The 57,671-nt window shown below is 40.8% G+C and carries 48 protein-coding genes and 3 pseudogenes (2 of these 51 cut by a window edge); 28 read left to right on the top strand and 23 right to left on the bottom strand.

All coding sequences use genetic code 11. The annotated features are described in order from the left end of the window. From PSH54_RS02085 to PSH54_RS02070, 4 genes are all read left to right on the top strand, one after another. Window positions 1-2,152 carry the 3' portion of a TonB-dependent receptor gene (locus PSH54_RS02085; RefSeq protein WP_273605358.1) on the top strand. 263 nt of this gene lie to the left of the window's left edge, so only the last 2,152 of its 2,415 coding nucleotides appear in the window; its start codon lies off the left edge, out of view; the stop codon is at window positions 2,150-2,152. 85 nt (window positions 2,153-2,237) lie between these two features. Next, entirely contained in the window at window positions 2,238-3,821 is a 1,584-nt protein-coding gene (locus PSH54_RS02080) for a tetratricopeptide repeat-containing sulfotransferase family protein (RefSeq protein WP_273605357.1), read from the top strand. Window positions 3,822-4,136: 315 nt separating this feature from the next. Beyond that, entirely contained in the window at window positions 4,137-4,604 is a 468-nt protein-coding gene (locus PSH54_RS02075; protein WP_273605356.1) for a hypothetical protein, read from the top strand. Window positions 4,605-4,725: 121 nt separating this feature from the next. After that, a complete protein-coding gene (locus tag PSH54_RS02070) occupies window positions 4,726-5,256 on the top strand; it encodes a hypothetical protein (protein ID WP_273605355.1) in 531 nt (176 codons plus the stop codon). A 348-nt stretch (window positions 5,257-5,604) separates the two neighbouring features. Here the strand turns inward: PSH54_RS02070 and PSH54_RS02065 are convergent. Continuing rightward, window positions 5,605-5,748: pseudogene (locus PSH54_RS02065) on the bottom strand (IS110 family transposase); the annotation flags it as partial. Window positions 5,749-6,093: 345 nt separating this feature from the next. Continuing rightward, the gene (locus PSH54_RS02060) at window positions 6,094-7,053 is read right to left on the bottom strand and encodes a hypothetical protein (protein WP_273605354.1); all 960 of its coding nucleotides are present in this window, start codon (window positions 7,051-7,053) and stop codon (window positions 6,094-6,096) included. Window positions 7,054-7,334: 281 nt separating this feature from the next. Here PSH54_RS02060 and PSH54_RS02055 point away from each other — a divergent pair, with 281 nt between their 5' ends. From PSH54_RS02055 to PSH54_RS02045, 3 genes are read left to right on the top strand one after another with little or no spacing between them, the layout of a single operon-like run. Continuing rightward, window positions 7,335-9,188, top strand: coding sequence for a CIA30 family protein (locus PSH54_RS02055; protein WP_273605353.1), 1,854 nt, complete (start codon window positions 7,335-7,337; stop codon window positions 9,186-9,188). Window positions 9,189-9,215: 27 nt separating this feature from the next. Continuing rightward, the gene (locus PSH54_RS02050; protein ID WP_337946976.1) at window positions 9,216-10,256 is read left to right on the top strand and encodes a sensor histidine kinase; all 1,041 of its coding nucleotides are present in this window, start codon (window positions 9,216-9,218) and stop codon (window positions 10,254-10,256) included. Continuing rightward, a complete protein-coding gene (locus PSH54_RS02045) occupies window positions 10,253-11,041 on the top strand; it encodes a LytR/AlgR family response regulator transcription factor (RefSeq protein ID WP_273605351.1) in 789 nt (262 codons plus the stop codon). Before PSH54_RS02050 ends, PSH54_RS02045 begins: the two co-directional genes overlap by 4 nt. A gap of 16 nt (window positions 11,042-11,057) precedes the next feature. Here PSH54_RS02045 and PSH54_RS02040 read toward each other — a convergent pair whose 3' ends face one another. After that, window positions 11,058-11,468, bottom strand: a complete 411-nt coding sequence (locus tag PSH54_RS02040; protein ID WP_273605350.1) for a hypothetical protein — start codon at window positions 11,466-11,468, stop codon at window positions 11,058-11,060. Between the two features lie 192 nt (window positions 11,469-11,660). Here PSH54_RS02040 and uvrA point away from each other — a divergent pair, with 192 nt between their 5' ends. Continuing rightward, a complete protein-coding gene (uvrA, locus tag PSH54_RS02035) occupies window positions 11,661-14,222 on the top strand; it encodes an excinuclease ABC subunit UvrA (RefSeq protein ID WP_273605349.1) in 2,562 nt (853 codons plus the stop codon). On the opposite strand, the gene PSH54_RS02030 is transcribed toward uvrA, so the two are convergent. The 3 genes from PSH54_RS02030 to PSH54_RS02020 all read right to left on the bottom strand — a co-directional run bounded on the left by PSH54_RS02030 (window position 14,219) and on the right by PSH54_RS02020 (window position 17,923). Beyond that, window positions 14,219-14,710 (bottom strand): DUF2798 domain-containing protein, encoded by a 492-nt coding sequence (locus tag PSH54_RS02030; RefSeq protein WP_273605348.1) that lies wholly within the window; start codon window positions 14,708-14,710, stop codon window positions 14,219-14,221. The genes uvrA and PSH54_RS02030 overlap by 4 nt on opposite strands. Before the next feature lie 49 nt (window positions 14,711-14,759). Next, entirely contained in the window at window positions 14,760-15,377 is a 618-nt protein-coding gene (locus tag PSH54_RS02025; protein ID WP_064387054.1) for a LysE family translocator, read from the bottom strand. A gap of 68 nt (window positions 15,378-15,445) precedes the next feature. After that, window positions 15,446-17,923 carry a S9 family peptidase gene (locus PSH54_RS02020; RefSeq protein ID WP_273605347.1) on the bottom strand — a complete coding sequence of 826 codons (2,478 nt, stop codon included), beginning with the start codon at window positions 17,921-17,923 and terminating at the stop codon, window positions 15,446-15,448. Between the two features lie 165 nt (window positions 17,924-18,088). Here PSH54_RS02020 and PSH54_RS02015 point away from each other — a divergent pair, with 165 nt between their 5' ends. The 3 genes from PSH54_RS02015 to PSH54_RS02005 all read left to right on the top strand — a co-directional run bounded on the left by PSH54_RS02015 (window position 18,089) and on the right by PSH54_RS02005 (window position 21,629). Beyond that, entirely contained in the window at window positions 18,089-19,066 is a 978-nt protein-coding gene (locus PSH54_RS02015) for a LacI family DNA-binding transcriptional regulator (RefSeq protein WP_264389759.1), read from the top strand. After that, window positions 19,066-20,295 carry a glycosyltransferase gene (locus tag PSH54_RS02010; RefSeq protein WP_248461873.1) on the top strand — a complete coding sequence of 410 codons (1,230 nt, stop codon included), beginning with the start codon at window positions 19,066-19,068 and terminating at the stop codon, window positions 20,293-20,295. Before PSH54_RS02015 ends, PSH54_RS02010 begins: the two co-directional genes overlap by 1 nt. Window positions 20,296-20,402: 107 nt before the next feature. Beyond that, window positions 20,403-21,629 (top strand): threonine/serine ThrE exporter family protein, encoded by a 1,227-nt coding sequence (locus PSH54_RS02005; protein ID WP_029773039.1) that lies wholly within the window; start codon window positions 20,403-20,405, stop codon window positions 21,627-21,629. 56 nt (window positions 21,630-21,685) lie between these two features. On the opposite strand, the gene PSH54_RS02000 is transcribed toward PSH54_RS02005, so the two are convergent. The 3 genes from PSH54_RS02000 to PSH54_RS01990 form a co-directional block, all read right to left on the bottom strand. After that, window positions 21,686-22,744 carry an alcohol dehydrogenase family protein gene (locus tag PSH54_RS02000; protein ID WP_273605346.1) on the bottom strand — a complete coding sequence of 353 codons (1,059 nt, stop codon included), beginning with the start codon at window positions 22,742-22,744 and terminating at the stop codon, window positions 21,686-21,688. Between the two features lie 11 nt (window positions 22,745-22,755). Further along, on the bottom strand, window positions 22,756-23,262 hold the full coding sequence (locus PSH54_RS01995; RefSeq protein WP_273605345.1) for a TetR/AcrR family transcriptional regulator: 507 nt from the start codon (window positions 23,260-23,262) through the stop codon (window positions 22,756-22,758). Window positions 23,263-23,680: 418 nt separating this feature from the next. After that, window positions 23,681-24,676: a transposase gene (locus PSH54_RS01990; RefSeq protein ID WP_273605344.1), complete on the bottom strand. Its 996-nt coding sequence runs from the start codon at window positions 24,674-24,676 to the stop codon at window positions 23,681-23,683. Between the two features lie 290 nt (window positions 24,677-24,966). Here PSH54_RS01990 and PSH54_RS01985 point away from each other — a divergent pair, with 290 nt between their 5' ends. After that, window positions 24,967-26,874: a tetratricopeptide repeat-containing diguanylate cyclase gene (locus PSH54_RS01985; protein WP_273605343.1), complete on the top strand. Its 1,908-nt coding sequence runs from the start codon at window positions 24,967-24,969 to the stop codon at window positions 26,872-26,874. A gap of 10 nt (window positions 26,875-26,884) precedes the next feature. On the opposite strand, the gene PSH54_RS01980 is transcribed toward PSH54_RS01985, so the two are convergent. The 3 genes from PSH54_RS01980 to PSH54_RS01970 are packed head-to-tail and all read right to left on the bottom strand — an operon-like array spanning window position 26,885 to window position 27,696. Beyond that, window positions 26,885-27,103: a DUF6500 family protein gene (locus PSH54_RS01980; protein ID WP_004589592.1), complete on the bottom strand. Its 219-nt coding sequence runs from the start codon at window positions 27,101-27,103 to the stop codon at window positions 26,885-26,887. Between the two features lie 26 nt (window positions 27,104-27,129). Continuing rightward, window positions 27,130-27,387, bottom strand: a complete 258-nt coding sequence (locus PSH54_RS01975) for a hypothetical protein (protein WP_273605342.1) — start codon at window positions 27,385-27,387, stop codon at window positions 27,130-27,132. Window positions 27,388-27,444: 57 nt separating this feature from the next. Beyond that, on the bottom strand, window positions 27,445-27,696 hold the full coding sequence (locus PSH54_RS01970) for a hypothetical protein (protein WP_273605341.1): 252 nt from the start codon (window positions 27,694-27,696) through the stop codon (window positions 27,445-27,447). A gap of 316 nt (window positions 27,697-28,012) precedes the next feature. On the opposite strand from PSH54_RS01970, the gene PSH54_RS01965 reads away from it, so the two are divergent. Next, complete coding sequence (locus tag PSH54_RS01965; protein WP_004589589.1) at window positions 28,013-28,438, top strand: hemerythrin domain-containing protein; 426 nt, start codon at window positions 28,013-28,015, stop codon at window positions 28,436-28,438. A gap of 84 nt (window positions 28,439-28,522) precedes the next feature. Here the strand turns inward: PSH54_RS01965 and PSH54_RS01960 are convergent, their stop codons facing one another. Continuing rightward, on the bottom strand, window positions 28,523-28,936 hold the full coding sequence (locus PSH54_RS01960; RefSeq protein WP_064387061.1) for a hypothetical protein: 414 nt from the start codon (window positions 28,934-28,936) through the stop codon (window positions 28,523-28,525). Between the two features lie 347 nt (window positions 28,937-29,283). On the opposite strand from PSH54_RS01960, the gene PSH54_RS01955 reads away from it, so the two are divergent. From PSH54_RS01955 to PSH54_RS01900, 12 genes are all read left to right on the top strand, one after another. Then, window positions 29,284-31,638, top strand: a complete 2,355-nt coding sequence (locus PSH54_RS01955) for a TonB-dependent receptor (RefSeq protein ID WP_273605340.1) — start codon at window positions 29,284-29,286, stop codon at window positions 31,636-31,638. Between the two features lie 16 nt (window positions 31,639-31,654). After that, entirely contained in the window at window positions 31,655-33,808 is a 2,154-nt protein-coding gene (locus PSH54_RS01950; RefSeq protein ID WP_273605339.1) for an FAD-dependent oxidoreductase, read from the top strand. A 1-nt stretch (window position 33,809) separates the two neighbouring features. Beyond that, window positions 33,810-34,628, top strand: a complete 819-nt coding sequence (locus PSH54_RS01945; protein WP_273605338.1) for a DUF547 domain-containing protein — start codon at window positions 33,810-33,812, stop codon at window positions 34,626-34,628. Next, entirely contained in the window at window positions 34,615-35,892 is a 1,278-nt protein-coding gene (locus PSH54_RS01940; RefSeq protein ID WP_273605337.1) for an ABC transporter substrate-binding protein, read from the top strand. The genes PSH54_RS01945 and PSH54_RS01940 overlap by 14 nt, the downstream gene beginning before the upstream one ends. Then, a complete protein-coding gene (locus tag PSH54_RS01935; protein WP_273605336.1) occupies window positions 35,889-37,643 on the top strand; it encodes an ABC transporter permease in 1,755 nt (584 codons plus the stop codon). The genes PSH54_RS01940 and PSH54_RS01935 overlap by 4 nt, the downstream gene beginning before the upstream one ends. A 22-nt stretch (window positions 37,644-37,665) precedes the next feature. Then, window positions 37,666-38,304 carry an ATP-binding cassette domain-containing protein gene (locus tag PSH54_RS01930; protein WP_273605335.1) on the top strand — a complete coding sequence of 213 codons (639 nt, stop codon included), beginning with the start codon at window positions 37,666-37,668 and terminating at the stop codon, window positions 38,302-38,304. Window positions 38,305-38,331: 27 nt separating this feature from the next. Continuing rightward, complete coding sequence (locus PSH54_RS01925) at window positions 38,332-38,976, top strand: CDP-alcohol phosphatidyltransferase family protein (RefSeq protein WP_273605334.1); 645 nt, start codon at window positions 38,332-38,334, stop codon at window positions 38,974-38,976. Beyond that, window positions 38,969-39,760, top strand: coding sequence for a sterol desaturase family protein (locus tag PSH54_RS01920; protein ID WP_273605333.1), 792 nt, complete (start codon window positions 38,969-38,971; stop codon window positions 39,758-39,760). The genes PSH54_RS01925 and PSH54_RS01920 overlap by 8 nt, the downstream gene beginning before the upstream one ends. A 594-nt stretch (window positions 39,761-40,354) precedes the next feature. Next, entirely contained in the window at window positions 40,355-43,015 is a 2,661-nt protein-coding gene (locus tag PSH54_RS01915; protein WP_273605332.1) for a glycoside hydrolase family 16 protein, read from the top strand. Window positions 43,016-43,081: 66 nt separating this feature from the next. Continuing rightward, complete coding sequence (locus tag PSH54_RS01910; protein WP_248461862.1) at window positions 43,082-46,015, top strand: TonB-dependent receptor; 2,934 nt, start codon at window positions 43,082-43,084, stop codon at window positions 46,013-46,015. A gap of 215 nt (window positions 46,016-46,230) precedes the next feature. Continuing rightward, complete coding sequence (locus tag PSH54_RS01905) at window positions 46,231-47,427, top strand: DUF3500 domain-containing protein (protein ID WP_273605331.1); 1,197 nt, start codon at window positions 46,231-46,233, stop codon at window positions 47,425-47,427. Next, window positions 47,424-47,990, top strand: coding sequence for a hypothetical protein (locus tag PSH54_RS01900; protein ID WP_273605330.1), 567 nt, complete (start codon window positions 47,424-47,426; stop codon window positions 47,988-47,990). The genes PSH54_RS01905 and PSH54_RS01900 overlap by 4 nt, the downstream gene beginning before the upstream one ends. A gap of 170 nt (window positions 47,991-48,160) precedes the next feature. Here the strand turns inward: PSH54_RS01900 and PSH54_RS01895 are convergent, their stop codons facing one another. The 4 genes from PSH54_RS01895 to PSH54_RS01880 all read right to left on the bottom strand — a co-directional run bounded on the left by PSH54_RS01895 (window position 48,161) and on the right by PSH54_RS01880 (window position 50,684). After that, window positions 48,161-48,526: a hypothetical protein gene (locus PSH54_RS01895; protein WP_273605329.1), complete on the bottom strand. Its 366-nt coding sequence runs from the start codon at window positions 48,524-48,526 to the stop codon at window positions 48,161-48,163. 61 nt (window positions 48,527-48,587) lie between these two features. Next, a complete protein-coding gene (locus PSH54_RS01890; RefSeq protein WP_273605328.1) occupies window positions 48,588-49,100 on the bottom strand; it encodes a DUF421 domain-containing protein in 513 nt (170 codons plus the stop codon). Between the two features lie 419 nt (window positions 49,101-49,519). Then, a complete protein-coding gene (locus tag PSH54_RS01885) occupies window positions 49,520-49,993 on the bottom strand; it encodes an energy transducer TonB (RefSeq protein ID WP_273605327.1) in 474 nt (157 codons plus the stop codon). Between the two features lie 124 nt (window positions 49,994-50,117). After that, window positions 50,118-50,684 (bottom strand): HNH endonuclease, encoded by a 567-nt coding sequence (locus PSH54_RS01880; RefSeq protein WP_273605326.1) that lies wholly within the window; start codon window positions 50,682-50,684, stop codon window positions 50,118-50,120. 125 nt (window positions 50,685-50,809) lie between these two features. Between PSH54_RS01880 and PSH54_RS01875 the strand changes: the two are divergent. Then, window positions 50,810-50,977: pseudogene (locus PSH54_RS01875) on the top strand (IS110 family transposase); the annotation flags it as partial. Between the two features lie 387 nt (window positions 50,978-51,364). On the opposite strand, the pseudogene PSH54_RS01870 reads toward PSH54_RS01875, so the two are convergent. The 6 genes and pseudogenes from PSH54_RS01870 to exaC form a co-directional block, all read right to left on the bottom strand. After that, window positions 51,365-51,731: pseudogene (locus PSH54_RS01870) on the bottom strand (DUF7674 family protein). A 49-nt stretch (window positions 51,732-51,780) separates the two neighbouring features. Beyond that, window positions 51,781-52,365, bottom strand: coding sequence for a DUF998 domain-containing protein (locus PSH54_RS01865; RefSeq protein WP_055255061.1), 585 nt, complete (start codon window positions 52,363-52,365; stop codon window positions 51,781-51,783). Window positions 52,366-52,475: 110 nt separating this feature from the next. Further along, window positions 52,476-52,685 carry a hypothetical protein gene (locus PSH54_RS01860; RefSeq protein ID WP_273605325.1) on the bottom strand — a complete coding sequence of 70 codons (210 nt, stop codon included), beginning with the start codon at window positions 52,683-52,685 and terminating at the stop codon, window positions 52,476-52,478. Between the two features lie 130 nt (window positions 52,686-52,815). Beyond that, the gene (locus tag PSH54_RS01855; protein ID WP_273605324.1) at window positions 52,816-53,232 is read right to left on the bottom strand and encodes a hypothetical protein; all 417 of its coding nucleotides are present in this window, start codon (window positions 53,230-53,232) and stop codon (window positions 52,816-52,818) included. 117 nt (window positions 53,233-53,349) lie between these two features. After that, window positions 53,350-53,907 carry a hypothetical protein gene (locus PSH54_RS01850; RefSeq protein ID WP_273605323.1) on the bottom strand — a complete coding sequence of 186 codons (558 nt, stop codon included), beginning with the start codon at window positions 53,905-53,907 and terminating at the stop codon, window positions 53,350-53,352. Between the two features lie 437 nt (window positions 53,908-54,344). After that, a complete protein-coding gene (exaC, locus tag PSH54_RS01845) occupies window positions 54,345-55,865 on the bottom strand; it encodes an acetaldehyde dehydrogenase ExaC (RefSeq protein ID WP_055019893.1) in 1,521 nt (506 codons plus the stop codon). A gap of 172 nt (window positions 55,866-56,037) precedes the next feature. On the opposite strand from exaC, the gene PSH54_RS01840 reads away from it, so the two are divergent. Then, entirely contained in the window at window positions 56,038-56,934 is an 897-nt protein-coding gene (locus tag PSH54_RS01840; RefSeq protein ID WP_273605322.1) for an AraC family transcriptional regulator, read from the top strand. Window positions 56,935-57,013: 79 nt separating this feature from the next. Next, window positions 57,014-57,671 carry the 5' portion of a LacI family DNA-binding transcriptional regulator gene (locus tag PSH54_RS01835; RefSeq protein ID WP_054981726.1) on the top strand. 374 nt of this gene lie beyond the right edge of the window, so 658 of the gene's 1,032 nt are visible here — the first part of the coding sequence; its start codon is at window positions 57,014-57,016; the stop codon falls past the right edge of the window.

Genomic DNA, 57,671 nt, shown 5'->3' with positions numbered 1-57,671 from the left:
CGATCAAGGTGGTCGCTCAGGCTCACCGATTATAGTTCGTGGTTTAAACACTAACTCGTCGGGTCCATCATCAGACGGCGGCACCGTAGCCACATACGTTAACGAAATTCCAGTGTCAGTTGATATGCGTTTAGTAGACATAGAGCGTGTTGAAGTACTTATTGGGCCACAAGGTACCCTTTATGGTGCGGGCACATTAGGCGGCGCAATTCGTTACATGCTTAAAGAGCCAGAGCTTGATTTTACAACGGTAGAAGTATTTGGCGATATGTTTCAAACCCAAGAAAGTGACTCGTTAGGCGGCGAAGGCGGCTTTATAGTAAACCTGCCACTTATTGAAGATGAACTTGCAGTACGTGCAAGCTTAAACGTATACGAAGACCCAGGCTTTATTGATTATGCTTACACAGTGCGTGAGCCAGGTGTATCGCTACCGGACCCTGATTGGAGCAACGCCGACGAAGTAAACAGCAATATTAAAAATGTTGAAGATGCTAACGGCGAAACAACTACCACAGGCCGTATTTCTGTACGTTGGAAACCAAGCGAAACATTTGAAGGGACACTTAATTACTTTTACCAAAATCAAGACAGCGAAGGCCGTTCAATTGTTCATTACAACAGCCTAAACGATGATAACGGTTTAAGCGATATTGTAGGTAAATACGAGTCGGCTTATCGTTATGAAGAGCCGCGCGAAAAAGAAGATCAACTACTAAGCCTTGAGCTAAAAGCCGACCTAGGTTTTGCAGAGCTTGTATCGGCAACCGGTATTTCAAGCTTTGATGCCGACGGCCAACGTGACCAAACCGATTTACTTATCCGCCTAGATTACGGTTATGAAGAGTTCCCTGCGTTTTCATCATACACACGTGAAATTGACGAAGAAGATACCTTCACGCAAGAGCTTCGTTTAGTATCGCAAAGCGACAGCGACCTAAATTGGATTGTAGGCGCGTTTTACAACAAAATAGAAACAGACGCCTCAAGTAAAGAATTTACCCCAGGCTTTGGTGATTATGCCGTAGAAAACTTTGGCGCATCGCAATCTCGTCCAGATCAACTTGAGTACTTTTCTGTAGACCGTACAGAAATTACAGAGTCGGCTTTGTTTGGTGAAGTAGGTTACCAAGTAACAGAAAAACTAGATGTGACCATTGGTATGCGTTTGTACCAGTACGACGTTGAATCAGAATCTGCTGTCGACTTCCCGCTATTTAATACCCTATTTGATGGCGCAGCACCTGATGCGATTTCATTAAATTTTGAAAAAAATGAAGCAGACGACAACGGCAGCCTATTTAAATTTAACGCTAAATACCAGTTCACTCCATCAGTAATGGGTTATGCAACGGTAAGTGAAGGCTTTAGAATTGGTGGCTCAAATGGTTTAGCACCATGTCCTGATCCATTACCAGCTAACCAAGCCGGTTGTGGTAGCCCAGAAGAAATGCTTTACGATGCCGATACCACAACAAACTACGAGTTAGGCCTTAAAAGCACCTGGTTTAGAAGCCAATTACACTTTAACGCCGCTTTATTTAATGTAGATTGGGAAGATGCGCAAATTGCAGGCGCAACAGATGTAGGTCAATTACCGTACTTATCTAACGCAGGCTCTGCCAACGCAAAAGGTATTGAGCTATCTACCCGTGCTATTTTATCTGACTCGTTTACCGTGTACGCAACATACGCATACACTAAAGCAGAGCTAACCTCAGACGCCCCATTTTTATTTAATGCCGATGGCACCGATGGCGCAGAAGACGGCGACCGTTTACCGGGCTCGCCTGAGCACCAGTTCTCAATGGGTGTAAACTATCAAACAGATGTATTTAGCGATAAAACCCTTGATATTAACTACGGTTTAACCGCACAAAGTGATGTAATCACAAGAGTAGGCCTGCACGACAACGGTGAAACCCTGCCAGGTTACAGCTTAAGTAATATTTCTGCTAAGTTAACAGCCGATGAGTGGTCAACAACTCTTTATGTTGATAACCTATTCAACAAATATGCATTTACATCAGTACGTCGCTCAGATGCAGACATAACATCAGCAAATGGCGCCGACATACAACGTAACTACGGCCACTATATTAATCGCCCACTAACAGTAGGCGTTAAATTTAACTACAAATTTGAAATATAATTTATAGTCACTTTTAAACAATGTTATAAGGCTCAAATTTATTTGAGCCTTTTTTCTTTATTAACACATAAATAAAACAAACATCATGCAGCCAAACTTAAAGCACCTTCATCAAAGCGCCATTGAGTATTTAAACCAAGGTAATATACAACGTGCCCATAAAGCCCTCGTTGAATTAGTGACTCAAAAAAGCGACTTTGCCGATGGCTACTTTTTACTGGCCATGGTTAATTTACGCGTAGGGCAAATTCACAAAGCCATAAAGCTAATAGAAAAAGCCCTTAGCCTTGGTAAAAGCATTGAATACAGCGCGCAGCTTGCAAAGTGTTACGCATTAACCGGTGAGCTTACCAAAGCCAAAAACACCGCTTTAGCGATACCCGTTGAGCAAATAAAAAAGAGTCTTGATGCAGATACCCTAGGTGTAGCGCTTACACAAGCAGGCCTGCACAAAGAGGCACTAAACTACTTTAACTGCGCTATTGAGCTGGCTAACCATGCAAATAAACCGCAACCACAGTTTTATTATAATTTAGGGGTAAGCGCTAAATTTTTAGGCCAATTTGAACAAGCCAAAAATGCCTTTGAAAGCGCCATTGCGCTAAACCCACTTCACCATGCAAGCCATTTCGCATTAAGTGATTTAACCAAAGCGACGCAGCAAAATAACCATATTGAACGCTTAAAAAACGTCTTTGAGCAAGTAACACCCCCCGATGCAAAATTACACATTGGCCACGCACTTGCAAAAGAGTACCAAGACATAGGCAAGTTTGATGATGCGTTTAACAGCCTGGAGCAAGGAAAAGCCACTAAACGCGCTATACAGCCTTTTGATCATAAAAGCTCAGTCGCATTATTTGAACACATTAAACATTTAAGCGAGCAGCATAAACACGCGCTAACACACGGCAGCCCAACGCAAGAGCCTATTTTTGTATTAGGTATGCCCCGCTCTGGCACCACATTGGTTGAGCGTATTTTATCGAGCCACAGCGACGTACAATCAGCTGGTGAATTACAAGACTTTGGCCTAAGCGTTAAAAAATTAAGCCAAACTCAAACACCGCATGTACTCGATACTCAAACACTCACTAAAGCATACGAGCTTGATTTTAATCAGCTTGGGACAACGTATTTAAACGCCACTCGCGTAACCACCGGCAGCCATAAGCACTTTATAGATAAACTCCCGTTTAACTTTTTTTATATCGACTTAATAACTAAAGCCCTGCCAAACGCTAAAATTATTTGTATGCTACGCGACCCAATGGACACCTGCATTGGTAACTATCGCCAGTTATTTACCATTAATAACCCCTACTACACATACTCGCTCGATTTACTCGACACTGCCAAATTTTATAGCCGCTTTTACAAACTCATGCAGCACTTTAGCGCCCTGCACAGCAATATAAAATTAGTAAAATACGAAGAACTAGTCGCCCAGCCCGAGCAGCAAATAAAAGAGCTAGTTAGCTTTTGTAATTTAGAGTGGCAAGCACAGTGTATAGACTTTCACTTAAACACCGCACCGGTATCTACGGCTAGTAAAGTACAAGTACGCCAACCACTTAACAACAAAGCAATCGGCCGTTGGAAGGCGTTTAAGCCCCATACTGATGCAGCAGTTGAGTACCTTTTAAGCCAAGGTATTAGTGTGGAATAAGCGTTTTATTTTGGGTAGTAGGTGAATCCAAATAAGCAGCTTTGTGTAAGTGTAGGTCGGATAAGCGAAGCGCCATCCGACACAGTAAAATACCTTGCCAATTATTATCACATTTTATGTTGTCGAGTGACTGGAGAGTGCCAATTGCAGACGCTCTGGAGTTATAATTTCTGAAGTCAAGATTTGACCCCATTTATTGCATTTATTCGACCCCATTTATTCAAACTGGTAAAAAGCAGTTGACTTTTTGTTCGTGTCTCACTTATTTTAGCCAACTTTAATTTGGCGCTTTAAACGGCATTAGGGTATTAAATCATGGATGAGTTCATCACGATAAATAAATTAATAACTTCAATTTTGGTCGCTATACCAACAGCATTTTTGTCTGTCCATTTAGCTTTAAAGAAGTATCGGACAGAAAAATGGTGGGATATTAAGTTATCTTGCTACTTGGGCTCGATTAAAGCATTAAATAGCTTAATTGTGTATTGTGATAGCCATTTAGATATTGAGTTTGAAGAAGTATCCTATACAAGAGAACAAATTAAAATTAATGAGTCAGAATTTCACGTAGCAAGATCTCACTTACAAGCACAAGTAAATTTAGGTGAGCTTTTTTTAAACAAAGAGTCATACAAGGCAATTTTTGACTTTAACAATCGCCTTTATTCAGCTGAACGTGATGGTGTGCAGACTACGAGAATAGCTAATATCCGAGAGGTTGCTGAAGAATGTGTTGGTATTTTAGTTGATAATGCTAAAAAGGATCTAGGCGTGAGATAGCCCTATAAGCAGTTAAAAATGAAAAAATTATAGTTGGTTTTTACTCCTTCGTCGCTTATCCTAGTGAATTATATTTAGCCTGATAACATGGTGTTGTATTTACTGAAATGGAATTTGACCAATGGTAGAAATATTAAAGGCATTAAATCCACTACTTCTAATTCTTTTAGGTTCCCTTATTTCAATTTTAGGGGGGATTTTTCAATTCAGGGTTAGCGATAACTCTAGAAAAATCACTTTACTTTCCAGCAAATTAGAAAGGGCATACGAACTCTGCCAGCTAATATACGACGGGCACAAACGAGAAGTAAGTAATGCACAAATTTTCTTACCTTATAATTCTAGTATATATATTGATAAAAGGTGCCACCCTGGCGTTGAAATGAGTGAGCTAAAAATGCTTATTCGTGCCTATATCCCAGAACTAAAAAAACATCTAGAAAAATTAGACTCCGGCCACAAGCCTCTTAAAAAAAGCTTTACCAAAATAGACAAAGCCGTTATTGAAGGGCGATTTAACTCAACACCAAGTTTAACACTGGCTCAGGTAGATTTGGATTCAAATAATTGGAGTAATCATCTTGCTTTATTAAGCAAAGGTTCGTTTGAACTAAAGAAAGCACTTGAAGATAGAATGAGCAAGTTAGTTTAAACCTCTAAACCGTTAAAATAACACATATGAGCCTTATCTCTGTCAATTGGCACTAGTATTCTTTTTGACCGTTTTTATACATTGACGGTCAATTCTAAATCAATAAACAAATTCGTTTACTTCGGCTGTCGATGTGGCTGTTAAGCAAGTAACTTACGACAAACACATATAGGGTCAGTTACGCAGTAATCTCTTATTGCGATCTCATAGCAGCCTACTTTTTTCCATATCTTTTTGGGGTAACTGGGGTACTAGACATTCAACGGTTAACCTCATCATGGCACAATTCAAGGCGACTGGTATCATCATTGTGATCCTGTTAGGTATTCAGCTCACTCAGTACCGTTACTAACTCTTTAAGAATTTCGCTTCATCGAATACCGTCTCTTTTTTAAGCATATAATAAACACAGCGACCAAGCTTATGTGCAAGCGCTGGCAGTGCTTTGGCTTTGCTCATTCGCTTTTGTAGTTTTTCAAGGTATTTGTAGGCGTTGTGATTGTGACGCATGGACTTCCTAGCTTCTAATAGACTAATATATCTGACTCCTTAATTCGGATTTTTTAGTGCTAACAGCTTATTGAACAATATTTTACTGGTTTATAACACACCCAAACGGCATATATACATACCCTGATAATTTCACCAATAATTACCTTTGTAAATATGTAATTAAAACAGCTAGGAATTAAACATGTTATTTGCCCCAAAACGGCGTTTAATAATGTTATCGGACAAAATTTGGGTTCTACTCAAAGGAGTAGGAATATATTTAACTTTTCAGTGTCCGGTTATCGCCCATACCCGCCTTTAAAAACCATTCAAACATGATTAAATTTAAAGCTTTGCCTTAAAATAAGCATGCTCGTCGATATAATCTATTACTAGTTCAAAATATTTGAGGCCTGAACCACCCAATGCGCCATCAATTTTTTTATCCATCATTGAAGACATAAACTCATGAAAGTTATTATCCTCTCTTCTTGTAAACCAAACAGGCCCAATACTTTGTTCGGCAACAATGACAAGAGGTACTTTAATCATAGCTTCCTCGGTACCATGCTCAGCTTTCTCGATAACAGTCCAACCTGGATTGTTGGTTTTCCAATTATCAAAAACACTAGCTGCAATAAAAGAAGTACCAACCACATTCGATTTACTCTGTATTTGTTTTTTTGCGCTATTGGTTAAGGTTGATGTTGCACCAGTATCTAATAACATTTGATACTCTATTCCTTGAACTTTTATACTCATCCTAGGAAATGCTGTGGTGTATTTTTGTTGAGAGTCTTTTTGAAAACCTAATTTTACTTTTTTGAATTTGTTTAAGTTAACTTCATCAAGAGAATCAAAAATAAACATTGATTCATTTACATAATCAATTTTAATAATTTTTTCTGCGTGCCATCGACCACCTAAAAAGCCATCAAACTGTTGCCCTGTTGATATTTCTGCTTCAGGGGCTATAAACAAATATCCGCCCATGAAATTTTCAATGCCACCTGTAGGTATTTCCGCTTCTGCTTTAAACTTAGGCATTTCTGACAAGGTATACTCTTCGCCATCTGCTATTTTTATGATTGTTGGCCAATTGTATTGCTGGTGAAGTTCTTTCGAAATGGCATTCCACCCACCGCCGGTATCTGTAAAAAATCTTAGCTTTTTGCCACTAGTAAGTTCCGGGATTAAAATTATGCGATTATTATCAAATTGAGTTGGGAGCTGTTGCTCAGCTAAAAGCTGTAAAGGAGCCAAAACTAAGGCAAGTGAAAAAAGTATTAACTTTATACTATTCATTGATCTTCCATGACTTTTTTATAATTTATGATACTAGCGTTTGACTATTGTAAGTGTAATATCTTGATTAAATTCGTTTCACTTTTAGCTACATATTAAGCATATAAACAAAGTAATACAATAAAGTTAATTTCTCCCACCACAACGCTTATTTACTTTTGTGTCGGTTCAACCTCTAATAATGTCGATTCAGATAAACATTAATGAAGCAGGTTATAAAAGTCGCTAAATTTCTTATCAACAAAACGCCAAATACCTATTTATTGATAAGGAATATAGTCATGAACATTATTACAAAAACAGTTATAGCACTGAGTTTGACAAGCCACTTTAGTGCGTATGCCATTGACCTGCGGGTCGACAACATTCGCTTATACCAAAGTAGTTCGCAAAGCTTTTCTGCGCCGAGTTCGCTGTATATTGACGAGGGTAAAATAGTAAGTATTACTAAAGCGACTGATCCACTACAAAACGCAGATAAAACTATTGATGCTAACAACCAATATGCAATACCTGGTTTAATTGATTTACATGTACATTTGGGTTCATCGGGCAGTAACTTTACTGAGTTTCAGTATTTGCCGGTTCAATCGCACTTTAATTCTAATTTGTATTTAGGCGTAACTAATATTGTTGATTTGTTTTCGTTTGAGCAAACCCTAAACGAAGCCGCTCAATTAAAAGCAGCCCAACTAACCCCTAACCTTTTTTATGCGGGTACTTTGTTTACCAACCCTGGTGGGCATGGCACGCAGTTTGGCGGCCACGCATACGAAATTGTAAAAGATGAAGACATAGCAGCACTATGGCAAAAACATATAAGCACTAATCCACATGTAACTAAAGCAGTTATAGAAACCTTTGGCGGTGTGGGTAAATCGTTAACTGATAGCCAATTAAGCGAGCTAGGTAAACGCTCTAAAGCGGCTAATTTACCGTATTTTGTGCATGTTTCTACACTGAATGATGGTAAACGCGCTATTAAAGCCGGTGCAACGGCTCTAGCGCACGGTATTAATAGCGAAGCGATTGACGATGAATTTATTACGCTAATGAAACAGCATAATGTAACCTATATTCCTACCCTTGCGGTGTATCATAACCATAGCGATGAAAAGCATAACCATACTATAAGCTCACAAAGCGAGTTACTAAAAACCATTCCCGAAAAGCTTCAAGGGTGTTTGTTTGACAACGTGCCTGCACCTTCAAAATGGAAAGAACACGCGTGGGAGGAGCGTAAAACCGCTTATGCAAATATACAAAAGCTACATAAAGCTAATATTACTATAGGCACAGGATCTGATGCCGGAAACCCTTACACGCTGCACGGTACTGGGTTACATAACGAGCTAGATGCGCTTAAAAAAGCAGGCTTAACAAATGGTGAAATAATTAATGCAGCCACAGTTAACGGCGCAAAAGCGATTAATAAAGCCGAGAGCATTGGCAAGCTGGCTAAAGGCTTTGAGGCAAGCTTTGTACTGCTTAAGCAAAACCCGCTTGATGATATAAACCACATTCACACTATCTCAGAGGTTTACAAATCAGGTATACAAGTAGACCGCCCAGCCCTAATTGCGCAAAACAAGGCTATAACACCACAAGGCCCTACCTGTAATGAAGAAGTTAAAAGCAGCCAAGCGCAACATGTTATTGATGATTTTACCGGTGATACACCATGGCAAACCTTGAGCGACTCGGTAATGGGTGGTCAGTCTGTGGCAACACTTACCACAAATAAAAACAGCTTAACTATAGATACAACCATTACAAAGCCAACCAGCTTTGGCGCATGGGCAGGCGCTGAAATAAAATTTACATCGCCGGCTGATGCCTCATCATTTAAAGGTATTCGACTAACATATAAAGGTTCAAGCACGCCTTTTGCCTTGTCTGTTTATCATAGTGATGTAAAAGATTGGGATCACTTTAGTGTACTTTTAAAACCGCGCGATGAGTGGACAACGCTTGATATTCCTTTCACTACATTTAAACAATTTGGCTTTGGTAGCCCCGTTACGTGGTCGGCCACTGAATTAACTGGGGTTAACTTAATGTGGCGAAAAATGCCAGGCGCAAGTAATGAGCCATTAAAAAATACACTACAAATCAAAGAGCTAACTTACTTTTAAAAGAGTAGCAGTCAAAACACAAACTCTTTGGGTTTTGACTGTTTTTTGTTATGGTTTAATCAATTACAAAAAGAAGCACCTACTATGCTCAAACATCCCTTTTATAAATACAGCTTTTTTATTTTACTTGTTGTAGATATTGCTTATGCCCTTGGGCTCATAATTGCTAACTCTTCGCCCTTTACTGCGGGTAGTGCACTCGCTGCTACGGTGTGGTTTGTTACTTTTTACTGGGTTCCTGTTTGGAGTGCAGCAGCTGTTATTTTTTACCTGCGCAATAAACACATTAACAAAATAGCGTTTGAATGGTTAATTGCAGTTGTATTTATGGCACTTGGTAATGTGCTTACCGATATAGTTCTCACACAGCTTTTTGATGGGCACAAATCGATGGGGGTGTTTGTTGTTTTTAACGGCTTACTTTGGGGCTCGTGTATTTACTTTACCAGTATTTTTATTGAAAACAAAAAACGCGCAACAGCCGAAAAACACGCGCTTAAACAAGCCCAACTTGCTACATTGCGCTACCAACTAAACCCACATTTTATGTTTAATAGCTTAAATACAATTTCGGCTTATATTCATACAAACCCTGATTTAGCCGATGAAGTACTGCATGAACTGGCTGATATTTTAAGGTACTCCCTCGACACGGCAGAGCAACAACAAATACCTTTACAGCAAGAGCTTACAATAATAGAAAAGTACCTAAATATTGAAAAAGCCCGCTTTGGCGATAAACTTCAGGTTAATTACCACATTCCCAATACGCTTAAAAACATATCGCTGCCCCCGCTACTTATTCAACCAATTATTGAAAACGCCATTAAACATAACGCCAAACAAACGTCGTTAATACTTAATATAACGCTTAGTGAGCTACCTAACGGCGTTAAAATACAAATTAGCGATAACGGTAAGGGTTTTTCGAGCGATGTTATAAAACACGGCCATGGCAGTGGTGTAGGAATGAAAAACATACTCAAGCGCGTTAAACAACTTGGTAAAAGTAAGGTACTACTGAGCAATAATAATGGTGCAGTGGTTACGTTGGAGCTAACACTATGAGCAGCAAAAACCAGCCAAATACAGTGACTAAAATGCGCGTATTATTTGCCGATGACGAGCTTCCCGCTCGCGAAAAATTAAGCCATCAATTGAGTTTAATGGAGCATGTTGAAGTAGTGGGTATGGCCACAAATGGCAAAGAGGCCATAACATTAATTAATGAGCTAACTCCGGATGTGGTATTACTTGATATACAAATGCCTGAAATTAACGGCTTAGAACTTATTGATTTACTTAACTACCAGCCCATTATTATTTACACAACCGCGTATGACAAATTTGCAATTGAAGCTTTTGAGCACGCCTCAACTGACTACTTACTCAAACCTTTTCCTATTGCTCGATTAAAAAAAGCTCTCGCTAAAGCGCAGCAGCAACTAGAGCTACAGCGTGCCCACTGCCAAGTTAACAACCCAGAACACGAGCAAACCTTTACATTAACCAAAAACACCATAAATAAGCTCATTAGTAAAAACGGTGAGCGGATATTTTTACTCTCCCCAAGTGACATTAAATTTATTAAATCGGAGCAAGGCAATAGTTTGGCGTGGAATGGCGATACATTTCATCACTTAAGCGATACACTCGATCAACTTGAACATGCCCTAGTAGCAAAAAACTTTGTACGAATTCATCGAAGTTATTTGGTTAACGTTGACCACATTAAAGAAATACAGCGTTGGTTTAATGGCAAATTGATGGTGATTGTAAATGATGATATTAAATCTGAACTAAGCACCAGCAGAGCCGGTGCCGATAAACTAAAGCAATTGCTACATATTTAACTTATCTAAAAACATGTTACTGATCATTACTGGTATACACACTTAAAATAGGAAACGTATGCTCAGCAAACGATACCGTTACCGACTGTGTTTGATTGCCTTTAAAGCCTAATTTAAATTCACTTGGTGTTAGCCTGCTGCCATCTGCAAACAGCGCTAACACGTGTTCTTGATTAAGCTCTCGCTTGCCAGAGGCTAAATTAGTAAGGGTTATAACCGCCCAACGCTCTCCTATTTCGTTGCTCATAAGTACATAGTTTGCAATAGAAAAGTCAGACTTTTTAGGCGTTATATTATTATCGTTTGGAAACGATAAGTGCATGCTATTTGGTATGGCTCGGTCAATGTTTAGTACATTATTTTGCGCTGCACACACATTGGCGCAAAGTACCAATAAAAATAAAAAGCTAACGACAATTTTTGCCACAATTAAACGTCCTTTTAAATTTAGATGTGTGAATACTTGATTGAAATTTATACTCGCAGTTTTTACCTATTATGTAAACACTCTATTAAAAGCTTAGCAAACTAACTAAGCGCTCATTCAGTGACTCCCCTTTAGTATTAATACTTTGCGGCACGTTAATAAACACATGGTTATTAAACAGGAGTAAATTACATGGCAACCACACCTAAAAATTCACATGAGGTTAGTAATGCGCAATCGGCTTTATTAAACCCTGAGCACAGCATTCAAGTACGAGGCGCGCGTGTTCATAACTTAAAAAATGTGGATGTAAACTTGCCCCGTAATTCACTTGTTGTTTTTACTGGTATATCGGGCTCGGGTAAATCATCGCTCGCCTTTGGAACATTATTTGCCGAATCACAGCATCGTTATCTTGATTCGGTATCGCCTTATGCGCGCAGGTTAATAGACCAAGTAGATGAGCCTGATGTAGATTCGATTGAAGGGCTGCCACCCGCGGTAGCATTACAACAACAGCGTGGTGCACCCTCGGTACGTTCATCGGTGGGTAGTGTAACCACTATTTCTAACGCGCTGCGAATGCTTTACTCACGCGCGGGAGAATACCCCAAAGGGCAAGGTATACTGTATGCAGATGCATTTTCGCCTAACACGCCACAAGGCGCCTGCCCAGAGTGCCATGGTATTGGCCGTGTATTTAACGTAACCGAAGAGCTGTTAGTGCCCGACCCGACTAAATCAATTAAAGAGCGCGCCATTGCAGCATGGCCGCCAGCTTGGCAAGGTAAAAACCTAAGCCGTATTCTTACCTCGTTAGGTTACGATATTAATAAACCGTGGAATACCCTGCCTAAAAAAGCCCGTGATTGGATTTTGTTTACCGACGACACGCCCACAGTACCCGTGTTTCCCGAGTACACGCTTGAGCAAACCCAAGCGGCTATTAAAAATGAAGAAAGCCCCAGCTACATGGGTACATTTATAAGTGCTAAACGCTTTGTTTTACAATCATTTGCGAGCACTCAAAGCCCACGCACTAAAAAGCGCGTGTCGCAGTATATGCAAATATCACAATGCCCGCAGTGCGAAGGAAAAAAACTTAAAAAAGAGTCGTTATCGGTTAAAGTAGCAGGCCTTGATATAGGCGAAATTTCGCAGTTAACACTTGGCGAGCTGGCAGAAAAACTCAGCATTGCTGCCAATAACGCCGCTAAAAGTAACGCAGCCAACCCCGAAAAAGCCATTGTGGCAAAGCGCATCACAAGCGACATTATCAAACGCGTAGAAGCACTCACTAAACTTGGTTTAGGGTATTTATCGCTTGAGCGTACTACGCCATCGTTATCAGCTGGGGAATTGCAACGCTTACGGCTTGCAACGCAAATTCGCTCAAAATTATTTGGTGTTGTGTATGTGCTAGATGAACCTTCGGCAGGTTTACACCCAGCCGATACGCAAGCACTTTTAAGCGCCCTAGATGAACTAATAGCGGCTGGTAACTCAGTATTTGTGGTCGAGCACGATACAAGTGTAATTCGCCACGCCAATTGGGTGGTTGATGTAGGGCCAAATGCGGGTTCGCATGGTGGTAATATTGTTTACAGCGGCCCTGTTGAAGGCTTAGAGCAAGTGAGCAACTCACATACAAGTCAATATCTTTTTAAGCATAACAATAACGCAAAGCCAAATCATCAAACACAACGTACTCCAGCAGACTGGCTTAAGCTAAGTGGTATTGAGCGTAACAATTTACACAACATCAGTGCCGAATTTCCGCTTGGGGTTATTACAAGTGTTACGGGGGTTTCTGGCTCAGGTAAATCAAGCTTAGTAAGCCAAGCCTTAGTCGAGCTTATTCAAGATGCTTTAGGACAAAAAACGCCGCCGCCAATGCCTACCGATGAAGCCGACTTGCTTGATCAAGAACTCCAAACACCAACCCATGGCAAAATTACCGAAGGCCTTGAGCATATAAAGCGCCTAATAACGGTTGATCAAAAAGCCATTGGCCGCACGCCTCGCTCAAACCTTGCTACTTACACTGGTTTGTTCGATCACGTACGTAAATTGTTTGCCAATACCAAAGAGGCAAAAGCGCGTAAATACGATGCAGGTCGTTTTTCGTTTAATGTGAAAAAAGGCCGTTGCGACAACTGCGAAGGCGTAGGTTTTGTAAGCATTGAGCTGTTATTTTTACCTAGCGTGTATTCGCCTTGCCCTGTGTGTAACGCCAAGCGCTACAACCAAAAAACACTCGACATTACCTATAAAGATAAAACCATTGCCGATGTGCTTAATTTAACGGTGGAGTCAGCGCATACATTTTTTGCCAATGAACCCGCTATTTTACGTGCGCTAAATGCGCTCTTACAAGTAGGCCTTGGCTATTTACGTTTAGGGCAACCTGCTACTGAGCTTTCGGGCGGAGAGGCCCAGCGCATAAAGCTTGCCACAGAGCTGCAACGTGCGCAGCGCGGCGATACGCTGTATATTTTAGATGAACCAACCACCGGCCTACACCCAAAAGATGTAGCCATGTTAATGGCGCAGTTAAATGGCTTAGTTGATGCGGGCAACACCGTAATTATGGTTGAGCACGATATGCAAGTTGCCAGTAACAGTGATTGGGTTATTGATATTGGTCCAGGAGCCGGCGACGAAGGCGGCTTAATTGTTGCTCAAGGTAAACCAGAAGATGTGGCTCAATCTGAGCATAGCCGCACGGCAACATTTTTAAAAAGCGCAATTTAGCTTTTTAAAAATCGCTCTAATTTAGGTTTTACAGTAACCGACATAACAAGCATTAATGTTAAACCAATGGGTAGCGCGGCTAATAACCCCTCTACCCACGCGGTATAAAATAAGCGCATATTGGCAAAACCTATATTGTTACTAGCGGTTACAAACGCCATTAGCGACTCCATGGTAAGCGCCATAAAAACACTAATCACTAAATTACGTTTTAGCTCACTTGCTTTTGGTAATAACTTAGCCACCAAGGTATTCATAAGGGCTGTCATTGCTAACCCCACAGGAGCCATAACCAACACCGCACTTAAAAACGAGGTAAACCAATCCATATAAAAATGCTCAGTTATACCTACATTTGTGTAAGTCATAATGCCTGTTAAGCTGCCGCCTACAAAAACAATAATACTTACCATCACCATTATTTTATAAGTGATCGGTGTTTTTTTAGGCTCTACGAGCGCAGAATTTACTAAAGTAGGCGTATTCATTAAACAGGTATCTCTCTTAAAATAGATGACAAAATCAACTGTTATTTGATTACCCTAACGCCAGCCATATGCCTACTAGCACCATAAGGCTGCCTGCAATTCGGTTCATCCATTTTATATTATCGCCACGGCTTAAAAATAAACGTAGGCTTTTACCGCCTGTGGCGTACGCTAACATGCAAATAAATTCGCTTATCATAATAACTAAAACAAGCACTAACAGTTGCGGGGCGAGTGCGTGTTCAACGCTAATAAATGGCGGTAGTAAAGAGATCATAAACGCCCAGCCCTTTGGGTTAGCAATGGCAGTAACAAAACCTTGCGTAAATAGCGACTGACGACTTACATCATGCGGTTTTTGTGTATCAATCGACATTTTACCTTTTGCGCGCCACATATTTATACCTATATAAATTAAGTATGCACCGCCTACCCATTTTAAAATATCGAACGCATTAGGGTAATTTAGCATTACGCTTGCAACACCTAATACCGCAGCAATAGCAACACTTGCGACCCCTAACAGCTCACCTATCATCATCCATAATGTGCGCCTTACACCTATGCTCATACCTAATGTCATGGCGAGGGTCATACACATACCCGGTGTGATAGATACAAAAAAGAAGGTAGGAATAAAAACGGCAAGCGCTGCAACATCAATCATTTTTTCTCTCTATATTAAAAGCAAAAAACGCGGCTAAAGTAGCCGCGCTATTGGTTACCTATTATCTACTATTGTTCAGCAATCGCTATTGGCTCTGCTACTTGCTCAGTAGTAACATTTACCGGCTCCTCAACAAAATCACTCAATAAGTACTTATCTAGCCATTGCTCTTGTTCCCACAGTACGTGTAATAAGCTTTTACGTGCGCGGTAACCATGTGCCTCATAAGGGAGCATAACTAAGCGAGCGTCTTTACCTAAGCCTTTAAGCGCTGCGTACATGCGCTCACTTTGCATTGGGAAAGTTCCAGAATTAGGATCTTCTTGACCGTGGATCATTAGCATTGGCTCGTCAATTTTTTCAGCATGGAAAAACGGCGACATGTTAGCGTACACACTTTGTGCTTGCCAAAAATCACGCTCTTCACCCTGAAAACCAAACGGCGTTAAGGTACGGTTGTAAGCACCACTGCGAGCAATACCGGTTTTAAATAAATCACTATGCGCTAATAGGTTTGCCACCATAAATGCACCGTACGAGTGCCCTGCTATAGCAATGTTGTTTTTATCGGCAATGCCTTTTTTAACCAGCACATCAACCGCAGCTTGCGCACTTGAAACTAACTGCTTTCTAAAGTTATCGTTTGGCTCGCTGCCATTAATACCTACAATAGGCATTTTAGGGTCGTCAAATACGGCAATACCTTTAGCAAGGTAAGGCATAGGGCCCCAATAACCAATGTAAGTAAATTCGTATGGCGATTCGCGCACTTGTGATGCTACGGCTTTGTCTTTGTATTCAAGTGGGTACGCCCACATAAGTACGGGTAACGGGCCTTGGGTTACATCGTAACCTGGTGGTAAATATAACGTGCCCGAAAGCTCAACCCCGTCATCGCGTTTATAACGTAACTGCTCTTTTGTAACCCCTTTAAATGCTGGGTACGGATGAGCAAAATTAGTAAGCTGCGTAAGAGTATCGTTATCTAAATCACGAATAAAAAAGTTAGGTTGCTCGGTTTTAGACTCTCGCACAGTTATAAAGCGCTCGCCTTCGTCGTCAAGCAATGCACGAACACGCTCGTAGTATGGCGCCTGTGATTGCCATAAACGCTTGCTGCTATTCGTTTTTACATCGTACTGGTCTAAAAACGGAATATTACCTTGCTCAGACGCGCCGTTACCGCGCAGATACATATAACGCCCGCCAACAATTTTAATAACGTTGGCGCCTAAATCGTTACGCTCGTATATAAAGCTACCTGGGTTTTTGTACGCATCGTTATAGCTTCGCTCAGAAAAAAGCACACGGTTTTTATCTGCATTGCGTGGCTGAATAACATACGTACGCACTTGGCGGTCGCTAAAGCGCCAGTCGCTAAGCATGGCAATATTTTGATTACCCCAAACTATACCTGCATAGCGGCGCTCTACTTTAGCAAACAGTTTTGGCTCGCGTTTAAACGGCGCGCGTAGGCTGTAAATATAATCATGGTGCTTAACATCGGTTTTCATGTCGCCGCCATCTTGCGCTTCGGCCCAAATAACTTCTGCGCCTTGATCCGCGCGCCATTCAAAATCGCGGCGGCCGGTGCGAACACTGTCATAGCCTTGTGGAATGTTATCGGCAAGCGGTTGTTTTACAAGTTCGGCTAATGCGTAACCGCGCATTCCCCATATTTGCCAAGTGCTGGCAAAACGGCTGTACGGTACTTGATACGAAAACGGCTCGTTTATCGCAGCAACTAATATATTGGTTGAATCTGGCGATACCGAAAACGATTTAAATAATGCAGGGCTGCCAATGGCTTGTGTATTGCCATCAAGCGTTACGTAAGCTAATTGCCCTTGGCCGTAAAATTTAAACTGTGCTTCGTCAAACGGGCTGGTTAATAAGTTTTGATAAGTACGCGCTGGGGCTTTTTCGCCTGTGCTTTGCTGTATAACAGGCACTACATTTTGACTGCTGTTTTTTAACGCGGGTTTACCTATATTAACCGCTAAATTTGCAACCAGTGCGCTGCTATCGGGCAGCCATTGGTAAGGCGTAGCGGTAATAACCGAGTTAAGCGCTGCATTTGAGAGCATTTTTGCTTGCTTTGTCTCTACACTGTAAAGCCATAAATTTGCTTGGTTTTGTTGCTCTACAACAAATGCTAAATATTTACTGTTAGATGACCATTTAGGCGAGCGAATAATACCGTTTGGTAAATTATTAATATTAATAACGGTGCCGCTTTGCACATGCTTAAGCTCAAGCGCGCTGTATTTAGCGCTAACACGCGAGCGTGAAAAGTTAGCAGGGTTTAGCTTTATACCCGCAAGTTTAAGCTCATCTTTAGCAAGCTCGTCAAGCGTCTCTACGCGCTTACGCTCAAATAAAGCAAGCCATTGGCCATCGCTCGATAAAAAACTAGTGGGTGCTAATTTGGCATCTACCACAGCGGCTAGCTCAGGCGAAGGTGTTTGATAACCTTGCTCAGCATAGCTGTTTGGCATTATTACAACACAACAAATAAAGGCAACTAACAGCCTAAATGCGTTCATGTATTTATCCTTTTGTTATTTTTAAGATTATAAAAGGTATATAAACATGTTTTGCTCTGTTCATAAAGTATTAAGCTTTAAATTACAGGGCTAAAAGATGACTTAAACGCATTATATACGCTACACTACGCAGCTATTTACTCACTACTGCGCGCTTAAAATACCATGCCTAACAAAGCTAAATCGGTCACTATTTTTGATGTTGCTCACCGTGCGGGGGTGTCTAAATCGACCGTATCGCTGGTGCTTACACACAGCAATAAAGTAGCCGATAAAAGCAAACAAAAAGTGTTACAAGCCATAGGTGAGCTAGGCTATGTGTATAATCGCGATGCAGCAGCTATGCGCTCAGGGCGCTCTAATTTAGTGGTTGTAGTGATTGACGATTTAACAAACCCGCTTATGGCATTGCTTGCTAAAAATATAGAGCAGGCTTTAAGCGAGGCTTTTTTTCAGGCCATTATTGTTAGTAGTAACAACAGCGTAGAGCGCCAAACGCAGCTAATAAATAATTTAAAAGAATACAAAGTGGCTGCATTTATAATTTGCCCTGTGGCTAGTACCTGTGCGCAGTGGCTCGACAACCTTGCTGCTGCCTACCATGTTATTAGCCTAATGCACGAAGTACCTTACAGCTCAGCCCCGTGTGTTTTACCCGACTACACTAAAGCAAGCCATGTAGTAACATTGCAGCTAATAAATGATTCGCCTAAAAACATACTGTTTATGGGTGATGAAAGCTTATCTGCACAAGGTTTATTAAGTGGCTTTAATAGCGCGTGTAAAAAACACAATATAACCCCTGAGCCAGCTATTACGTGCACAAAAAGCACCCCATTACATGCTAAGCAAATATTTAGTAGCACATTACTTAATAATCCGAGTATTGACGCGGTTGTATGCGCTAACAATATAATTGCGCATGGCGTTTTAGCCGCCGCCCCGCATTTGAAAAACAATATAGTAAGTTGCTTACATATTCCTGATATTACCGAAATGCAACCTCGCTTTACTTGCGCCAATATAAACACGCAAGAGCTTGCTAAGCGCAGTATTTTAGTGCTGCAAGAACAACTTCAAACAAACACTGCACCAGTAAAAACACTGGTAAATGTAAACCTACAAATTAGAGAAACACCGTAATGAAAAAAGTGCTGGTAATTGGTTACGTATGGCCAGAACCAAATTCGTCTGCTGCGGGTACGCACATGATGTCGTTATTAAACGCGTTTAAAGCGCAAAATTGGCAAGTAGAATTTGCCACCCCAGCACAACGCACCGAGCACATGGTAAACCTAGATCACTTTGGTATAACAAGTCAAAGCATTGCCCTAAACTGCGAAAGTTTTGATGAGTACGTTAAAGCGTACAACCCAGACATAGTGATGTTTGACCGCTTTATGATGGAAGAGCAATTTGGCTGGCGTGTAGATAAACATTGCCCCAATGCCATAAAAATACTCGATACCGAAGATTTACAATGCCTACGTAATGCTCGCCACGAAGCGCACAAAGGCGAGCGAGAATTTACCACCAGCGATTTACATTCAGACATAGCAAAACGCGAAATAGCCGCAATATTGCGCTGCGACCTAAGCTTAATTATTTCAAGCTTTGAAATGCAATTACTTAGTAGTGTATTTAACGTAGAAGCCAGTTTATTACATCATCTCCCTTTTATGGTCGATTTAACCGCTTTACCTGCGCAAACAAACTCGTTTGAACAACGTGAGCACTTTATGACCATAGGTAACTTTAGACACGCCCCCAACTGGGATGCCGTGCTGTACTTACAAAAAATATGGCCGCTTATTCGCAAGCAATTACCAAAAGCAGAACTGCATATTTATGGCTCTTACCCGCCACCAAAAGCAACAGCACTTAATAACCCTAAAACCGGTTTTTTAATAAAAGGCTGGGCCGATAACGCCTATGAGGTAATGCAAAGCGCACGCGTATGTTTAGCCCCACTTCGTTTTGGCGCAGGTATAAAAGGCAAGCTGCTAGAAGCTATGATAATGCAAACCCCCAGTGTAACTACCAATATAGGCAGTGAGGGCATGCACAACGAACTACCATGGCCTGGTAAAGTGGCTAATAATACCGACGATTTTGCAAATGCAGCCGTTGAGCTTTACACCAATCAAGCCGATTTTGAACACGCGCAACAAGCTGGCAATACGCTACTTAATACCTTGTACGACAAAGTAAAATTAAGCGCGGCGTTAATTAATAAAATTGACTCTATAAGCAACGATTTAAAAGCGCATAGGGAAAAAAACTTCACCGGACAAATGTTAAAACACCATACTATGCGCAGTACGCAATATATGGCGCAATGGATTGCTGAAAAAAATAAAAAATTAGATTAAAAATGACTAGACTCCTACAGATTTGTGTTTAAAATCGCGCCCATTACAAATGGGCGTTTTAGCCTATACTTTTAGCTAATTTATTTACACACTGGTCCATACAAGATTTGAAAACTGCAACCTTTACTGAAAAACGCAAATTTATCGTTAAATTAGGTAAAATGCTTCATAAGTACGGCACCCCAGCGTACCGCCTAGAAGCACACTTAATGGAAGTGGCCACTTACTTAGGACTTAAATCGTCTTTTGTTATGTCGCCAACATCGGTAACGTTTGTAATTTGGACTGATGGCCACGAAGACGAATACACCCACGTGGCACGCGTAGACCCAGGCGATCACGACTTAGGCTCACTTGCCGACACCGACGACTTAGTTAATCAAATGCTCGACGACAAGCTCACCTTACAAGAAGTTGATGCTCAGCTTGATGCCATTTACGACATGCCAAACCCGTACAATAAATTTGTTACCGGTATTGCTTTTGCAACATCGGGGGGGGCATTTGCCATGCTAATGGGTACCAGCTGGACAGACGTTATTTGGTCTGCGTTACTTACTTTAGTGGTGTATGTGTTTGTGCTGTGGTCGGGGCGCTCAAAACGGGTTGCTCACATGCTTGAGCCCCTTGTTGCTATAGTATCGGCAGTGCTGGCTTGTGCAATAAGTGTTTATATTTCGCCCGATATAAATATACGGTTAGTGGTGCTTTCAGCCATTATTGTATTTATACCTGGTTTAGCGCTAGCGCTTGGTTTAGCAGAACTTGCAGCTAGGCATTTGGTGTCGGGTACGGCGCGGGTTATGGACTCGTTTATGCTGTTATTTAAACTGTACTTTGGCGCCTTTATTGGCATAGGCATTGGCTTTGCCATATTTGGCCAAACTGACTTTGTACAGCCCGAGCCACTACCGCGCTGGACTGCATGGCTGGCTATATTTTTACTTTGTAGCAGCTTAATAGTGATATTTAGAACCAAACTTAAACATGCTGGATGGTCAATCGCATCTGGTTTTATAGCCTATGGCACGAGTATTGGTTCGGCTATGTACCTTGACTACACGTTAGGCACGTTTGTTGGTGCGCTTTCGGTTGGAGTGTTTAGTAACTTATTTAACCGCGTTGCAAATGCCCCAGCTTCCATTGTTGCCATGCAAGGCTTAATTGTACTGGTACCCGGCAGTAAAACGTATATTGGCTTAAACTCGCTTATTGAAGGCCAAGACTTTGTTTACGCCGAGCATATAGGCCAGCAAACGTTTTTAATATTTATGTCGCTTGTAGCAGGGCTCATATTTGCCAACGTGGCTTTACCGCCTAAAAAAAGCTTATAAGCTTGTTACCATTAAAAAGCCCGCTTACTTTGTAACGGGCTTTGTTGTTTAACGCGCTATTCGCTATGGGGGATGGTGAGTACAATTTTTCCTACGTGTTGTTTTTGTGCAAACACTTTTTGCGCTGTAACAATTTCGCTCAATGGGAATGTTTGCGCCACAATAGGCTTTATTTTTTCTTGTTCAATAAAGTTAACTAAGCTTTTAAATACCTCAGGCTCTATAACTGTACAGCCAAAAAAAGTTAAATCTTTTAAGTACAAAGTACGTATATCAAGCTCGACTAATGCCCCGCCAATAGCGCCCGACACCGCATAACGCCCCTTTGGTTTTAATACCTCCAGCAGTGCAGGCCATTGCTCGCCGGCAACAAGGTCAATGACTACATCCACACTGTTTTTACCTAAGACTTGAATTAAATCATCTTCACGAAATATAACTTTATCGGCACCTAACTCTTCAAGCTGCTGCGCCTTACTTTTACTCGTAATGGCAATAACAAAAGCGCCACGTGCTTTAGCTAATTGCACTGCCGCTGAGCCAACACCACCAGAAGCGCCTGTAATTAAAACAGTTTGCCCTTGCTGTGGGTTTGAGCGAAACAGCATGTTTTCGGCCGTAGAATATGAGCACGGAAAAGAGGCCAGCTCTTCATCACTATAGTTACTATTGATTTTATAAGCGTGAATAGAGTCAACGCGGGTAAACTGTGAAAAGCCACCATCACACTCAGAGCCAAAATACCATGGCGATTTAAGCGTTTCGCCATTAGCTTTAATTAAACATGGCTCAACAATAACGCGCTCACCAATACGGCTTTGATCTACGTTTTTACCAACAGCCACAATTACGCCGCACACATCTGCCCCTTGAATACGAGGAAAAACAAACGCATCACCAGACCAACTTGCATCGTCTTTACTGCTTTGTTTTTTAGCGTACCACGCCGTGCGGGTATTAAGATCTGTGTTATTAACACCTGCCGCCATGACTTTTATAAGTACATCTGTTTGTGCAAGCCCTGGCAACGGTAAGTTAGTTGCATACTTTAATACATCAAAATCGCCATGCTCGGTAAGCTGTACAGCGTGCATTGTGCTAGGTAAATTTGCCATTGGTTGCTCCATTATATTAATTTAAGAATACTGTTTTTTGCTGATGTAACCGCCTCATCGCCCATAACTGGCCATGCACTCGACACTCCCTCGTGCAGCAAAAACAAGCTACTAGCCAACGATGAATTTAAACCTTGCTCACCTAGCAGTTTTTTTACGTTATTTTTATGTGTTTGCACCGCAAGGCTAATAGCTTCATCTTCAGGAAACGCCGACAACGCATTAATAGATAAACAGCCATTAGGCGCAAATTGCACCATCCACGCTTTTAGTTGATCAAACATGTGCAAAACCGCCTCAACTCCCGGAGCAGGTGCATCTTTAAGTAAAAAATTAATATAGCGATTATGGCGGTACTCAAGCGCAGCAATGATCATTGCCTGCTTTGACGGGTAATATTTATAAAGGGTGCGCAAACTAACGCCACTGAGTTTTTGCAGCTTAGCCACACTAGGCTCAGCAAAACCATGTTGACTAAAGGCCACCTCAAGTGCAGCAGCTATATCTTGTTTTAGCATAGTGTTTAACCCATGTAGAATGAATATTCTACCTAATATGGTAGAGTATTCATTCTACATGTCAACCAATATAGATTTATACAAAATAATAACTTTGACACCCATAATTAATAAACAAGCTAGGAAAGCCCTAGAGTCCAAAATATATGAGGATATTTAAAGATATGGCATCCCTTTAATCTTTCTTAGTCATAATAAAGCCATAACTATGACACCCACTCTAATTATTTATAAATTAAAAGTGTAGTAAGAAATATTTGGTTGGATTTATATGTTGATTTGAGATGTTGAGTGGTAATGGAGATGTTTAAGTTTATATACTTAAGCTTTTTATCATAATCTTATGGCCAATAAGAAACTTCAGGCACAATAAAAGCTCAGCAAAGCTAAGTGACATACTATTTATTTAACGGTTTTATTAGGCTAATAATTTTTTACTATTTGAATAGCTAGGCCTTCGCTTAATAGCTTGATGTTTACAATAACTATCTAATGAACTTACACGCCCCACGGCTCCATGAAAAACATTGCCAAATTCGGTTGTAAGTTTTAACCAGTTCTCTGGCGCTATATTCAAACGTATCAATAATTCAGGTGCTGAATGCGCAATAAAGCCTATTTTATCAGCTCGAATACATCTGCCTGTTAATTCCACTAACTCTAAATACGTTTTTAATTCGAATGGTAAACCTTTTGGCATGTATTTTTTAGACTTTCCTGCAAAGCGTAATAACTGTTTTGGCTGCTTAACTTTTAACGCCTGGTTGCTTTTAAGTGCAATTGATTTTATGCGTTGTTTTACGCTCGTAAAGTGCGAATCCTCAGGTGTTTCAGCCGCTTTGGCGCGTATTGGATTTAAATCTACATATGCCATGCACGCCAACAAACCAGCTTCATCTAGTAACGCTTGAGATTTAAATCGCCCTTCCCAAAATCGCCCTGTGCAGCCATCTTCTTTGTTAGCTCGCCTTGCAATATTTTCGTTCAATGCTCGCATAAACCAGCTAATACTACTTAAGCGTTCTCGATACAGCTTTAGGCTCTCGTTTAAAAACCAATGTTCGGTAGCCGATAACTTCTCACCGCGTATAAATTTATGCGTGATAGCGGTGCCTTTAAAAAGCTTGTGCCAACGAATTGCTATTGCTTTGTCGTTTAACCTATTAGCTTTTTTATCATCTACATACAACACAATATGTGTATGATTACTCATAACTGCATATGCACAAACATCTATACAAAATACCTTTGCAAGGCTGATAAGCTTATCCTCTACCCACCCTCTTCTATGCGCGTAATTTTGTCCTGTAAAAGGGTCTTCACCACACAAATATGCCCGGCGAACACAACGTGAAATACAGTGATAATATTTTGTATCTGCCAAACTTATTTGGCGCTTTCGAGCAATAGCCATAACACAACCCTGTTCATTATTTAAGCTAAAGCGTAGTCCGAGCTTGTGTTTTATACAACTATTATGATGGGTGTCGTTATTATTTTATTATTTGTGTTTTGATGGGTGTCATAGTTATGTTTTAAATGGGTGTCATCATTATTTTACTCTTCTATTTCATACTTATTTACTAGAAAATGGGGTTTTCAAAGGGATGTGGTGGTGTATTCCCAATAAAGTATTAACTTGTTATTTACAAGCAATGCTATAGTTAGTTATATCGTTTTGGGTGTTGATTCAGTAAAAAATAAATGACGAACAATATAATAATAAAAATCAATATAGTGTGGTTTCGCTTTTTTGTGCTCCTGTTATTTTTACTACCAAGTAGTGCTACATTTGCCAATAGCTCTTCACTAACTTCATCTGATATAAAATCAATCCAAAGCCTGCTTAGTGATATTAAAGCCAACAAGCTAGATTACCTTTTACACCAAAAACAACTAACCCGCGCTTATAATGTCACTAAACATACAAAGCATAAACAGTTGCACCTTGAAGCGGCTGCCTTATATTCAGAGCTACTTTTTCGACAAGAACAATACACCGCGCTAAGTATCCATTTGCTAATGTATTTAAAGAGTACTGAGCTTGTAACATATAAAAACAGTCACCTACTATTTTTAGAGGCTCAGCTTAAGCTTTTCGCAATTAACAAAGAGCTAAATAATGCGCAATCGCTTGCTAATCAACTGCAAACGCAGGTAAAACAGCTTTCTCCTAACGAACAAATCATTGTTTTTCGGGCTATAGCCTATTACTACACCGAAACCGACGAACTTAAAAAAACGCTAAGTGCGGCGTTAACAGGTTTAGAGCTTGCTATAAAAGAAGAAGACATAGCCTCGCAGGGCTACTTTTTTAGAAAAATTGCCGACGCTTACAACTACCTCTACAAAGATGATAAAGAAAAAGCCATTTATTATGCTCAAAAAGCGGTAGATGCTTACGAGCAAACAAGCGACGGCCTATTTACTGCTAAAGCTTATTGGAGTTTAGGAAACGTATTACTTGAGGTCGGTCAGCCTAAAAACGCGCTTGTATACTTAAATAAAGCGCTGGCTTATTTTAGCAAAGTTAATATGAAAAAGGGTTTAGCCTTCGCTCAATATTCTATTGCAAATATTCAATACCTTCAGGGTAATTACGATACAGCTTTAATGCTCGTAAACAAAAACATTGCACTTGCAAGCTCTGCCGGCATTAATGACATGCATTTAGCATCAATGATTTTATTATCAGACATTTACACAAAACAAAATTTATTAAATAAAGCCAACCAAGTAAACGACGAAGTATTTTTAAACCTAGATAAATTTAGCCGCAGCATTTATAAGGCTGATTTTTTAAGCAAACGCTATAAATTAAAGCGCCAGCTTAACTTCACCGAAGATGCATTTAAAGCAATTGAAGATGAGCTGGCTTATACAATAAAACACTACGAAGCCACCAGCGAAACCAATATAAAAACCTTGCAAGTTAAATTTGAAGTAAAAGAAAAAGAAGACAAAATTTTACAGCTAGAATACGAAAAAGACATAAACAAACTGCAGGCAACAGAAGAACACCAGCAAAAAATAATTTGGCGCTTAAGTGCCTCAATTGCCTTTATTTTAGTCATCGTGTCGCTATTTTTATTTTACCGCCAAATGCGCCAACGTAAAAAATACCATGCTATAGCATTAACCGACTACCTAACTAACAGCTTAAATCGGCGTGGCATTTTGCAAAAAGCAAATGAGTGTTTATCCCATCTGAGCCTAGCAATAGCCATCGTTGATTTAGATTACTTTAAAGCTATTAACGACAAATTTGGCCACGATATAGGAGATTTAGTACTTATAAAATTTGCTCAAGCAGCAAAAGACACACTAAGTACTAACGATAAGTTTGGGCGCTATGGCGGCGAAGAGTGGCTATTTGTTTTAAAAACGCAAAATCGCGATAAAATAAACAACTTTTTTGAAAATCTTGAAAATAAGTTAGCGCAGTACTGCAGTCATATTGAGGCATTGCCAAGTAAAACACACGTTACCTTTAGTGCTGGCGTGGCAATAAGTGATGCTAAAAGCGACTCACTCAGCGAGCTAATTAAACGTGCAGACCAACAACTTTATAAAGCAAAAGAAAATGGCAGAAACCAAATAGCAATCGCGTAAATATACGTTATTAGTCACCTTCAATAATCATTTGTTTTATTTTTATCGCTTTTTCAAAGTGATCTAACTTATGGGTGTGTATCCACCACGTAGCGGCTTGCATCAGCAGCTCTGGATTGTCGTTTTTATTTGCAAAAAAAGCGTAAAAAGAAAGGCCTACGTTTTCGCCTTTGGCTGCTATTTTTTTATCGCATACAGCTATAATTTTTGCTTTTAGTTCTTCCTGCATACATACCTTATTTAATTGTATTTTAATTATCTAAATATACCGTTTAAAAAACTAACAATTAGCTGTAAAAGACTTCTATCAACAATACTATGATTCTCAAACTCTTTATTAGGCGTATTTACTTTTGTAGCTTTGCATTCATTATTTAGCGGCTCATTTTTATGTATATTGGTTTCATAAGCTATATCAGCTTGCTCCATACATTTTGCAGAGCCCGCATAAGGCTTTGCCGCACAGCCAGTTAAAAATATACACAATGAAAATACAATTAAAAACGCTTTCATATTCAATCCTATTTTACGCCCCCTTGTGCTTTAAATTATAGCTGTAAGTTTACTTACTTAATCGGCTATTAAAACAAGTAGATCAATAAAAAACACACCAGCTTCATCAAAAAAAGTGTCGCCTTTAGCATCCTTTTTTATTTGAGCGCTTACACATTCATTGTAAACCTTTAAGCTTGTTTTAGCGCCATTTAGCTCAGTCATTTCTGCCTCTTGTATGCATACACGTCGTTCAGAATGCTCGGCTGTACTACATGCACTTAATAACGCGCACAGTAATAATGCTGTAGTGGGGCTTTTTAAGTTCATCCTTAAACTACCCTAATATCTAAAGTTTTATAAAAATATATGTAAGGCAAGTATGTACAGCTTTTACCCAAATAATGCGCTACTTTACCATCTCAATAAAATACCCAACCAGTAAAAATATGTAAGCTTATGTAGCGTCAAAAGCAATCACCTCTTTTAATCTGAAAAAATTGCAGCTGTTTATGTGTAAAAGTTACAGAGCAACTCCATCCAAACCAGCCAAAAGTACATTAAAATCAATTATATCAACACATTAAGATTCGGCACTGCGCTTGCTTTTAAAAGTTTATAAAGCAATTACAGCAAGGAAAGAGTTATGAATATTTTTGAAGCGCTACGTCACGACCACGATAAACAACGCGAGTTAGTAGATGCCCTTATTCAAACGCACGGCGATACGCAGCAGCGCCACAAGCTAATGGACGAGCTAAAAACCGAATTAGAAGATCATGCAAAATTTGAAGAGCGTTATTTTTATAACCCACTTATGTTTGACGATCTAACGCACGAAAAAGCACGCCACAGCGTTGCTGAACACCATGAAATTGACGAATTAATAGAACAACTTGAAGACACCGAAATGAGCTCATCTGCTTGGTTAGTTGCAGCTAAAAAGTTGCACCATTTAGTGCATCATCATTTAAGTGAAGAAGAACATGAAGTATTTCAATTAGCGGGTAAAGCCCTAACCGAAGGACAAAAAGAAAGCCTAGCTAAACAGTATAACGATGCCATGCATTAGTTATTAATTAAACCGACTTCCATACACTCCCTTGTGTACTTATTGGTTATAAGCCGTATGGCTTATAACCTTTTTTTTGCAGCGCTACTTAATGGTAAATTTAACGTCTTGCTCGCGTAACACATACAGTGCAAAACACGCTGCCCACATTGGCCACGCTGTAAAAAACAACAAGTTATTAAAGCCATCAATATACTGATTATAAGATGAAAGCGTTGATAGGCCGTGCATTACAAATATAACGCCATAAGTAAGGCGCTTTTTAATACCCACTAAAAAAGCCAACACTAAAATAAGCTGTAACGCCCCCAGTACATAAGCAACCACATCTGTAGAGCCGCTAATACCATAAAAATGCTCAAAAATTCGAGCGCTATGCCCAGGGTTAACAAACTTATCAAACGTCCACATAATCATTACAATAAATACGCCTAGGCGTAACGAAAAAAGCGACCACTGCAAACGATTTTGAAAGTCAGTACCTGTTGTACCAGTCATAAAATTTCCTTAAAACTAAATAATTTAATGTTGAAACTAGCAAGACCGCTCAACACATATTTTATTTCATCTTAATGTATAATTTTTTAATAAATTCGGTGCCCTGCTTTTGGTTTGTTTGCGTATAAAACCGCTATTTATAAATTACGACCTATTATGGCAATAACTAACTACAGTATTTGTAAAACAAAAACATAGTGCCTAAAACTGAATAACGCTTTTGAGCAATGTGCTAAGCTTTTAACGTTTCATTCTAAAAAACAAAAAGAATTAATATTTACTGAAAGTTATTCACAATGCTGCAGGTCTTTATTGCCACATTCACACTAACCAAAATGAGAACCCTTTTGAAACATTCATATTTGGCACTTTTTATAGCCGCTTCACTCACACCTAATTTTTATGCTCATGCGGCACAATCTGCAGCTAATACCGACTCAATTGAACGTATTGAAGTAGCAGGCCAAACGATTAAATCTCAAGGGCTTTCTGTAAAAGATGCCACTATTAACGGCCCCTTCGGCGACAACCTTGCACTGCAAGACATAGCACGCTCAGTAACGCCTATTTCAAGCGAGTTAATAGAGCAACTAAATATTACTACCCTACAAGACGTACTAGCCGTAAGCCCAAACACATACTCTGCAAGTGGCTTTGGTGCACCCAGCTTACCTACTATTCGTGGCCAACTGGGTGAGCTTTTTCAAGATGGTACACGCCGCCAAGCAGGTAATAATGGCTTTGGCGTGCCGTTATCGTTCAATTCTGTAGAACAAATAGATGTAGTAAAAGGCGCACCGCCGGTTTTATTTGGCTCAAGCCAACGTAACGGTGGTTTTGTAAATTTACACTCAAAGACTGCCTCTACAGATGAAAGTAAAGGTAAAGTTAAACTCTCAGCGGGGCGATGGGATCAATACAGTGCGCAAGTAGATTACACTGCCCCCATTATAAAAGATAAAGTGGGGCTTAGAGTAAGTTACGAGCACCTCGATGAAGGCAGCTACTACGATTACTCAGGTACAAAAAGCGACAGTTTATTTGCAGCACTACGCATATTGCCCGATGATAAAAGCAGTTGGGATATTAACTTTGAGCTATACCAAGTTGAATTTACCGATAACGCCGGTATTAACCGCCCTACCCAAGCCTTAATTGATGATGGCCTTTATATTACCGGCCAAGGCGTGCAAGCCAATGGTAGTACCGTACCAGCAGCGGGTTCAATTGTATCGCCTACTGGGCAAGTAAAAATAGATCGCAGCACCGTACTTACCGACCCTGATAACCAAAACGAAGCTACAACTTATTTAATTCACAGCATTTATAAGCGCGAGCTAAGTGCTAATGCCTCACTTAAAAACATTACGTATTTTCAGCATTTACAGCGTGAAGAAATAGCCCAAAACAGCTTTGTAGAAATTATAGACGGCGCTGATACAGCGCAAAACCGTACTGAGCTTACCTACCGTTGGAATAGCGACCAACAAACAATTTTTGCTTTTGACGTACGCTACAACAAAGTACTTGGCTACAGCCAATTTACTACCGAGGCCGATTTACCAATTGATTTAACTGGCCCACTTTCAAACCGTCGCATTCCCTTAACCGATGCACAAAAAGCACGTTTAGTAGAGCTAAGCCCAGGTGTATTTGTATCGCCTGGTGGTCAATACGACTTAGATAACGATGGCAGCGGCGACTTTAACCTATCAGACACCACCGACTCACGTTCATGGCAAACCGGGATTGCTATTCAGCAAGACTCTGATTGGGGCGATAAACTTCATACAAGTGTGGGTTACCGCGTTGACTTTTACGATGTAGAAGCAAACGATCCTATTGCACCACAAGGCCAAGTTGCTGCAAGCGACAGCATTAACGAAACCCTGCATTCTGGCCAAGTTAGCTTTAATTACAAATTAAATAGTGATTACACCACCTATGGTGCAGCAAGTTATAACGAAGCCACATCAAACAGTATGGCTGGCGGTACATCGCTTGGCGGCGATAACACAATTAGCGCACAAAATTTTGCAACCGAAAACACCTTAGTTGAGTTTGGCTTAAAGTACGCCCCAACCGACAGCGACTGGTACGCTGATGGCGCGGTATTTAGCCAGCGCCGTAGTTTACGTAATCGCGACGGCAGCAATACAGGTATTCGTACTACAGGTTTTGAAAGCCAAGTATTTTACGATGCCTACCCTTATTGGCTAAGTGCGGGTTACAGCTATATTGATGCTCGTTACGACAATTCTGCAAGCAGTCAAGATTCTGCTCAAGTAATCGATGCATTTGACAATTCACGCCCAGATATTATTGCAGGTACCGGCGTTGGCGCACCAAGTTTTACCGCGTTTGCACCTTCAAACCGCCAAGTTCAGGGCATTCCTGAGCAATCGTTCAGTTTTAACGGAAATTATTCAATTAATTCGAAATGGCAAATGGGTTTTTCAGGTCTATATACAAAGAGTTACCCATTAGACTTTTTAGCAACAGTTAAAATTCGTGATCAATACACGCTAAACGTTAATACTAGCTATGCTTTTACGCCTAGGACTAAGTTGCGATTAGATGTAAACAATGTCACTAATCAAAAAAACTGGCGCCCAGTATTTGAAGGGGGTTACTTTGGCGCAACATTGGCATTTCCAGAACTGCCAATAAACGCAAAATTAACACTAACCCATAATTTTTAAGAGCGGTTGAGAGAACATGATTAAAAAACTATTTTTGGTATTGATTGCAGCAGCGGCTATAGGCTTGTTCTTTCACTTTAATTTACACCAGTTACTTACGCTTGAAGGCTTAAAAGGCTCGATGGATCAATTTAGCCAATATAAAGAGCAATCACCATTATTGGTTTTTGGTGGCTTCTTTTTATTATACGTAGTGGTAACGGCTCTCTCTTTACCGGGGGCGGCAATATTAACACTGGCTGCAGGTGCATTATTTGGCTTAGTTGAGGGCTTACTTGTTGCCTCGTTTGCCTCTACTGTAGGTGCTACACTTGCCTTTTTGGTATCACGTTACTTACTGCGCGATACAATTAAACAACGTTTTCCTGAGCGTTTAGACGCTATTGATGCAGGCGTTGAAAAAGAAGGTGGCTTTTACCTATTTACACTTAGGCTAGTGCCAGTATTTCCGTTCTTTTTAATTAACTTATTGATGGGTGTTACCGCCATTAAAGCATGGACCTTTTACTGGGTAAGCCAAATAGGCATGCTGGCGGGTACATTTGTATTTGTAAACGCAGGTACGCAACTTGCTCAAATTGAGAGCTTATCAGGCATTTTATCGCTCGATCTTATTTTATCATTCGCTTTATTAGGTGTGTTCCCTTTTATTGCTAAAGGAATCTTAAACGTGTTTAAAAAACGTCGCGTATACAAAAACTACACTAAACCTAAAAAGTTCGACCGCAACATGATTGTTATTGGCGCAGGTGCTGGCGGCTTAGTGACAAGCTACATTGCAGCAGCAATTAAAGCCAAAGTAACCCTAATTGAAGCCGGCGAAATGGGTGGCGACTGTTTAAACTACGGGTGTGTGCCAAGTAAAGCCGTTATTAAAAGCGCTAAAATTGCTGAGCAAATTCGCCACGGTGAACACTACGGCTTAGAAAACGCGACACCGCAGTTTTCGTTTAAAAAAGTAATGACACGTGTACATAAAGTAATTGCCGACATCGCACCGCACGATAGCGTTGAACGTTACACAAACCTTGGGGTAGATGTAGTTAAAGGCTACGGTAAATTATCAGACCCGTGGACTGTAGAAATTAAGCTTAACGACGGTGGCACGCAAACATTAACCGCCCGTACTATTGTTATTGCCACTGGTGCACGCCCATTTGTACCGCCACTTCCTGGTATTGAAGAAACAGGCTATGTAACAAGCGATACATTATGGACTAAATTTGCTGAGCTTGAAGAAGCCCCTAAAAAGCTTGTTGTACTTGGCGGTGGTCCAATTGGTAGTGAACTTGCACAAAGCTTTGCACGCTTAGGCTCAAATGTTACGCAAATTGAAATGGCTGAGCGTATTATGATCAAAGAAGACCTAGAAGTGTCTACCTTTGCTCACGAAGCGCTTACTGAGAGCGGCGTAAACATTTTAACCTCGCATCAGGCACTGCGCTGTGAAGCGCGCGACGGTAAAAAGTTCATTGTGGTAAAGCATAATGATACCGAATTCGATATTGAATACGATGAGCTACTATGTGCTGTGGGCCGAAGCGCGCGCCTTAAAGGTTACGGCCTTGAAGAACTCGGTATAGAAACTAACCGCACTGTAGTCACTAACGAATACCTTGAAACGCTTTACCCTAACATTTTTGCCGCTGGCGATATTGTAGGTCCGTATCAGTTTACGCACGTAGCCGCTCATCAGGGTTGGTACGCAGCAGTAAATGGCTTATTTGGTAATCTTAAAAAGTTTAAAGTAGATTACCGTGTAATCCCATGGACCACATTTATTGACCCTGAAGTAGCACGTGTTGGCTTAAACGAGCAAGACGCTATTGATAAAGGCATTGACTATGAAATCACTCGCTTTGAATTTGAAGAGCTAGACCGCGCCATTACCGACAGCGCCACAAAAGGCTTTATTAAAGTAATTACACCAAAAGGCAAAGACAAAATACTCGGTGTTACTGTGGTATCTGAGCACGCTGGCGATTTAATTGCTGAGTTTGTACTGGCAATGAAACACGGGTTAGGCCTTAACAAAATACTGGGCACTATTCACAGCTACCCTACGTGGGCTGAAGGTAATAAGTACGCGGCGGGTGAGTGGAAACGCGCTCACGCACCTGAAAAAGTACTTAACATGCTTGAAAAATACCACACATGGCGCAGAGGCTAATATGTTTAAAACACCTTTAAAAGAGCTACTGTTAGGGTCTGCTTTACTTGCAACATCGTTTGCAACGTCATTTTCGGCCCAAGCTCAAAATATGCACGAGGGCTGGAACGCATTATTAAACAACCATGTTGTAGCTATTAATCATGGCCACAGCACAGAGGTTGATTACGCAGCAATAAAAGCTAAGCACAGCGAGCTTAAAAGCTATTTAGATTCGCTATCGGCTGTTACGCAAAATGAGTTTGATACATGGGAAAAACCAAAGCAGCTGGCGTTTTTAATCAACGCATATAACGCCTTTACTGTTGAGCTTATATTAACAAAATACCCAAACCTTAAATCAATTAAAGATTTAGGCAGCTTTTTTAGCTCACCATGGAGCAAAGAGTTTGTGCCATTACTTGGTAAAACGCGCAGCCTTGATGATATTGAGCATGGTTTAATACGTGGCAGTGGTAAATACAACGACCCACGTATTCACTTTGCTGTAAATTGCGCAAGTATTGGCTGCCCAGCCCTACGTGAAGAAGCCTACACTGCCACTGATTTAGAAAGCCAATTGCAAGCGCAAACGGTGCGTTTTTTATCAGATACAACCCGCAATATAGCGCAAGATAACACGCTAAGTGTATCTTCAATATTTAAGTGGTACGGCGAGGATTTTGAACAAGGCTTTAAAGGTGCAAATACGCTGCAGCAGTTTTTTATGCAATACCCTAAAGCACTAAAACTGATACCCGCTCAGCAAAAGGCGCTTAAAAATAACAACATGCAAGTTAAATTTTTAGACTACAACTGGGATTTAAATGCTCGCCAATAAATGTTGGCAAACATTATCGCGATACAGCTTTTACTGTGTCGCGTTTTGCATTTGCCTTGTTATTAGCTTTAAAAGCCTAGCAAGTTCACAACTACAAAGCCGTTGGCAACAAATAGAAAGCTTAGGTAAAAACCAAAGCGTATATTTTTATGCGTGGGGCGGCGATGCGCAAATAAATGCATATATTAAATGGGCTGCGCAGCAAGTAAAAGCCAAATACAACATTAACTTAGTACATGTAAAACTCAGTGATACCAGCGAAGCCGTTAGCCGGGTACTTGCCGAAAAATCAGCAAACAATAACGATAAAGGCAGCGTAGATTTAATTTGGATAAACGGTGCTAACTTTGCCACCATGAGCGAGCACTCGTTATTACTTAAACAATGGGCTAATAAGCTGCCTAATTTTAGCTACACCGACCCTAGCAATAATCCCGCTGTTAATTTTGATTTTGGAATACCCACCAACGGGATGGAAGCACCTTGGGGCCAAGCATCACTCACTTTTTACTACGACAGTTTAGCAATCGACGGCACTGCAAATAACACACTACCAACAACCCTAAACCAATTACTTAGCTGGAGCGCACAAAATCCAGGGCGCTTTAGCTACCCAAAGCCGCCTGACTTTTTAGGCATGAGCTTTTTAAAATACGCGCTTGTTATGCTACATCAACAAAGTGATGAAACACTTAAAGCACAGTTAAATCAGCCAGCTACTGCACAAAACACAGCCCAAGTATTAAACCCATTATGGGACTTTTTAAATAAACTGCACCCAACACTTTGGCGCGGCGGTAAACACTTTATGCAAAGTGGTGCACAAATGCGCCGTTTAGTAGGCGACACCGAGCTAAGCATAGCGTTTACGTTTTCAGCACCCGAAGTGCCCGCTGCCGTTAAACGTTATGATTTACCAAAAAGTATTCGCAGTTATGCAATGCAAGATGGCAGTTTAAGTAACACCCACTTTGTAGCCATACCTTATAATGCAAGCCACCAGCAAAGTGCGCAGTTAGTGGCTAATTTTTTATTAAGCCCAGAAGCGCAAGCTCAAAAACAAAAAGCGCATATATGGGGCGATAAAAGCGTACTTATTCAATCAACGCTAGCACCACAGCAACAAGCTTTATTTAAAACAACGCAACCGCATCCAAGCGCCCTGCCTTTAAATAGTATTAAACGCACGCTAAGTGAGCCACACCCAAGCTGGGTAAATGCTATTTTGCAAGGTTGGCAAGCGCGTTTTGGAGTAAGCCAATGAGTGTTGTTTCAAATAAGTTAGCAGCAAGCCCAACGCTTAAACCACATAAAAGCGCCGATATGTTTAGTAAATTAGTTACATTAAGCCCACGCTTTTTACTGGCATTGCTTATTTTACCTGTAATAGGCGGCTTAATTAGCGTGCTATTGCCCGCTTTTGGTTATGCGCCGGTACTTGAGCACACAACACTTGGCCTACATGGCTTTACTATGCTCATGCAAACACCCGGCCTAACACACATGGTTATGCTTAGTGTTGGCAGCGGATTAATAAGTACCTTACTAGCCTTTACCATTACATTAATGATTTTAGCGGCATTTTTTAATAGTCCGTGGCTTAACCGTATTCAGCGTTTATTGAGTCCCATACTGGTAATTCCCCACGCGGCAGCGGCTATAGCGGTTGGTTTTTTAATTGCGCCTTCGGGAATGATCTCGCGCTTAGTATCGCCTTGGCTTAGTGGGTGGGAACTTGCGCCTAACGGCATGTTTCCGCATGACGCGTTTGGTATTAGTATAATTTTAGGCTTAACCCTTAAAGAGCTGCCTTTTTTACTGTTAATGGCGCTAGGTGTGCTTGCCCAACCTGAGCTTGGCAAAAAACTGCGCCAACAACATAAAGTAGCGCTTAATTTAGGCTACTGCCCTATGACGGCTTTTTTTAAAGTAGTATTACCAAGCCTTTACCCATTATTGCGTCTACCTATTCTCGCAGTATTGGCTTATGCCAGCGCAAGTGTAGAAATGCCACTTATTCTGGGGCCAAATACACCACCCACCTTGGCTGTCGCTATTATGCACTGGTTTAACGATGTAGATTTAAACCTGCGTATTAAAGCCTCAGCGGGGGCACTATTACAGCTTGTCCTTACTGGTGGTTTACTAGCTCTTTGGCTTGGCGGCGAAAAAGCGATAAAAGCATTATTTAGTGATTTACTCACCAATGGCGAGCGAGAATATGGCGGCGTTTATTGGCAAAAAATAACAACCGTATTAACAGTATTTGTAATTGGCTTTATTTTGCTCTCGTTAATTGGCTTAATTATGTGGTCGGTTGCGGGATTTTGGCGTTTTCCGGCGGCACTGCCCGATCAGCTCACGCTACTTCACTTTAAAAGTGCGCTAATGCAAATGCAAAGCCCGCTTTTTAATACCCTTGCTATAGGGCTAGTTACTACGTTATTTGCCATTATTATTACGCTTTTGTGCTTAGAGTCAGAGCAGTTAAGTGCCAAACCCATGTCGCGCTTTACCAGCTTAATTATTTATTTACCGCTGCTTGTACCAAGTATTGCGTTTTTATTTGGGCTAGTGTGGCTACAACAACTAGTAAATAACCAGGCCGCGTTTTTTAATGTGGTATTTACCCATTTATTGTTTGTACTCCCGTATGTGTTTTTATCGCTTGCGAGCAGTTATAGGCGCTTAGACCCTCGCTTTGCTCATGTAGCAGCAAGCCTTGGCGCAACGCCCTGCAAAGTATTTTTACAAGTGAAATTACCCCAGTTATTTGCTCCTATTTTAATTGCGGCGGCACTTGGTTTAGCCATTAGCTTTGGCCAATATTTACCTACACTTTTAGCCGGTGGCGGGCGCATAGCAACCATAACAACCGAAGCGGTTACCCTTGCTAATGGCGCTAGTAGGCGCACCAGTGCGGTGTATGCCATTATGCAAATGGCATTGCCACTCATTGGCTTTATACTGGCGTGGGTTTTACCTAAGTACTTTTTTAAAAGCGCACATCGCTAACCCATAAATTAAAAGGTTTTTAATGCAGTCATCTTTAGAGATTAAAAATTGTGAGCTTTATCGTCAACACGAGCTATTACTAAGCTTAAACGAGCAGGTAAAAGGCGGCGAAATACTTACTATTATGGGGCCATCAGGCAGTGGTAAATCAAGTTTATTAAATTGGCTTACCGGCACATTACCTAGCGGCTTTAGCGCAAATGGCGAAGTGTGGCTTAACGGCGAAAATATTAATAACTTGCCCGCACATTTACGCCACATAGGCGTGCTTTATCAAGATGCGTTATTATTTTCGCATTTATCGGTAAGCGGTAACATTGCCTTTGCTATGCCTAAAGGCAATAAAAAACAGCGCCTTGAAAAAATAGAGCACGCCCTTAAACAAGTTGGATTAAAAGGCATGGCTAATCGCCACCCCGACAACCTCTCTGGTGGGCAACAAGCCCGTGTTGCTTTATTGCGTATGCTATTGAGCGAGCCAAAAGCTATTTTGCTTGATGAGCCCTTTAGCAAGCTCGACACCCAATTAAGAGTAGATACGCGCGAGCTGGTATTTAGCCAAATACGCGAGCATAAATTGCCCGCTATTATGGTAACTCACGATCATAGCGATGCAGAGGCTGCAAACGGCAAACTGATCACCTTAAATTTAGCCAAATAAACGCACAAAAAGCACAAGGCACCAAGCATGTTAGACAAATACATCACCCCAGTAATAAAGCCACTGTTAACCCCTGTTGTAGCGTTAATGCACAAACGCGGTATAACGCCCGACCAACTTACTGTGGCAGGCTTTTTAATAGGCCTATTAGCTGTGCCATTAATTGCGTATGAAATGTGGTACGCAGCGTTAACGGCTATTGCTTTAAATCGTATTTTAGATGGGCTAGATGGTGCATTAGCACGCCATGCAAATTTAAGTTCAAGCGCTGGCGGCTTTTTAGATATTACCCTCGACTTTTTATTTTATGCGGCAATTCCGCTTGGCTTTATTTTGGCAAACCCCGAGCAAAACGCCATTGCAGGTAGCATATTACTGGCCACCTTTATAGGCACAGGCTCAAGCTTTTTAGCCTTTGCCATAGCCGCCGAAAAATTTAAGCTCGAAAACCCCCAGTTTAAATACAAAAGCTTTTACTATTTAAATGGTTTAACCGAAGGCACAGAAACCATCGCGCTGTTTATTGCCTTTTGTATTTGGCCGCAGCACTTTGCCCTAATGGCGAGTATTTTTGCCACTGCGTGCGCTATTACTATTTTTACACGTATACATGGTGGGTATAACACGCTTAAACGCCAAGAAGCTGATGAGGTTAAACAAACCAATGAGTAATGAAATTTGGTGGCGATTAGGGTTCTTCTTTAGCATCTTGGTTATTATGATGCTACTAGAATCGCGTATGCCCGCCCGTAAATCGCCGATAAAAAGTACCACCCGATGGTTGGCCAATTTTGGACTGGTGTTTGCAGCCTCTGTAATTGCTCGCTTAAGTGTGCCAATAGGCTTAACTGCCGTAGCGCTTTATAACCAAGAGCACGGTATCGGTTTATTTAATCAAATAGCCACACCAAGTGGTGTTGCTATTATTTTAAGCATATTACTGCTAGATATAGTTATTTATTGGCAGCACCGGCTTTTTCATCAAGTGCCTATTTTGTGGCGTTTGCACCGTGTGCACCACGCCGATGCCCATGTAGATACCAGCACAGGTTTGCGTTTTCACCCTATCGAAATTGTGCTCAGTATTGCTATAAAATTGATTGTTGTTACCGCTTTAGGAGTACCTGCTATTGCAGTATTAATATTTGAAATAGCACTTAATGGATTAGCGCTGTTTAACCACGCCAATATACGTTTACCCAATGCCATAGAAAAACCACTTCGGCTCATATTAATGACCCAAATACTGCACCGTATTCATCATAGCCAGCGCGTGAGCGAAACCAATTCAAACTATGGATTTAGCGTTATTTGGTGGGATAAACTGTTTGGTAGTTACAAAAATGAAGCGCAAAAAGCCGATAACGACATAGATATAGGCTTAAAAGAATACCCTAACCCGCAGCAAAACGCCTCGCTGTGGGGCTTGCTAATTATGCCGTTTAAACGTAAATAAGCTGCCATTTCAAGTGGCTACAACACTCTTAAAATAAACAATAAATTAAGAGGTAAATGCGTATTTAAATTTACACATTTACCTTATTAAACCCCGCCAAAGCCTTACTCCCTATAGTTTAACCTTTACAAGCTAAGCGCTTTAAAGGGTTTACTAACCTATTGAATGCTATACCACTTTCACTTTTTTAACTCTCGTTTTTTGTAAAAAAGCAAAATTACACGCCATATAGTTAGCCTAATACGGGTAAATCATCACAATTAGCGCTAAACGTAATTGCTACAGGTAACTTTTATATTTACCAATTAAGTAAAGTATTAATAGATGTATTAAAAATGCAACATTACAAATAATGTAAGCTGTTAAATTTATTAGCGATTTAGTTAATAACTCCAATTGGTAAACTGGTCTTACCGTAAACTAAATGTAAATAAAACACACAAATATGTTGACCATTTACGTAGTGCGCAATATTATTTGTAAGCGCTTACAAAAACACATGATGAATGTAAGCGCTTACAAAAATAAACATGGTTCTTTTTAATAAGTTTAAACACACATTCTGACAACAATCTGTGAAACCGGGGTTCAGCTATGAACATTGAAAAAACACACATTGCTCGCTTACTGGCTGCTATTTCGTTAGCGTCTTTAGCTGGCTGTGGTGGCGACTCTGCCACAACATCTAATTTTGAAAATATCGACGCTTCTGAGCCAGTTTCGGATTGGCAACTAGTATGGAGCGACGAGTTTGAAGACTCAGCCATTGATACTAATAAGTGGAACTTTGAATTAAACTGCGATGGCGGTGGTAACAACGAAAAACAGTGTTACACCGATAACGAAGAAAACGCCTTTATACAAGACGGTGTGTTAAACATTGTTGCCCTACCCGCAACAGAAGGCGCTGAAAAGCCCTACACTTCTGCGCGTTTAAATACCCGTTACAATGCTGATTTTACTTATGGCCGCTTTGAAGTGCGCGCAAAGCTCCCTTCGGGGCAAGGCAGCTGGCCTGCGTTTTGGATGCTACCAACCGATGAAGAATACGGTACATGGCCACGCTCAGGCGAAATTGATGTTTTAGAATCAGTAAACCTAAAAACCGCTGACGAAGATGGCGGTGTTGAATCAAGCATTCATGGCACATTGCATTACGGCCGCGCTTGGCCAGATAACAGCTACACAGGCCAAGAGTACAAATTTCCTGAAGATAGCAACCCAGCAGATGACTTTCATACTTACGCAGTAGAGTGGCAAGAAGGTGAAATACGCTGGTACGTTGATGGCTACCTATATGCCACACAGCGCCAATCAGAAGTATTATATAATTCCAAAGGCGAAGCCGCAGGTTTGAAACATCGCGGTTGGTTTGCAGAGTATTTTGAACAAGGTTCTGGCGAGCTAGAAACTCATTGGGATAGCGCTCCTTACGATAAAGACTTTCACTTACTGTTAAATTTAGCAGTAGGCGGCGACTGGCCTGAAAACGTAAATGAGTTAGGCGTAGATGCCAGCGCATTTGAAAACGGCCAAACATTTGCAATTGACTACGTACGTGTTTATCAATGTGCATCAAACCCAGATACCGGCAAAGGGTGTGAGACTATTCGCCCAGGCTACGATAGCCTAGACGATGCCCTGCTAGAGGGCGAAGCGCCTATTCCTAGCCCGCCATCTACAGGTATTGCTACACCGTTAACTATTTTTGGCGACAGCTTTAACCCTAACTGGCCAGCATGGGATTGTTGTGGTGGCTCTACACCTGCAATCGTAAGTGATGAAGAGCAAGGCGACGTTGTTGAATTTACAATAGGTAGCGACCCTACAGTGGTTGGCTTTATTAGCCGCGATGCATTTATTACTGACGAAAACGGCGCTGCAACGCCTTTTGATGCATCACCTATGCTAGAAGAAGGCTACGTACGCTTTAAAATGAAAGTAACCAGCGCACCAAGCGTGCCAGACACACCTTGGTTTGTAAAACTTGAAAGCACAGAAGCCTCAACCGATGCTGATATGCCGCTTACAAGTAGCGTTGAAGGCCAAGCACCTGTAGTAGGTCAGTGGCAAACCTATACGTTTTTACTTTCTGACCTTGCTGACTTAGATTTAGATATCAGCGCAATTGACGTACTTATGGTATTTCCTGAGTGGGGCACGGGCGAAGGCGCAACCTTTTTAATTGACGACGTTGAAATTACGCAAGACAACCTAGGCGCATCACCAGAGCTGACTATTTTTGAAGATGAGCAAAACCTAGCATGGCCAATGTGGGATTGTTGTGGTGGCTCAACGCCTATCGAAGTGGTAGATGATGAAGCGCACGGTGTAACCGCTGAATTTAGTATTGGTGCAGAGCCTACAGTAATGGGCTTTAACAGCCGTACTGAAGTAGGTGGTGCAGGTGAGTCATTTGATGCAAGCAGCATTTTAGATGAAGGCGTTATTCAGTTTGACTTAAAAGTAACATCTACCCCAAGCGACCCTTCAACTGCGTGGTTATTTAAAGTAGAGGCAAATGGTGCAACTTCATTTGCAGAACTTGAACTAACGCAAAGTGTTGAAGGTGTAGCGCCAGTAACTGGCGAGTGGCAAACTTATACATTTAAGTTATCAGATCTCGCTGGTGCAGGCCTTGATGTAAGTGCAATTGATGTACTTATGATTTTTCCGGCATGGGGCGCAGGTGAAGGCGCGGTTTACCGTGTAGATAACGTTAAAGTTTACAACCCTAATGCAGCGCCCGTTGCCTCTGGTGAGCTAAACGTATTTACAGATACAGTCGCCGATCAGTGGAGCATATGGGATTGCTGTGGTGGTTCAACACCTACTACAGAAACCGACGATGATCAGCACGGCGCAGTGGCTCAGTTTAGCATTGGTGCAACACCTACTGTAATGGGCTTTTTAGCCGATGAAGACGTATCGTTTGATGCATCAGCCCTGTTAGAAAATGGCGTTGTACAGTTTGATTTAAAAGTAATAACAGCACCTTCAAACGTGGATGCACAATGGTTATTTAAAATTGAATCAATTGGCGCTTCAAGCGCAGTAGAGCTGGCATTAACGCAAAGCAATGAAGGGCAAACACCTGTTACAGGCGAATGGCAAACATACACCTTCCCTATTGGGCAACTATTTGATGCGGGCTTAGATATTAGCGCTATAAACGTGCTCATGGTATTTCCTACGTGGGATATGGGCAACGGCGCACTATACCGCATAGATAACGTGATTATCGCGAATCCATAAAAACACACTACAATAGGCGCATGGCGCCTATTGCTACACAACAACATTTTATAAAGCAGAGCTATTATGAACACATTCAATTTTAAAAAGAGCCAACTTGCGGCTTCTGTGTCTCTTATCATTGCTGCAAGCACGTTAAATACGGCCATTGCTGCCGAGGCAGACACTGCAGCATCTCCTGATGTAGAAGTTATTGAAGTAAAAGGTATTCGTGGTTCACTTATTCGTTCTATGGATATGAAACGTGATTCATCGGGCGTCGTAGATGCCATTTCAGCAGAAGAAATGGGTAAATTTCCAGATACCAATTTAGCAGAATCATTACAGCGCATTACCGGTGTATCTGTGAGCCGTGCAAACGGTGAAGGTAGCCAAATTACCGTACGTGGTTTTGGCCCAGAGTTTAACTTAATTACGCTAAACGGCCGCCAAATGCCAGGCACAGGTTATACGCGTTCGTACAACCTTGAAAACATTGCCTCAGAGGGCGTAAGTGCGCTAGAAGTATTTAAAACAGCGCGCGCCGATGTACCAAGCGGTGGTTTAGGTGCAACAGTTAATATTTCTACTGCGCGCCCTTTTCAAAAGCCAGGTCAAAATTTTTCAGCTACGGTTAAAGCAAATCACGACTCATCAAACGAAGCCGGTGATGATGTAACCCCAGAGCTTTCTGCTGTTTATAGCAACACATTTGCAGATGACAGATTTGGTTTTGGTTTTTCGTTTTCGCATCAAGAACGCGACTTTCAAAAACAACGCGCCAATATTCAAGGTTGGCAAGCCAATGTTGATTTACCTGAATTAGATAGCAGTAACGTTGTTGATAACCGTACTGACCCATCAGGTAACTACTACTTCCCTAAAGACATGAACTACTCTATTGAAGATGTAGAGCGTGAACGTACTAACGGCCAAGTTACTTTTCAATTTGAACCGGTTGATGGCTTTGTAGCCACCTTAGATTACACAGCAAGTAAAGCTGTTACGGGCTCTGAAAGTATTGGTTGGGGTATTTGGAACGACTTTGGTAGCAATATTAATGGCTACGAGCTTGATGAAAACGGCACCGCTGTTTATGCCGATATTAGCGGTAACGATGCCTCGTTTACAGCCAACAAAGGCACCACAGAAGTAAAAGCACGCTCTATTGGTTTAAACCTAGAGTGGGAAATTAACGACACGTGGCACGTAGAGCTTGATTACCATGACTCTAAAAATGAAACAGATAACGGCGCCGATGACGGGCTAGGCAGTACCGGCCAAGTTATTTTAGGCTCTGATCAGCTAGCAAACAAAATTTACGATTACCGCACAGGCGAAATTCCAAGTGCTCAAGTTAACTGGTTAAACGGCACAAGCGAATTAACGCCAGGCGAAATTGACTCTAACTTTAGCCAATTTACGCACTCGCCGGGTGAATCAAACATTGAGCAATTACAATTACATACCACTTGGTACAATGAAAACTTTGATATTGGCCTAGTTAAAGTAAAATTTGGTGCATCGCGCACTGAGCAAAACACCGGTGGTTACACTGCATGGAGTGGTTTAGTGGGTGGCCCTGGTTTTAACCCATCGTACACAGAAATATTCCCAGATAGCATGTTTACTCGCCACGATACGTCGGGCCTTTTAGATCAATTTGATGGTGGCGGCAGCAACTTACAACCAGGTTACTACTACACCTACGATTTTGACGAAGCAGTGGCTCGGCAAATGGCTTACCTAACTTCTGATGTAACCGGTGGCGATGCATACGCAGCCAATGCTTACATGGATGGTATTGATAGCGAAAGCTACGTAGAAGAAATTACAAACAGCTTTTATATTCAATCAAGCTGGGAGTTTGATGTAAGCGATTACTACGTAAAAGTAAACGCAGGCCTGCGCTACGAGCAAACAGATGTAACCAGCACAGTACGCCAGCGTGTTGAAGAACAAGTAAACTGGATCAGCGCCTCAGAGTGGATAATGCAATATGCAGCCGGCGGCGATGATAACTTCTTAGAGCAGCAAGGCGATTACGACATATTATTACCGTCAATCGATGTAAGTGTTGATTTAACCGAAGACGTTGTAGCCCGTGTTTCATGGGGTAAAACTATGTCGCGTGCACCACTGGGTGATTTAGCCGGTGGCCGTAGCTTAACAGGCAGCCCAAAACCTGGCTCGCGCACGGGTAGCCAAGGTAATACAAATTTATTGCCGTTTGAATCAACCAATCTCGACTTATCATTAGAGTATTACTACGCAGAAGGCAGCTACGCCTCTGTTGGTTACTTTAAAAAAGACGTAGATAACTTTATTCAAACCACCATTACGCAAACCACGATTGAAGGCCTATACGACATTTTAAACGGCCCGCGTTACTTACAAGCAGTTAGCGATATTGAATCGCGCGGCGAGCAAGCAACCACCGATGCTATTTTTGCGCAAATGATTAGCAATGGTTATGGCAATGCGAATGGCGTCATTGAGCCAAATAGCGATGACCCACTTATGGTATGGAACATAAGCCAACCACAAAACACCGACAGCAAATCGGTAGATGGTTTTGAAGTGGCTGTTCAGCACTTAATTGGCGAAACTGGTTTTGGTGTAGGTGTTAACGCCACGTTTGTAGATGGCGATGTAGAATTTGATAGCGAAAGCCTAGACCAACAAGCGCCGCTTACAGGTTTAAGTGACTCTGCTAACTTTCAAGGCTTTTACGAAAAAGACGGCCTATCGGTTAAAATTACTTACGCATGGCGCGACTCGTACTTAATTGGTGTAGGCCAGGCACAAGGCTCAGCCGATGCACCACCGCAATATGCTAAAGCCTACGGCCAATGGGATATGAGCGTTAACTACGATGTAAACGAAAACGTAACCGTATTTTTTGATGGCATAAACTTAAATAATGCCACCGAAGAAGGCTACGGCCGTTACGAAGAGCAGTTTTTATTTGCTAATCAGTACGGCCCACGCTACTCAATTGGTGCCCGTTACACGTTTTAAACTATTCCCTAGTTAGAATAGTTAAGCCGCTTGTTTCAACAAGCGGCTTTTTTTGTTTTTAAATAAATCGTTCATTCTTAATAATAAATAACACTTATTTGATCTAACTAAATATTATATTCATGCTGATGTGTAATACTGGTATTAACGTTTATGGTTAGGCCTAACTTGCCTTACTCATTTATAAATCAATTTAAAAGTAGCCTGGTGACAACATGATCAAAAATAAGCACAGCAACCTTTTTAAACTCGTTGCACTTACTCTTACAAGTGCATTTGCAAGTACCCAGCTTAACGCTGAGTCACAGCACGACGAACAACATAAAGGGCCTCCTAAACTTTCTGCAAAAGATGCCGCTTTAAGTAAAATAATACAAGGTCGCCTTGGTGATACCAGTACGCTAATGGGGACTATTGCTATTCCAGCATCGGTTGATACTTGTGGTGATGATCCGGGTGTTACACGTTTGCTATGTTTGATTGACCTGCTCAAATCGGGTGTTAGTGATGAAAACTTAGCGCATATGCAATTAGATTATTCATTAGAACAAGCAAAAAACTGGAGTAACTTACCGGCTGGCGCTTTTCCTGCAAGGCCGGGTGTGTTTCTAGGCGAGCTTAAGGTAGAGCAGCGCGGCGTTGTTAAAGCTATTTTAATGGAAGCCGCAGGTCTTAAAGATAACGAAGGCTTTGACGAAATGATACAAACACTAAATGCTGATGACTACATTGGTACAATTAGTGACGACTATAAAGCGGGTTACTCATCGTTTAATTCTAAACTTGCTTTTTTAGGCACGCCTGCAAAAACAGGTACTTGGCAGCTTTATTATGGCGGCCATCATTTTGCGTTTTCAAACACCTATAGTGATGGCAAATTAATTGGTGCAACTCCGTCTTTTAGAGGGATAGAGCCATTTCATCCATTTGATATGAATGGTAAAACAAACGCCCCTTTACTCCAAGAAAGAGATACCTTTGCAGCGTTTCTTAAAAGCTTAACCCCTGCACAGCAAAAAGCAGCCACGCTTGATGGCACATACAGAGATATAATTGCAGGCCCACAAGCTGACGACGCCATACCAACCGAACAAGAAGGCTTAAGTGTAAGTAAGCTTAACAACACACAAAAAGCATTACTAATGAAAGCAATAGCCACCTATGTGGAAGATATTAATGCCACAGATGCCAAAAAGTACATGAATAAGTACGCCTCAGAGATGGCCGATACCGTTATTGGTTTTTCAGGCACAACCGCATTAAATAGCGAAGATGATTACGTAAGAGTAGACGGCCCTTCTATTTGGATTGAATTTTCATTGCAATCAAATAAATCAACTAACGAAGAAGGGAATCACCCACACTCTGTATGGCGAGACAAAACCGATGACTACGGCGGCCAAACACAATGATTAAAAACCCTATAATGCGAGTCTTTGCACTCGCCTTATGTGTTTTACTAAGCACTAAATTTGCTAATGCACATGCGCTGCCAGGCAGTGAGCTAACATTAACTGAGCAGCCAAATAATACGCTGAGTTTAAAGTTAAGCTTTGCCCTTGAAGATTTAATTATAGCCGCGCCGTCACTCTCTTCTCTTGATGGCGCACAAATAGATCAGCCTTTACACGCCAAAGTACTTAATAAACTAAACAATTATTTACACAGCCATATGGCATTGCTAAACGATGCTCAAGCTTTGCCAATTACGCTTAACCATGCTGAGGTTAATTTAGTGCATAACTCTCACGTTGGGTTTTATCGCTCCGTGCTTATTGAACTTTCAGCACCACTTAATAACCAGAGTGAACTATTCCCCATGAGCTTGCATTACGATGTAATTATGCATGAAGTACGTAATCATAGAGCAATTGTTTACTGGCAAAAAAGCGATAGTTCTTTAGTAAAGCTAGCCAGTTTTAGTTACAAAAAACCACAAGGTGAGCCCGTCTTTTATGAATTAGAGAAGCAGTAAACACAAAGCCTTTAGCTAGTTAATCATTAAAATTTAACTGTTTTTTGAGGCTAATATTAAAGCGCATTTTTGTTAATTTTGATTAGCCTGATATGCAGCAGGCTTATTAAATTCAGTACTCTGTAAAATTTGTACTTCGTTTCAGAGTTCATATTTAAGATAGGTGTTTGTTATATTTCTTTATAGACGTAATAACGAAATAGCAAAGCTTGAAATAATGCCGCGAAACCAAGTAATAATGAACCTTCATATAATAAAGACGGAAGAACAAATGCCATAGGTAAAGCTGCATAATATAAATAAGAGCGATTCGTGTATTTGCTTATAAAATAATGAAGTGGAAATCCAATTACTAACCACCCAACAATAGAGATAAGTAAATAAACACTCATATATAGTAAAAATGTAACAACCAAACCTAATAGGCCGTTTACTGATAATGGTACTAAACCTGCGAATATAGCCCAAACAGCAATACCTATTCCCACAAATAAGAGGCTTTTGAGTATTGCTTCATCCAAGCTACCAAGACTCAACTTTTATCCTTAACAAAATTTAGTATGGGTGTCTTTTTAATTCTCACTAAAAATTTTTCAATTAATCCCGGGGATTTCTTAACTTCATAATCAGTTGATCATAGTTTTTACTTTTCGGCACAATACTTAATTCACCGTCGGCCTCGAAAACCACCGCCATAACTGTGCTTAAATCACCAAAACCGGCTTTTCGAACACTCGCTTCCACTTCGGTGCTGGTGAGACGAGTGTCTTTCATAGCAGCCTCTATATATTCACCGTCGAAAAAAACTAATTGTGGAGAAGTTTTGACTACTTTGTCGAACGTCGAAAAATGGGCGCTGATCCAAGTGAGTAAATATTGTAAAAAGAGGAGTAGGCTTACCGCGACTAAAACCTCAACTATAACCACGTCTTTCAATAAGATAGCAGAACCCAAGATGGAGCCTGCCGCTACGGTGATTATCCAGTCAAAGTTATTCATTTTAGCAAATGAGCGTTTACCCAATAAATGCGTCGCTAGGATTAAAAAGGGATAAATAATCAAGGTTGTGGTGACAATGCGCGCTATTTCACTCCACGATTCAAAAAACATATTTCCCTCTACTTAAGGTGCTGAATATACTAATAATCATATAAACTAAACAGCCACCTGAATCACACAAACTAGGCAGTCACCTTAATAAAACAAACAACACTGTGCAACTAAATCTGCCATACAGATTCAGGATTTATCTTCTATTAATGGGTCTCTTTACGGATGGTTTTTAATTTATGTCAGGGCATCAAATTATAATGGGACCTAACAAGTTATGATGGGACCCACTTTATTTAGCCTATTAGAATCTAGGCTTTGTAAAGAGCAAAGTTCAAGATGGGTGTCTAGTTTAATACGGTGTCTAGTTTAATTCTTGGTGTGCACTGCGAAATAACCAACACAAATTAAGCAGCCACTTCAAATTAATAGCTAAGCTTTACTAGTCGTCCACCTAAGGGCATGTTGCTATAAATAGATTAACCACTTACCTTTATACGCTTGCCTGTAGAGTATATTATATCTTTGCTTGGACATGAATATTTTGGTGTTATGGTTGAACAAGGTTGATTTGGTTTATCAAAACAGAAATCAAACCGAGTTTGCGTTTTAACTGGATGAGTAATGATATTTTTTGGTAATTCTGACCACTTCCAGTTTTTAATTACATCTTCAGCCGCTTTAGAAAAGTGCTTATTTGTCGAAGCTATAACAGTTATGTCTTTTACTTCATTTTGTGGTGTGATTACATACTCAATGGTGGCGCAACCTTCAATAGACTTCATTACAGCCTGTTTGGGATACCTAGCTGGAAACCGATTTAATTGACTCCATTTTGAAGATTGTATTTCGTTGTGAGTAATTGATAAGTGCGAATACTCTTTATCTACTTCCGTTGATGCACATCCACCAATAATAAGAGTAGTGATTAGAATGCCAATATTCTTTTTCATAACCGAAACTTCCTTTTATTTATAACGCCCTGATAATGGGCAAAATAGAGTTGGCTAAAATTAAGCGACGAAGGAGCAAAAGCCAACTGTATTTTGTTCCTGTTAAACAGTCTGTTAGGTATTCTTAAATACACAACAACTGTTTAATTTCTTTTACTTTGTATGGCGGTTTTTTTGTATGTGCAACCCTGTGGCAAGTCGGGCATAGAGATATTAGATCTTCAATTGAGGTTACAGTTTCACCTGTAATGGAGAGTGGTGATAAGTGGTGAACCTCTATAACCCATTTACCATTAACTTGCTTATGAAAGCCGCAAACCTGACAGGTATTTTGATCTAGCTCTTTTCTTTGTTGAGATAGCGCTACATTACGTTTTTTTGAAAGTATAACTCTATCTTCACCATAACCCTCAACTGCTTCCGTACTTTCAATACTAAATGATTCGAATTTAGTAAATTCAACTTTTGTTTCTAATAGATTCAAAGATGTGACTTCCCAACCAGCTTCAATCCACAAATGGGCCCATATGTGAGAGTCACTTGTTCTGGAGTTAGCCCACCATGCAGAGTGTTCATAAGCACTTTTAGGTAAGTGATTATTTAAAATATTTTCTATTTCCGAAAACCTTAGAGCAATATAATCAACATTTTGCTCAGATAGAAAATTAGCCAACGGTAAATATTTACTCATACCTTTCTTGTTCACCTAGACATAATGACTCCCACACGGTGTTAGCCTCCGCTTCTCGTGGGTTAGCTTAATTCAAAGCCAGAGCCATAATTAGATTGTCAATTAACTAAACAGCAGAGGCTAACATGAATAAACATAGCATACTTTTTATCGGCCTTGATACACATAAAGAATTCAATGAAGTCACCTATATTGAAGAACATAGAGGTGCGCAACCTGTTCATCTTGGCCGAGTTTCGTCATCCAAAGTGGCCGTTCAAAAGCTTGTTCGTCAGTTCAAATCGAAATACCCTGGTAACAAATTATGATGACACCCATTTTATTTAGCCTATTGAATCTAGGCATCAAAAAGTGCAAAGTTTAAGATGGGTGTTTTGTTAATTCTTTCTCTGAATTTTTTTAACTAAAGGCACTATCGCTAAAGCTAGCAATACGGCAAGAAAAAAGCTCACAAACGTATTACCAAACACCCATCTAAAAAAGGTTCCTGAAAGAGACAAAACAAAAGCTGACCAAAGCCATGGATTTATATTCTGCATACTATCTAGAGCACCTCATAACACCCTGCTTAGGGGCGCAAACACATGGGCTATAATTTGGATCGAAGCGACGCTGCCCATGTGTATGCATCCTAGCGAACGAAGTGAGTGTGTTGATTAGGTTGTTAGGTACGTGCATATTTAAACCACTACCCTAGGGGCTTTACCATGAAAGCCCAAGTATAATTTTTTGAGATTGTCTGGCACGAGAGGCCAGCCACGCTCAATACCTTCTTTTGTACCTTTCCAGAATAAGTGCTCTGTATAATATATATCTATGTATTCGAATTCTACTTTGGTTGCAGTATCCAGTTTTTCGCTCATGTACTGCAACTGTTCTAATGCTTCTTCTAAATTACCTTTGGTTAAACAAAATGGTTGTCAAATTTGCGAACTCTTCCATTAGGAATGTGGGTGCCCATTTTTCATGTTTTTCCATGAGAGGCACAACGTCAGGAAATTTAGTGCGGATTTCTTTTAAGAACTGTCTTATCTCTGATTTGGCCATTAATTTCTCAGAAGCACCTAACTTTAAACTAAGGGGTATAAGCATGGCGCTATAATGCCGAAGGCGCGCCGTGTTTGTGCCCCCTAGAGTGCTTTGTTAGCTGCCATGCTGCATAACCAAACCACCCCATTGTTGGGACTGCCCATAACCTTTGTACTAAGCCATTATAGGATTGCGGGATAAAACCAGCATATATTAACCAAAACATCAGTACATGGATTAAAGCCAGTAAGACACAATATATTTCGAACTTTGAAGAATTAATTATGTTCTTAAACTCAAGTGCTGCACAAACTGGAATTAGGATCATGAATATTGATAAGTTATACAGAAGATGAAGAGGTGACTCTAATGTCCAAATACCTGCACTAATCATGCTACAGCCGAGTAAAAATGTAGTAAGTGTTGCTACAGAGAATTTGTAAGGGCTCATTTTAAATAAGCCAAAAGCAAAAGTGCACATTGAAACACCGATAATTACGTCCATCGCTCTATGGGTGTAAGCAAATATAGGTGATTCTAATGCTACGTGGCTAATACTCTTCGCTAAGACATTGAATTCAGGGATAATAAACCCGATACCAATGTTGACGATAGATGCTATCCAAATAATATGAGCTTGTCTTATTGTCAATTTATTTCCTTATTTCTACTGGATGTGGCAGCTAACGCCCCAATATGCCGACGAAACGAGCGCAGCGAGTTGAGGTCGGAATAATTGGTTTGTTATGTGTAATGCCATGTTTAACCATTTTTTAAGAGGGCAACTATTGAAAGTAGCAAACTAGCGAAAGAAATTACTAACGCACCAAGAGCCAAAAAAGTGTTTCTGGAAGATATTTTATTTGCCTCCTCCTTCAGAGCTAAATCCTTTTTCTTTCTCTCTAAGTCAGCTTGGGCTTTGCGACCTTCGTTTTTTCGCTTGGCAATGATTAATCCATGTTTTGCGTCCATCCTAATCCTTCAAATTCAAATTCAAATTACACATAACTTTTAAATAAGGGGCGCAGACGCGTGGGCTATAATGCGAAGCAGCCCACGTGTATGCGTCCCAGTGACCGAAGGGAACGACTTAATTTGTTTGTTAGAAGTCATACCCTAAAACTTCCAGTGATGCTTTTGCTTTTTGAACAGCAGCAATGATTTTTTCCCTTTTCGCCCAACTCTTAAGTTTTGAAGGGAATCTACTAAGCCAATGATTATTTGGTCCATAGCCATTACCTCTTAAGCTAGAGAGGTAGTTCGTAGTGGGTAGGTTTCTCTGTTCCATTACACTTAGAAAATGCGCTATTTCCAAAGATGAAGCAAATTCAATTTCAAACCCCAGAACGGTGACTGTTAAAAAAGGATAGCCTTCCAAAACGTGTTTCTTGGGAAAAGGTGGATCAAACTCGTCGCATTGAGAATACCCTTTTACATCCTCGCCAATACCTTTGTGTACCCAATAGCTAATAGGTGTTTTTCTTCGGTTTTTTAAATGAACAAATTTCCAAGTACTCATCTTGACTTCTAACTTCCCGCATAACGGGCAAATACACGTAGGCTATAATACCGAGCAAAGCGAGGGGAGCCTACGTGTATTTGTCCCCCGCGAGCGTAGCGAGTGTTTATGCGCTTGTTAGGTGCACTCTACACTACTGCACCTAGTTAAATACTCCGGATCAAACTGTGGCTCATGCTGAACACCGTATCCAATTAACCAAGTAGGAAACGCCAAAACAGTGTTAGTTGGTAGCTCAATTTCGTTGTCGGTTTCAATTAAAACGGCTCGTATAGCCCAATAATATCCGTTACTCCCCCAAGGAAACTGAACTAGTTTAGTTATTCTTATAGTTGTTCCTTTAGGAAGAGGAGAAACAATGGAACGTTGTCTTTCAAACGCTAGTTTTTCAAATAGTTTTTCATCCCACCACAATTTATTTGAGAGATATGTATCGTAGTCTTGTGGTGTGTTAAAGTATTCATTACCCGAATCGAAAGCTTGAATACCTATACACCACTCAGTAGATTGAATTGTGGCATCGATATCCGCACAACGAGCCTCATACAAATAACCATCTTTTGCAGTTAGATAATATGAACCGACTATATTTTTTGCTATCGGCATATCTGATTTATCAACGATACCCGTGCAAGCTGGCAGAGATAAAACTAATAAAAATGGCAAAAACTTCAAATATACCTCCTGTGCACCTAACAACTTTGTCTACGACATTTGTCGTTTTATAAACCGACAAATGTCCCTATATTACAATGCATTTATCTTAGCCAGCAAATAACTACCTGTAAACAATTAGTTAACTACAAAGAAATCTCCGTTAATGTTGTAACACACCAAAATGGGGGAGATCAGTAATATCCGACAATGCATAAATCACTGCACATTTTTAGAGCAACTTTTATAAAAAATTAATATTGTAAAATCGTTTTTTGACGCAGGTAATGGGCTATTTAACGCGCTTAGGTTTTAACGTTTTGAATGCGGCTGGTATTGTACTTATATATTACAACACGCTTAAAATAGTGTTGTGAGCACTGTGAATAAAAAAGCGCTGCAAATATGCAGCGCCCTCATCACTTAATGGTTGTTGTGTTTAAGTTTGAATTGCTTTATTAGAAAAAGCCGAGTGGATCTTCGCTATAGCTCACTAATAAATTTTTAGTTTGTTGGTAGTGATCGAGTGCGAGTTTGTGTGTTTCGCGCCCTATACCTGATTTTTTATACCCACCAAATGCAGCATGTGCTGGGTACATGTGGTAACAGTTGGTCCACACCCGGCCAGCTTCAATTTTGCGCCCCATGGTATAAGCACGGTTCATGTTTCGGCTCCACACCCCTGCGCCTAAGCCAAATTCTGAGCTATTGGCAAGTTCGAGTGCTTCAGCTTCATCTTTAAAGGTCGACATTGAAATAACAGGGCCAAAAATCTCTTCTTGGAATACACGCATGTCGTTTGTACCTTTAAGCAGTGTAGGTTGTATGTAATAACCACCGTTTAAATCGTCATTTAGCTGCTCTACGTTTCCTCCGGTGAGTACTTCAGCGCCTTCTTTTTTGCCTATGTCTATGTAACTAAGTATTTTATCAAACTGTGCTTTTGAAGCTTGAGCGCCCACCATGGTTTCGCTATCGAGTGGATTGCCACGTTTAATTTGTTGGGTACGTTCGAGTATGCGCTCAATAAATTGCTCGTATATATCTTCTTGAATAAACAATCTTGATGGACAGGTACATACTTCGCCCTGGTTAAAGTAAGCAAGTACAGCGCCTTCTATAGCTTTTGATAAAAACGCGTCGTCTTTTTCCATTACATCATTAAAAAATATATTGGGCGATTTACCGCCAAGTTCTACCGTTGAGGGAATAATGTTTTCAGCAGCACATTTTAAAATATGAGAGCCGACAGGTGTAGAGCCTGTAAATGCAATTTTAGCAATGCGTTTACTTGTGGCCAGTGCTTCGCCTGCTTCTTTACCAAACCCATTTACAATATTGAGCACGCCTGCAGGCAGTAAGTCACCAATAATTTCCATTAAAACTAAAATAGATGCTGGAGTTTGTTCGGCTGGTTTTAGTACCACACAGTTACCTGCAGCAAGTGCGGGTGCAAGTTTCCATGCGGCCATTAAAATAGGGAAGTTCCACGGGATAATTTGCCCAACCACACCTAACGGTTCGTGAAAATGATATGCCACCGTGGTTTCGTCAATTTCACCAATACTGCCATCTTGCGAGCGCAGGCACCCCGCAAAGTAGCGAAAATGATCTGCCGCGAGCGGAATATCAGCCGCGAGTGTTTCACGAATTGCTTTACCGTTATCCCATGTTTCGGCAACAGCTAGTAGCTCTAGGTTTTGCTCAATTCGGTCGGCTATTTTTAGCAGTATATTACTGCGCTCGGTCACCGAGGTTGTGCCCCACTGCTCTCGCACTGCATGCGCTTTGTCGAGTGCTAGGTTTATATCATCTTTGTCGGAGCGAGGTATTTGGCAAAATACCTTACCATTTACTGGGCTTATATTATCAAAGTATTGGCCGTTTACAGGCTTTACCCACTCCCCGCCAATGTAATTACCGTATTGTTTTTTAAAGTTTACGAGTGCGCCATCGCTGCCTGGATTTGCATATATCATGTGTGTGCTCTCTTTATTGTTGTTAGCTAAAGGTCGAACATTTATATAAAACAAAATGCTTTATATTTAATCAGTGTTGTTTGACATTAGCCTAACAAGCCCCTAAAAACTTGATTAGCTGTCCACAAAAGTTGTCTGTGAGTCCACACTAATAAAAGCCAAAAGGATTGATATGCACACATCTCAGTTAAACAAAAAACGCCAACAACTTGATGTTTTAATAGAAAATAAAGTGACATTTGCAGCAGATAACAGCGAGTTGAGCATTTACGACACGTACCAACGCGCACAAAAGGTGGCACTGCATTCAAAGGAGTTACTGTTTTGTGCCATGCTCAGCGGTAAAAAAGTAATGCACGTAGAAAGTAGCCAATACCATAAAGCATTTTTACCCCACGAGTCGTTTGTATTAGCGCCAGAGCAAGGTGTATTAATTGATTTTCCACAGGCATCAATGCACGCCCCAACCACATGTTTAGCAATTGAAATAAGCAAAGATAAAATAAACGCTGTGGCAAATGCGCTTAACATGCAGCAAAGCTTTGCACACGATGGCGGCTTATTCGAGTATGTTCCGCAATTGGTGCATAGCCAACATAATAGCCAAATACAGCAATTATTAGAGCGCATGGTGCATTTATTTAGCGAACAAGGCGCACAGCGACATTACTTAATTGACTTATCGTTAAACGAATTGATCACCCGGTTGTTACAACAACAAAGTCGCGACTTATTACTCGCTAATAGCGATAAACCACGCCTTAAAACAAAAATAAGCGATGCACTGCTTTATATTGAAGAGCACTTAAACGAAACGCTCGACATAAATACCTTGTGCAAAATAGCCTGCATGAGCCGCAGTAAGTTTTATCAGCAGTTTAAATTGGCATTTGGCACTACCCCAGCCCTTTGGCAGCAACAATTAAGGCTTAAAAAAGCCCGCAATCAATTACTGCAAGGCCATGCAATTAGCCAAGTGTGCTTTGATGTTGGGTTTAATAGCGCGAGCCACTTTAGTCGTGTATTTAAACAAACCTTTGGCATTGCGCCTAAAGAGTGCCGGCATTAAGGCTAAAACCTTATTTTTTACTTTGCTAACGCCCTGAATATGTTAGTTTATTAACATGAGTATTGAGTAAAGAATTGGTATGAGTAAGCAAACCCGCTGGACCCTAAAAAGTATTGCTAAAGAGTTAGGTGTATCTAACGCAACAGTCTCTAATGCGTTTAACCGCCCTGATCAGCTATCGGCTAAACGCCGAGACGATATTCTTGCAGCGTGTAAAACATTGGGCTATTACGGGCCCAATAAAGCCGCGCAATCGCTTCGCAGTGGTACGTTTAATATTGTGGCGTTAGTGCTGCCCGATAGTGTGGAATATATGGTGTCGGACCCTGTGGCCAGTAGCTTTATGCGGGGTGTAACCTCGGTGCTTGAAAAAAACGGCATTAATGTTTTATTGTTTTCTGGTAATAGCGATAACCTTAACAGTGTGGTCGACTTTGTAGATGGCTTTATTTGTTATGGCCGCCCTCGAAATAACGCATTAGTAGAGCAGTTAAAAACGGTCTCTAAACATGTGGTAACTATTGATTTTGATATAGCCCGCAATGCCTCAGTAAATATTAATAACGAGCAAGCAAGTTACGAAATAGCCAAGCATGTTTTAAAAAATCAAAGCGATAAAGTCGCTATTTTAGGCTTAAGATTACTTGATGAAAACGTATTGTGCCGCGTATATGAGCACCACGAATTTGAAACGGGGCAATCTATTTCGCACCAACGTTTACGGGGTTATCAACGTG

Origin of the sequence: Pseudoalteromonas sp. Angola-30 (genome assembly GCF_028599215.1) — a bacterium.
Lineage (GTDB): Bacteria > Pseudomonadota > Gammaproteobacteria > Enterobacterales > Alteromonadaceae > Pseudoalteromonas > Pseudoalteromonas atlantica.
Note: the sequence above shows the minus strand (reverse complement) of the source record. Positions and strands in the feature narration are given on the sequence as shown.

What these genes read in the sequence shown, in the direction of transcription:
- PSH54_RS02080 (WP_273605357.1), top strand. Translation starts at nt 2,238, where the DNA reads ATGCAGCCAAACTTAAAGCACCTTCATCAAAGCGCCATTGAGTATTTA.
- PSH54_RS02075 (WP_273605356.1), top strand. Translation starts at nt 4,137, where the DNA reads ATGGATGAGTTCATCACGATAAATAAATTAATAACTTCAATTTTGGTC.
- PSH54_RS02070 (WP_273605355.1), top strand. Translation starts at nt 4,726, where the DNA reads ATGGTAGAAATATTAAAGGCATTAAATCCACTACTTCTAATTCTTTTA.
- PSH54_RS02060 (WP_273605354.1), bottom strand. Translation starts at nt 7,053, where the DNA reads ATGAATAGTATAAAGTTAATACTTTTTTCACTTGCCTTAGTTTTGGCT.
- PSH54_RS02055 (WP_273605353.1), top strand. Translation starts at nt 7,335, where the DNA reads ATGAACATTATTACAAAAACAGTTATAGCACTGAGTTTGACAAGCCAC.
- PSH54_RS02045 (WP_273605351.1), top strand. Translation starts at nt 10,253, where the DNA reads ATGAGCAGCAAAAACCAGCCAAATACAGTGACTAAAATGCGCGTATTA.
- uvrA (WP_273605349.1), top strand. Translation starts at nt 11,661, where the DNA reads ATGGCAACCACACCTAAAAATTCACATGAGGTTAGTAATGCGCAATCG.
- PSH54_RS02030 (WP_273605348.1), bottom strand. Translation starts at nt 14,710, where the DNA reads ATGAATACGCCTACTTTAGTAAATTCTGCGCTCGTAGAGCCTAAAAAA.
- PSH54_RS02025 (WP_064387054.1), bottom strand. Translation starts at nt 15,377, where the DNA reads ATGATTGATGTTGCAGCGCTTGCCGTTTTTATTCCTACCTTCTTTTTT.
- PSH54_RS02020 (WP_273605347.1), bottom strand. Translation starts at nt 17,923, where the DNA reads ATGAACGCATTTAGGCTGTTAGTTGCCTTTATTTGTTGTGTTGTAATA.
- PSH54_RS02015 (WP_264389759.1), top strand. Translation starts at nt 18,089, where the DNA reads ATGCCTAACAAAGCTAAATCGGTCACTATTTTTGATGTTGCTCACCGT.
- PSH54_RS02010 (WP_248461873.1), top strand. Translation starts at nt 19,066, where the DNA reads ATGAAAAAAGTGCTGGTAATTGGTTACGTATGGCCAGAACCAAATTCG.
- PSH54_RS02000 (WP_273605346.1), bottom strand. Translation starts at nt 22,744, where the DNA reads ATGGCAAATTTACCTAGCACAATGCACGCTGTACAGCTTACCGAGCAT.
- PSH54_RS01995 (WP_273605345.1), bottom strand. Translation starts at nt 23,262, where the DNA reads ATGCTAAAACAAGATATAGCTGCTGCACTTGAGGTGGCCTTTAGTCAA.
- PSH54_RS01990 (WP_273605344.1), bottom strand. Translation starts at nt 24,676, where the DNA reads ATGGCTATTGCTCGAAAGCGCCAAATAAGTTTGGCAGATACAAAATAT.
- PSH54_RS01985 (WP_273605343.1), top strand. Translation starts at nt 24,967, where the DNA reads ATGACGAACAATATAATAATAAAAATCAATATAGTGTGGTTTCGCTTT.
- PSH54_RS01980 (WP_004589592.1), bottom strand. Translation starts at nt 27,103, where the DNA reads ATGCAGGAAGAACTAAAAGCAAAAATTATAGCTGTATGCGATAAAAAA.
- PSH54_RS01975 (WP_273605342.1), bottom strand. Translation starts at nt 27,387, where the DNA reads ATGAAAGCGTTTTTAATTGTATTTTCATTGTGTATATTTTTAACTGGC.
- PSH54_RS01970 (WP_273605341.1), bottom strand. Translation starts at nt 27,696, where the DNA reads ATGAACTTAAAAAGCCCCACTACAGCATTATTACTGTGCGCGTTATTA.
- PSH54_RS01965 (WP_004589589.1), top strand. Translation starts at nt 28,013, where the DNA reads ATGAATATTTTTGAAGCGCTACGTCACGACCACGATAAACAACGCGAG.
- PSH54_RS01960 (WP_064387061.1), bottom strand. Translation starts at nt 28,936, where the DNA reads ATGACTGGTACAACAGGTACTGACTTTCAAAATCGTTTGCAGTGGTCG.
- PSH54_RS01950 (WP_273605339.1), top strand. Translation starts at nt 31,655, where the DNA reads ATGATTAAAAAACTATTTTTGGTATTGATTGCAGCAGCGGCTATAGGC.
- PSH54_RS01945 (WP_273605338.1), top strand. Translation starts at nt 33,810, where the DNA reads ATGTTTAAAACACCTTTAAAAGAGCTACTGTTAGGGTCTGCTTTACTT.
- PSH54_RS01940 (WP_273605337.1), top strand. Translation starts at nt 34,615, where the DNA reads ATGCTCGCCAATAAATGTTGGCAAACATTATCGCGATACAGCTTTTAC.
- PSH54_RS01935 (WP_273605336.1), top strand. Translation starts at nt 35,889, where the DNA reads ATGAGTGTTGTTTCAAATAAGTTAGCAGCAAGCCCAACGCTTAAACCA.
- PSH54_RS01930 (WP_273605335.1), top strand. Translation starts at nt 37,666, where the DNA reads ATGCAGTCATCTTTAGAGATTAAAAATTGTGAGCTTTATCGTCAACAC.
- PSH54_RS01925 (WP_273605334.1), top strand. Translation starts at nt 38,332, where the DNA reads ATGTTAGACAAATACATCACCCCAGTAATAAAGCCACTGTTAACCCCT.
- PSH54_RS01920 (WP_273605333.1), top strand. Translation starts at nt 38,969, where the DNA reads ATGAGTAATGAAATTTGGTGGCGATTAGGGTTCTTCTTTAGCATCTTG.
- PSH54_RS01915 (WP_273605332.1), top strand. Translation starts at nt 40,355, where the DNA reads ATGAACATTGAAAAAACACACATTGCTCGCTTACTGGCTGCTATTTCG.
- PSH54_RS01910 (WP_248461862.1), top strand. Translation starts at nt 43,082, where the DNA reads ATGAACACATTCAATTTTAAAAAGAGCCAACTTGCGGCTTCTGTGTCT.
- PSH54_RS01905 (WP_273605331.1), top strand. Translation starts at nt 46,231, where the DNA reads ATGATCAAAAATAAGCACAGCAACCTTTTTAAACTCGTTGCACTTACT.
- PSH54_RS01900 (WP_273605330.1), top strand. Translation starts at nt 47,424, where the DNA reads ATGATTAAAAACCCTATAATGCGAGTCTTTGCACTCGCCTTATGTGTT.
- PSH54_RS01890 (WP_273605328.1), bottom strand. Translation starts at nt 49,100, where the DNA reads ATGTTTTTTGAATCGTGGAGTGAAATAGCGCGCATTGTCACCACAACC.
- PSH54_RS01885 (WP_273605327.1), bottom strand. Translation starts at nt 49,993, where the DNA reads ATGAAAAAGAATATTGGCATTCTAATCACTACTCTTATTATTGGTGGA.
- PSH54_RS01880 (WP_273605326.1), bottom strand. Translation starts at nt 50,684, where the DNA reads ATGAGTAAATATTTACCGTTGGCTAATTTTCTATCTGAGCAAAATGTT.
- PSH54_RS01860 (WP_273605325.1), bottom strand. Translation starts at nt 52,685, where the DNA reads ATGGACGCAAAACATGGATTAATCATTGCCAAGCGAAAAAACGAAGGT.
- PSH54_RS01855 (WP_273605324.1), bottom strand. Translation starts at nt 53,232, where the DNA reads ATGAGTACTTGGAAATTTGTTCATTTAAAAAACCGAAGAAAAACACCT.
- exaC (WP_055019893.1), bottom strand. Translation starts at nt 55,865, where the DNA reads ATGATATATGCAAATCCAGGCAGCGATGGCGCACTCGTAAACTTTAAA.
- PSH54_RS01840 (WP_273605322.1), top strand. Translation starts at nt 56,038, where the DNA reads ATGCACACATCTCAGTTAAACAAAAAACGCCAACAACTTGATGTTTTA.